The organism is Exiguobacterium sp. KRL4, from assembly GCF_001870785.1.
In the GTDB taxonomy this organism is placed as follows: domain Bacteria; phylum Bacillota; class Bacilli; order Exiguobacteriales; family Exiguobacteriaceae; genus Exiguobacterium_A.
Genome location: NZ_MOLV01000036.1, coordinates 1 through 42,018, shown reverse-complemented (window position 1 = coordinate 42,018; position 42,018 = coordinate 1). Strand labels below are relative to the sequence as shown.

The 42,018-nt window shown below is 47.6% G+C and carries 43 protein-coding genes and 2 tRNA genes; 1 reads left to right on the top strand and 44 read right to left on the bottom strand.

Going from position 1 to position 42,018, the window contains the following annotated elements:
- Positions 1 to 491 precede the first annotated feature (491 nt).
- From lysS to metG, 35 genes are all read right to left on the bottom strand, one after another.
- The gene (lysS, locus tag BLD48_RS15415; RefSeq protein WP_201723168.1) at positions 492 to 1,973 is read right to left on the bottom strand and encodes a lysine--tRNA ligase; all 1,482 of its coding nucleotides are present in this window, start codon (positions 1,971 to 1,973) and stop codon (positions 492 to 494) included.
- Between the two features lie 167 nt (positions 1,974 to 2,140).
- Positions 2,141 to 3,136 carry a tRNA dihydrouridine synthase DusB gene (gene dusB / locus BLD48_RS15410; protein WP_071500951.1) on the bottom strand — a complete coding sequence of 332 codons (996 nt, stop codon included), beginning with the start codon at positions 3,134 to 3,136 and terminating at the stop codon, positions 2,141 to 2,143.
- A gap of 34 nt (positions 3,137 to 3,170) precedes the next feature.
- Positions 3,171 to 3,662: a 2-amino-4-hydroxy-6-hydroxymethyldihydropteridine diphosphokinase gene (folK, locus tag BLD48_RS15405; RefSeq protein ID WP_071500950.1), complete on the bottom strand. Its 492-nt coding sequence runs from the start codon at positions 3,660 to 3,662 to the stop codon at positions 3,171 to 3,173.
- A complete protein-coding gene (gene folB / locus BLD48_RS15400; RefSeq protein WP_071500949.1) occupies positions 3,659 to 4,030 on the bottom strand; it encodes a dihydroneopterin aldolase in 372 nt (123 codons plus the stop codon). The genes folK and folB overlap by 4 nt, the downstream gene beginning before the upstream one ends.
- A 2-nt stretch (positions 4,031 to 4,032) precedes the next feature.
- The gene (gene folP / locus BLD48_RS15395) at positions 4,033 to 4,824 is read right to left on the bottom strand and encodes a dihydropteroate synthase (RefSeq protein WP_071500948.1); all 792 of its coding nucleotides are present in this window, start codon (positions 4,822 to 4,824) and stop codon (positions 4,033 to 4,035) included.
- On the bottom strand, positions 4,821 to 5,660 hold the full coding sequence (locus BLD48_RS15390) for an aminotransferase class IV (RefSeq protein WP_071500947.1): 840 nt from the start codon (positions 5,658 to 5,660) through the stop codon (positions 4,821 to 4,823). Before BLD48_RS15390 ends, folP begins: the two co-directional genes overlap by 4 nt.
- Positions 5,644 to 6,225: an anthranilate synthase component II gene (locus tag BLD48_RS15385; protein ID WP_071500946.1), complete on the bottom strand. Its 582-nt coding sequence runs from the start codon at positions 6,223 to 6,225 to the stop codon at positions 5,644 to 5,646. Before BLD48_RS15385 ends, BLD48_RS15390 begins: the two co-directional genes overlap by 17 nt.
- On the bottom strand, positions 6,222 to 7,610 hold the full coding sequence (locus BLD48_RS15380; RefSeq protein WP_071500945.1) for an anthranilate synthase component I family protein: 1,389 nt from the start codon (positions 7,608 to 7,610) through the stop codon (positions 6,222 to 6,224). The genes BLD48_RS15385 and BLD48_RS15380 overlap by 4 nt, the downstream gene beginning before the upstream one ends.
- 147 nt (positions 7,611 to 7,757) lie before the next feature.
- A complete protein-coding gene (gene cysK, locus BLD48_RS15375; RefSeq protein ID WP_014969113.1) occupies positions 7,758 to 8,705 on the bottom strand; it encodes a cysteine synthase A in 948 nt (315 codons plus the stop codon).
- A gap of 79 nt (positions 8,706 to 8,784) precedes the next feature.
- Positions 8,785 to 9,096, bottom strand: a complete 312-nt coding sequence (locus BLD48_RS15370; protein ID WP_071500944.1) for a SurA N-terminal domain-containing protein — start codon at positions 9,094 to 9,096, stop codon at positions 8,785 to 8,787.
- A gap of 12 nt (positions 9,097 to 9,108) precedes the next feature.
- Entirely contained in the window at positions 9,109 to 10,035 is a 927-nt protein-coding gene (hslO, locus tag BLD48_RS15365) for an Hsp33 family molecular chaperone HslO (protein ID WP_071500943.1), read from the bottom strand.
- A gap of 10 nt (positions 10,036 to 10,045) precedes the next feature.
- Complete coding sequence (locus BLD48_RS15360; protein ID WP_014969110.1) at positions 10,046 to 10,807, bottom strand: type III pantothenate kinase; 762 nt, start codon at positions 10,805 to 10,807, stop codon at positions 10,046 to 10,048.
- 215 nt (positions 10,808 to 11,022) lie between these two features.
- Positions 11,023 to 13,029, bottom strand: a complete 2,007-nt coding sequence (gene ftsH / locus BLD48_RS15355) for an ATP-dependent zinc metalloprotease FtsH (protein WP_071500942.1) — start codon at positions 13,027 to 13,029, stop codon at positions 11,023 to 11,025.
- A gap of 120 nt (positions 13,030 to 13,149) precedes the next feature.
- On the bottom strand, positions 13,150 to 13,695 hold the full coding sequence (gene hpt, locus BLD48_RS15350; RefSeq protein WP_012368964.1) for a hypoxanthine phosphoribosyltransferase: 546 nt from the start codon (positions 13,693 to 13,695) through the stop codon (positions 13,150 to 13,152).
- Between the two features lie 33 nt (positions 13,696 to 13,728).
- Entirely contained in the window at positions 13,729 to 14,973 is a 1,245-nt protein-coding gene (gene tilS / locus BLD48_RS15345; protein ID WP_071500941.1) for a tRNA lysidine(34) synthetase TilS, read from the bottom strand.
- A gap of 76 nt (positions 14,974 to 15,049) precedes the next feature.
- Positions 15,050 to 15,121, bottom strand: a tRNA-Glu gene (locus BLD48_RS15340).
- A 9-nt stretch (positions 15,122 to 15,130) separates the two neighbouring features.
- Positions 15,131 to 15,207, bottom strand: a tRNA-Met gene (locus BLD48_RS15335).
- Between the two features lie 153 nt (positions 15,208 to 15,360).
- Positions 15,361 to 15,891, bottom strand: coding sequence for a S1 domain-containing RNA-binding protein (locus BLD48_RS15330; RefSeq protein ID WP_014969107.1), 531 nt, complete (start codon positions 15,889 to 15,891; stop codon positions 15,361 to 15,363).
- 83 nt (positions 15,892 to 15,974) lie between these two features.
- Positions 15,975 to 16,355: an FtsB family cell division protein gene (locus BLD48_RS15325; protein WP_014969106.1), complete on the bottom strand. Its 381-nt coding sequence runs from the start codon at positions 16,353 to 16,355 to the stop codon at positions 15,975 to 15,977.
- A 65-nt stretch (positions 16,356 to 16,420) separates the two neighbouring features.
- On the bottom strand, positions 16,421 to 16,693 hold the full coding sequence (locus BLD48_RS15320; RefSeq protein ID WP_014969105.1) for an RNA-binding S4 domain-containing protein: 273 nt from the start codon (positions 16,691 to 16,693) through the stop codon (positions 16,421 to 16,423).
- Complete coding sequence (yabN, locus tag BLD48_RS15315; protein ID WP_071500940.1) at positions 16,690 to 18,120, bottom strand: bifunctional methyltransferase/pyrophosphohydrolase YabN; 1,431 nt, start codon at positions 18,118 to 18,120, stop codon at positions 16,690 to 16,692. The genes BLD48_RS15320 and yabN overlap by 4 nt, the downstream gene beginning before the upstream one ends.
- Positions 18,117 to 19,667 carry a polysaccharide biosynthesis protein gene (locus BLD48_RS15310; RefSeq protein ID WP_071500939.1) on the bottom strand — a complete coding sequence of 517 codons (1,551 nt, stop codon included), beginning with the start codon at positions 19,665 to 19,667 and terminating at the stop codon, positions 18,117 to 18,119. Before BLD48_RS15310 ends, yabN begins: the two co-directional genes overlap by 4 nt.
- Positions 19,664 to 23,179: a transcription-repair coupling factor gene (gene mfd, locus BLD48_RS15305; RefSeq protein ID WP_071500938.1), complete on the bottom strand. Its 3,516-nt coding sequence runs from the start codon at positions 23,177 to 23,179 to the stop codon at positions 19,664 to 19,666. Before mfd ends, BLD48_RS15310 begins: the two co-directional genes overlap by 4 nt.
- A 54-nt stretch (positions 23,180 to 23,233) precedes the next feature.
- The gene (pth, locus tag BLD48_RS15300; protein ID WP_071500937.1) at positions 23,234 to 23,791 is read right to left on the bottom strand and encodes an aminoacyl-tRNA hydrolase; all 558 of its coding nucleotides are present in this window, start codon (positions 23,789 to 23,791) and stop codon (positions 23,234 to 23,236) included.
- Positions 23,792 to 23,909: 118 nt separating this feature from the next.
- Positions 23,910 to 24,866, bottom strand: coding sequence for a ribose-phosphate diphosphokinase (locus BLD48_RS15295; protein WP_014969100.1), 957 nt, complete (start codon positions 24,864 to 24,866; stop codon positions 23,910 to 23,912).
- Positions 24,867 to 24,930: 64 nt separating this feature from the next.
- Complete coding sequence (glmU, locus tag BLD48_RS15290; protein WP_071500936.1) at positions 24,931 to 26,280, bottom strand: bifunctional UDP-N-acetylglucosamine diphosphorylase/glucosamine-1-phosphate N-acetyltransferase GlmU; 1,350 nt, start codon at positions 26,278 to 26,280, stop codon at positions 24,931 to 24,933.
- 167 nt (positions 26,281 to 26,447) lie between these two features.
- Positions 26,448 to 26,759, bottom strand: a complete 312-nt coding sequence (spoVG, locus tag BLD48_RS15285) for a septation regulator SpoVG (protein WP_071500935.1) — start codon at positions 26,757 to 26,759, stop codon at positions 26,448 to 26,450.
- 161 nt (positions 26,760 to 26,920) lie between these two features.
- Entirely contained in the window at positions 26,921 to 27,760 is an 840-nt protein-coding gene (gene purR / locus BLD48_RS15280; protein ID WP_071500934.1) for a pur operon repressor, read from the bottom strand.
- Positions 27,761 to 27,829: 69 nt separating this feature from the next.
- Positions 27,830 to 28,690: a 4-(cytidine 5'-diphospho)-2-C-methyl-D-erythritol kinase gene (gene ispE, locus BLD48_RS15275; protein ID WP_071500933.1), complete on the bottom strand. Its 861-nt coding sequence runs from the start codon at positions 28,688 to 28,690 to the stop codon at positions 27,830 to 27,832.
- Positions 28,691 to 28,786: 96 nt separating this feature from the next.
- Positions 28,787 to 29,026 (bottom strand): Veg family protein, encoded by a 240-nt coding sequence (locus tag BLD48_RS15270; RefSeq protein ID WP_012368950.1) that lies wholly within the window; start codon positions 29,024 to 29,026, stop codon positions 28,787 to 28,789.
- Between the two features lie 84 nt (positions 29,027 to 29,110).
- Positions 29,111 to 29,989 (bottom strand): 16S rRNA (adenine(1518)-N(6)/adenine(1519)-N(6))-dimethyltransferase RsmA, encoded by an 879-nt coding sequence (gene rsmA, locus BLD48_RS15265; RefSeq protein ID WP_014969094.1) that lies wholly within the window; start codon positions 29,987 to 29,989, stop codon positions 29,111 to 29,113.
- Positions 29,986 to 30,546: a ribonuclease M5 gene (gene rnmV / locus BLD48_RS15260; RefSeq protein ID WP_201723167.1), complete on the bottom strand. Its 561-nt coding sequence runs from the start codon at positions 30,544 to 30,546 to the stop codon at positions 29,986 to 29,988. The genes rsmA and rnmV overlap by 4 nt, the downstream gene beginning before the upstream one ends.
- Before the next feature lie 66 nt (positions 30,547 to 30,612).
- A complete protein-coding gene (locus BLD48_RS16630) occupies positions 30,613 to 31,905 on the bottom strand; it encodes a 3D domain-containing protein (RefSeq protein ID WP_071500932.1) in 1,293 nt (430 codons plus the stop codon).
- A complete protein-coding gene (locus BLD48_RS15250; RefSeq protein ID WP_026830504.1) occupies positions 31,902 to 32,669 on the bottom strand; it encodes a TatD family hydrolase in 768 nt (255 codons plus the stop codon). The genes BLD48_RS16630 and BLD48_RS15250 overlap by 4 nt, the downstream gene beginning before the upstream one ends.
- A gap of 59 nt (positions 32,670 to 32,728) precedes the next feature.
- Positions 32,729 to 34,684 carry a methionine--tRNA ligase gene (metG, locus tag BLD48_RS15245; protein WP_071500931.1) on the bottom strand — a complete coding sequence of 652 codons (1,956 nt, stop codon included), beginning with the start codon at positions 34,682 to 34,684 and terminating at the stop codon, positions 32,729 to 32,731.
- A 340-nt stretch (positions 34,685 to 35,024) separates the two neighbouring features.
- Here metG and BLD48_RS15240 point away from each other — a divergent pair, with 340 nt between their 5' ends.
- A complete protein-coding gene (locus tag BLD48_RS15240) occupies positions 35,025 to 35,321 on the top strand; it encodes a transition state genes transcriptional regulator AbrB (RefSeq protein ID WP_014969089.1) in 297 nt (98 codons plus the stop codon).
- Positions 35,322 to 35,359: 38 nt separating this feature from the next.
- On the opposite strand, the gene rsmI is transcribed toward BLD48_RS15240, so the two are convergent.
- Genes rsmI through BLD48_RS15195 form a run of 9 tightly spaced genes read right to left on the bottom strand, consistent with a single transcriptional unit; the run spans position 35,360 to position 41,808 of the window.
- A complete protein-coding gene (gene rsmI / locus BLD48_RS15235) occupies positions 35,360 to 36,214 on the bottom strand; it encodes a 16S rRNA (cytidine(1402)-2'-O)-methyltransferase (RefSeq protein WP_071500930.1) in 855 nt (284 codons plus the stop codon).
- Positions 36,198 to 36,470, bottom strand: a complete 273-nt coding sequence (locus BLD48_RS15230; protein WP_071500929.1) for a GIY-YIG nuclease family protein — start codon at positions 36,468 to 36,470, stop codon at positions 36,198 to 36,200. Before BLD48_RS15230 ends, rsmI begins: the two co-directional genes overlap by 17 nt.
- A complete protein-coding gene (locus BLD48_RS15225) occupies positions 36,463 to 37,200 on the bottom strand; it encodes a tRNA1(Val) (adenine(37)-N6)-methyltransferase (protein WP_071500928.1) in 738 nt (245 codons plus the stop codon). Before BLD48_RS15225 ends, BLD48_RS15230 begins: the two co-directional genes overlap by 8 nt.
- 49 nt (positions 37,201 to 37,249) lie before the next feature.
- On the bottom strand, positions 37,250 to 37,612 hold the full coding sequence (gene yabA, locus BLD48_RS15220; protein WP_071500927.1) for a DNA replication initiation control protein YabA: 363 nt from the start codon (positions 37,610 to 37,612) through the stop codon (positions 37,250 to 37,252).
- The gene (locus BLD48_RS15215; protein ID WP_071500926.1) at positions 37,609 to 38,439 is read right to left on the bottom strand and encodes a PSP1 domain-containing protein; all 831 of its coding nucleotides are present in this window, start codon (positions 38,437 to 38,439) and stop codon (positions 37,609 to 37,611) included. The genes yabA and BLD48_RS15215 overlap by 4 nt, the downstream gene beginning before the upstream one ends.
- 6 nt (positions 38,440 to 38,445) lie before the next feature.
- On the bottom strand, positions 38,446 to 39,438 hold the full coding sequence (locus BLD48_RS15210; protein WP_071500925.1) for a DNA polymerase III subunit delta': 993 nt from the start codon (positions 39,436 to 39,438) through the stop codon (positions 38,446 to 38,448).
- On the bottom strand, positions 39,438 to 39,767 hold the full coding sequence (locus tag BLD48_RS15205) for a cyclic-di-AMP receptor (protein ID WP_014969082.1): 330 nt from the start codon (positions 39,765 to 39,767) through the stop codon (positions 39,438 to 39,440). Before BLD48_RS15205 ends, BLD48_RS15210 begins: the two co-directional genes overlap by 1 nt.
- On the bottom strand, positions 39,764 to 40,402 hold the full coding sequence (gene tmk / locus BLD48_RS15200) for a dTMP kinase (RefSeq protein WP_071500924.1): 639 nt from the start codon (positions 40,400 to 40,402) through the stop codon (positions 39,764 to 39,766). Before tmk ends, BLD48_RS15205 begins: the two co-directional genes overlap by 4 nt.
- Complete coding sequence (locus tag BLD48_RS15195; protein ID WP_071500953.1) at positions 40,399 to 41,808, bottom strand: aminotransferase class I/II-fold pyridoxal phosphate-dependent enzyme; 1,410 nt, start codon at positions 41,806 to 41,808, stop codon at positions 40,399 to 40,401. The genes tmk and BLD48_RS15195 overlap by 4 nt, the downstream gene beginning before the upstream one ends.
- Positions 41,809 to 42,018 lie beyond the last annotated feature (210 nt).

Below are 42,018 nucleotides of genomic sequence, written 5' to 3'. Positions count from 1 at the left end.
GTTGTGTCTTTTTGTTGTATTAGGCAGCCGCCAGCGTTCGTCCTGAGCCAGGATCAAACTCTCCATAAAGTGTTTGACTTGCTCGTTGTTGTGACCGAAGTCACGTTGACGAAGCTTGCGCTTCATTCATTGTTTGTATCCGAAGATACGTTTTTTGCCTCATCGTTCAGTTTTCAAAGTTCGTCGTGTCGTTTTCAGCGACTTTAATATCTTACCAAGTCACCAACACGATTGTCAATAACTTTTTTCGATATTTTTTCCGGTGTGTCACAACCATTTGCGGCACAAGAAATAATATACCATGGAGTTTTTGTTTAGACAAGTGTTTTATTAGAAAAACATTTAAAAGTTTATTTTCCCCGCTTTCTCCAAAAGATATTCTAGCAAACCGCTTATCAAATAAAGGTTTTTGATGGCCTGATTACTAACAAAAAATCCCCCGCTTTCTTCTATATGAAGAAAGACGAGGGAGAATCACTTTCGATGAGTCCTTAGTTCTGTTGATGACGCATCGTTGGGAATAAGAGTACATCACGGATGGACGGTGCATTCGTCAGCAACATGACAAGACGATCGATTCCGATTCCGAGCCCTCCAGTTGGTGGCATACCATACTCAAGTGCTTCGATGAAATCATTGTCCATTTCATGTGCTTCATCGTTCCCTGCTTCTTTTTCAACAAGCTGAGCTTCAAAACGTTCCCGTTGATCAATTGGATCATTCAATTCCGTAAAGGCATTTGCATGTTCACGACGGACGATGAACAATTCAAAACGATCCGTGAAACGTGGGTCCTCTGGATTTTTCTTCGCAAGCGGTGAAATCTCGACCGGATGTCCGTAGACAAATGTCGGCTGAACAAGTGACTCTTCAATCTTTTGTTCAAAGAACTCATTGAGGATATGTCCAGTTGTCATATGGGCTTGAACTTCAACACCATGTTCATGCGCCAATTCATGGGCACGTTCTTTTGAAATCTCTTCAAAGAAATCCACACCTGTCTCTTCTTTAACAAGGTCCGCCATATGGGCACGTTTCCATCCGACAGACAGATCGATGACATCTTCACCATATGTGACTTGTGTTGTGCCAAGTACTTCTTGCGCGACATGCGCAATCAGGTTTTCTGTCAAGTTCATGATGTCATTGTAATCCGCGTATGCTTCATACAACTCGATCATCGTGAATTCAGGGTTATGACGTGTCGAGATTCCTTCATTTCGGAAGACACGACCGATTTCATAGACCTTCTCCAGCCCACCGACGATCAAACGCTTGAGATGCAATTCGATGGCAATCCGCATGTAAAGCGTCATATCGAGTGCATTGTGATGTGTGATGAACGGACGTGCTGACGCACCACCTGCGATTGTATGCAACATCGGTGTTTCGACTTCCAAATACCCGAGACTATCGAGGTACTGACGGATGCCACGAATGACTTTACTACGTGCGATGAATGTCTCACGTGATTCATTGTTCGTGATCAAATCGAGATACCGTTGACGATAACGCTGTTCGACATCTTTTAGTCCGTGGTATTTATCCGGAAGGGGACGTAGTGCTTTTGTCAGTAATGTAAACGATGTGACGTGAACCGATAATTCACCGACGTTCGTCTTGAAAACATATCCACTGATTCCGACGATATCGCCCAAATCGCATGTTTTATAAATTTCATAGGCTTCTTCACCTACATCATCTTTACGCACATACAATTGAATTTGGCCTTTTACATCTTGCACGTTCGTAAAGCCAACTTTCCCTTTACGACGTGTCGTCATGACGCGACCCGCAATCGCAACGTCCGGTTTCAGTTCTGCCAATTCTTCTTTTTCGTGTTCGCCGTAAGCAGCACGAATACTGGCTGTATCCGTTGACCGTTCGAAACGAGCACCAAACGGATCAAGTCCTTGTTCACGCATGGCATTCATCTTACCGAGACGCACCTGCATTTGATCATTCATTTCCATGTCCTGACTCACTGTCTTCACTCCTTTTATAATGGTTCACGATGGTTTTCACCTTCTTCGATGAAAAAGCTGCCGGTATGACCGACAGCTCTTAGAAAAACCAATTCGCTCATCTTCAATGGCATTAGCGTACCATAAAACGGGCAAGCCCGACTATACTTTACCTGTTACGCATGTACTGCGTTCGTTTCCAACGTTTCGACGTACTGATGGAGTAAGGTCTGAAGACCGGCATGCGTATCAATATCAAATAATGCTTTACGAACCTGCCCGTTCCCACTTAATCCTTTTAAGTACCATGCGACATGCGTCCGCATCTCACGGACAGCAAGTGCCTCACCCTTTAATGCAACGAGACGCGCTGCATGCAACAGACAAATATCGATTTTTTCACGTGCTGTCGGTTCAACCGGTAGGGTGCCCGATTCGAGGTACTGGATTGTCTGATACAACATCCATGGGTTCCCGAGCGCTGCCCGCCCGATCATGACACCGTCAACTCCGATTTCATCAATCATTCGTTTAGCATCTTGCGGCGTTTGAACATCCCCATTGCCGATGACCGGAATGCCGACTGCACGTTTCGCTTCACCAATGATGTTCCAATCCGCAACCCCTTCATATTTCTGGGAACGGGTTCGTCCATGAATGGCGACAGCCTTCGCACCACCCGCTTCCGCCGCGCGGACATTATCGACACAATAAATATGATGACTGTCCCAGCCGGTCCGCATCTTGACCGTGACAGGTTTATCAACCGCTTGCGATACAGCATGAACCATCTCGTAGACCTTATCCGGATCAAGCAACCACTTCGCACCGGCGTCACACTTCGTCACTTTCGGTACAGGGCAGCCCATATTGATATCAATGATATCGGCATTCGTGTTGGCATCGACATACTGAGCGGCTTGAACCAATGTTTCCTTCGAACCTCCATAAATTTGTAAACTAAGCGGTTTTTCCCGATCGTCGACATATAACATCTGCATCGTTCGTTCATTCTCATACAGAATTCCTTTATCACTGACCATTTCCGCACAGACGAGACCTGCCCCGAATTCTTTTGCAATCAAACGAAACGCAGGATTACAGACGCCCGCCATCGGTGCTAAAATGACACGGTTGTTCAGTTCGACTTCACCAATTTTAAAACCTGCCATCCTTCTCATCCCTTCTTCTGCCTGAAACTGTTTCCTACTCGATGCGTCTAACGTCGGCTCGTTCTGCTTCCGGTAACGCAACGTACAACTGTCCGACGGTCTGATCTACTCCCGGTACAATGTGAGATGCATTCAATTCACGTAACGGAGCTAATACGAATGCCCGATCTTGCATCCGTGGATGAGGAACCGTCAACCCTTCCGATTGGATCGTCTCTTCGTTGTACAAAACGATATCGAGATCAAGTGTCCGGGGTCCATTTTTAAAGAGACGCTTCCGCCCTTCTTGCTGCTCAATTCGTTGGAGTTCCTCCAACAACATTTCTGCCGATAATGTCGTCTCGAGCTCGACGACCATATTATAAAACAGATCCTGATCGACATAGCCGACGGGAGCCGTCTCATAGATGGATGAAGGACGGACGGTTTTTGTCGTCGGGAGCAAACGCATGGCAGCAATCGCCGCTTGTAAATGCCCCGCTTTATCCCCGATGTTCGACCCCAATGCAATATAGGCACGATTCATTGATCATCCGCTCGTTTCCGGTGAATTTCAACAGCGACATGTTCATAGTGCCCGGCAATCGGAGGATCGGGTTTAATGACCTTGATCGTCGTTTCAAGAATTCGTGAATCAAGCAACAGGACTTGCGCTGCGATCCGCTCCGCCAACGCTTCGACGAGCTGTAACGGTGACCCTTCGACGACTTGCTTTGTAACGTTGTACAATTCCGCGTAATTGACGCTTTCTCGCAAATCATCGGTTTTACCGGCACTTGATAAATCAAGGCCAATCGATAAATCGACGTTAAAGCGTTGTCCTAACTTGGTTTCCTCTGCAAACACACCATGGTAGCCGTAAAAACGCATACCGGTCACTTGTATTCGATCCATCGTCATTCCCCTCCTGCTAGTTCCGCCGCCAACATCGTATCCATCATGACGGCTGCTCGTTTGATCACTTTGACGTCATGGACCCGCATCCATTCACACCCTTGTTGAATGCCGTAGCAAACCGTAGCAATCGTCCCTTCGACACGTTGGTCAGCAGGTAATCCGAGCGTCAGACCAATCATCGACTTGCGTGACGTCCCAAGCAAGACCGGGTATCCAAAATCAGTCGTGATTGACAAATGACGCATTAAAAATAAGTTTTCTTGATGCGTCTTCATAAAGCCGATTCCCGGATCTAACCAAATCCGATTTTCCGAAACACCTGCTTGTTTCGCCAAACGAATCGAATCCTCTAAATCCGCGCGTACTTCTGCTAACAGATCTGGTCCATGGGGTTCCGAACGATTATGCATCAAGATGATCGGGACTTCGTGCCGCGCTGCGACATCGACCATCGAACAATCGCCCCACTTCGATCCCCAGACGTCATTGATGATATCCGCACCCGCTTTGACAGCCGCTTCCGCTACTTCCGGTTTATACGTATCGATCGACACGAACACATCCAGTTCTCGTTTCAAGCGACGAATGACCGGCACGACACGTTCGATTTCTTCTTGAGCCGAAACGAACGTCGCACCGGGTCTCGTCGATTCGCCGCCGACATCGATCGCATCCGCTCCATCCGCCACAAGTTGTTTCGCATGACGAACGGCTTGTTCAACATCCACATAGTTTCCACCATCGGAAAATGAATCCGGCGTCACGTTCAGGATTCCCATAATCTTCGTCATCCTCGTTCCCTCCTTGACCATTTCGTCTGGACCGCTTGATCAAACAGAGTCCGCACTGACTGGTACCCGTGTCCTGCAAGACCCGGAAATGCTCGTCCGTCAAGCGACGAGACCGCGACCGCTTCCTGGATCGAGTTCGTATAGAGGATTTCATCCGCTTCAGATAATTGTGGCAACAAGGCCAACCGTTCTTCAACCGGCATCTGTTCCATGAGGAATTGGCGGGTGATTCCGTTTAAGGCCCCCGTCTCAAGTGGTGGTGTGTACCATTTGTCTCCATACCGCCAAAAGATATTGGATGTAATGCCTTCACAGATAAATCCTTCTTTTGTTAAGAACAAGCCTTCCGCTTCTTGATTAAACAGTTGCCGTTTGGCGACAAGATTGTTCATATAGTGATGCGACTTCAGACGGTAACTTGTTTCCGGTGTACTCCGCGCGAGACGAATCGTCTCCAGCGCTCGTTCTGAATTTTGTCTTTGTCCAACTGGTTTCGCATATATCAAAACAGTTGGCGTGTCATACGGTTCACTTGAGAGCCCGATTCCCCGTTCTCCAGCCGAGACATTCAGCCGAATGTACACGTCCGATTTTTCATGTATTCGATAGAGTTCTTCCACTGCCGCTAACAATTCATTCCGTCCATACGGTAATTTGATACCAATCGCGGCACAACTCATCTGAAGTCGTTCGATATGATCGTCAAATAAAAAGGGATGTCCCCCGTAAGTTCGAAACGTCTCAAATACACCCATCCCATATAAATATCCGTGATCAAACGGCGAGATCCGAATGTCTTCTTCTCGTTTTACGTGCCCATCATGCCAAAGATACATAGTGTGTCAGCTCCAAAAAGTTTTTTAACATCTGTTTCCCATCGCGTGTCAAAATCGCTTCCGGATGAAACTGGACCCCGACGATCGGCCAGTCCTTATGGCGCAGCGCCATGATTTCGCCATCTGCTTCTGCCGTGATCGTCAAGACGTCCGGAAAACTTTCCCGCTCGACGACTAACGAATGATAACGCGTGACGGGTGTCTGTTGTTCGATTCCAGCAAACATCAACGAGTCGTCGTGCGACAATAAGGATACCTTCCCATGCATCAACGTTTTCGCGCGGACGACCTTTCCGCCAAAGACTTGACCGATCGCTTGATGTCCGAGACAGACACCGAGTATCGGGATACGTCCCGCAAAATAACGGATCGCTTCTAAACTGATTCCCGCCTCGTTGGGGGTACAGGGTCCGGGGGAGATGATTAAATGATCAGGGGCAAGCTGTTCGATTTCTTCGATTGTGATCGCATCATTTCGAAACACGCGAATATCTTGTCCGAGTTCCCCGAAATACTGTACTAGATTATACGTAAATGAATCATAATTATCGATTAATACAATCATGTCGTTTCCTCCGCCATTTCTTTTGCCACCCAAAGTGCTTTCGCTTTACTCAGCGATTCTTCATATTCACTTTCCGAATCTGAATCGGTCACGATGCCGGCACCTGCCTGAATGTAGGCCATCCCGTCTTTCGCGACTAACGTCCGAATCAAGATGTTGAAGATCGTATCATCCGCCCAGCTGATAAATCCTAAGGAACCCGTGTAAATCCCCCGGCGAACCGGTTCCAGCTCTTCAATGATCTCCATCGTCCGGATTTTAGGTGCGCCTGTGATCGTGCCCCCTGGAAACATCGCTGCGAGAACACTACTGGCAGTTTCCCCTTCCGCAATCTCCCCTCGGACATTCGAGACGATATGCTGGACATGTGAATATTTTTCGATGACCATCAGTTCGTCGACATGAACGGATCCATACCGGCTGACGCGTCCTAAATCGTTCCGTTCGAGATCGACAAGCATGACGTGCTCTGCCCGTTCCTTTTCATTATCAAGCAACGTTTTCGCTAAAGCCAAATCTTCTTCTTCATCTTTTCCCCGCGGTCGTGTTCCGGCAATCGGACGGGTCGCTAGCGATGAACCGATTTTTTCGACTAACAATTCAGGAGACGCCGAGACGAGGACTAAGTCTTCATCTGCAAAGTATCCCATATACGGGGATGGGTTCACCGTGCGTAAGACATCATAGATATGAGCAGGTGTCGTCCGTAACGGTTCCTGTTGGCGGACGGCAAGGTTCACCTGAAAGACGTCTCCCGCTTCGATGTATCGTTTGATTCGGTCTGCTGCCTGGACGAAGTCCGCTCGTTCAAAGGAACGTCCACGACGTACGGTGACTTCCTCCGGTGTTGGAAACGTCGGGACCGGACTTGTTTGACGCCAAGACGCCACTTCTTTTGCCAGGTCGATACGTGCTTCTGCTTCGGTCTCCCGCGTGACGGCGACGAATAATTGCTCAGTCTGGTGGTCAAAAACGGCTACTTCATCATACCAATAGAGGGATACGTCAGCTGTCGCCAAGTCATCTTCTGCTTGTTCAGGTAAACGTTCAAGATAACGGACCGCGTCATAACTGACATACCCCGCCAGTCCACCAAAAAACGGCGGCATGCCTGCCGGGCGCGCCGATGCGTACCGGGAACGAATTTCATCTATGAGTGTGAACGGTGCATCCGCCTTCTGTTCCTGTTCACCGGAAATCGTGATGGTCGTGATCCCGTCTTTTGTCCGAACGTGTCCGACAGGCCGAATCCCCGCCATCGTATAAGACCCGATGCGCCCACTTTCAAGCCAGACATGCCCCGTTTGTCCTGTTGTCAATTCGACGTAACGGTTATAAAACTGTTCTTTTGTCCACGTAAATGATTCATATACTGTCTGTCGCACTGTTGTTCCTCCACTTCCGAACTATTCTGTCCTCATTATACGCAAAAAGCAGACAGACGGACGACTCAAACGTCCATCCTTTTATTTGTTAGTAGTAAAAAGAGGTCCATTCCATAAAATCGGAATGAACCCCTTGACTGAAAAAGATTATAATTTTGAACTGTCTGCTTCTTCCTCCACTTGATACAACGGTGTACTGAGGTAACGTTCTCCGTTCGACGGGATGATTGCCAGAACAGTTTTCCCTTTTCCTAAGCGCGCGGCCGTCTTCAATGCAGCAGCAATCGCCGCTCCAGAAGAAATCCCACCGAGAATCCCGTTCGTTTTAGCGGCACGACGCGCATGATCAAACGCTTCTTCCGTCGTCACTTGCTCGACTCCATCATAAATCTTCGTATCAAGAATCGATGGAACGAATCCAGCACCGATTCCTTGCAACTTGTGTGGACCCGGTTTCCCACCGGAAAGTACAGGTGAATCCGTTGGTTCAACGGCAATGATTTCAATTCCCGGGAAAGCATGACGTAACACTTTTCCAGCACCAGTGATCGTACCACCCGTTCCAATTCCAGCAATGAACGCATCAAGCGTCAATCCCTCGAACGCCTCGACGATTTCAGGACCTGTCGTTTGTTCATGGACGACCGGATTCGCTTCATTGTTGAACTGTTGCGGCATGAAATAACCGTGTTCTTCGGCTTCTGCCGTCGCCCGAGCAATCGCACCCTTCATTCCTTCTGGACCAGGTGTTAAAATCAACTCCGCACCGTACGCACGAAGAAGAGTTCGACGTTCCATGCTCATCGTTTCCGGCATGACAAGAATCGAGCGGTATCCTTTTGCAGCAGCGACCATCGCAAGTCCAATCCCAGTGTTGCCACTTGTCGGCTCAATGATCGTATCTCCTGTTTTCAGATGCCCTGCCGACTCAGCCGTTTCGATCATCGCTAAGGCAATTCGGTCTTTGACGCTTGACCCTGGATTCATATATTCCAGTTTCAAGTACACGTCCGCATCTTCCGGTCCTGTCAAATGATTCAATTTAACGATCGGCGTGCGGCCGACTAAATCCAATACTGAATTCGCAATGCGCATGACCATTCCTCCTCATAATGAAAAACTTTAATTCCAAGTAATCCGATAAATCAATTATCGATGGACTGGATGAAAATTGTCAATCAAAGCGCTTTACCGTTGGCTTTGATCCGTTTTTTGATTGTTTTTCGACTGCTTCCGCAATCAAACGGTCAATCGTCTCCTGCTCATGCTCATTTCGCATGACTTGATACACATCCGCTCGCGTGATTTCCTCGTCACCGACTTTGGCGACGACCTCTTCGAGCGGTCCGCCGATACTGTCCTGGACGATCTTAGGCGAATCGACTTTTGGCAATTCACCCATGAACGCGTAAGCACCTGTCAAAAAATTCGTCAACAACAAAATGAAAATCAACATCCACAAGTACTTAGAGTTTACAGTTCCCATTTTCAGACCCTCTTATGCTCTTTCGAGTGATTTTTCGCGAAGCGATTGTAATTCTTCGACATCATACTGATAATGTTCTGAACAGAAATGACAGACGGCTTCTGCGCCACCATCTTCGTCAATCATCGCTTGAATCTCATCCGGTCCAAGCGCGACGATCGCTGTCGCTAATTTTTCACGCTCACACGTACAGTTAAAGGCAACTGGAATCGTATCGAGGACGTCAAACGAATCCCCTAAGACAAGACCTAACATCTCTTCCGGCGTTTTTTCTTCTCCGACCAGAATCGAAATCGGTTTTAACGCAGCGACTCGTTGCTCGAGTGCCGCAATCGTTTCTTCTGACGCACCTGGCATCAGTTGGACGATCAAGCCGCCCGCTGCGATGACAGACTCATCTTCCGGATAGACGAGGACGCCTGCTCCAACGACGGATGGACTTTGTTCTGAAACCGCGAAGTAGTACGTAAAGTCTTCACTGATTTCACCTGTTTGGATCGGGGATTGTCCGCCAACGAAGTCCCGGAGACCTAAGTCTTTGATGACCGAGAGATTTCCACGGCCGACGGCGTCGCCGACTTTCAGTTTCGTCAGACCATCGCCATTGACATACGTATCCATCTCGACACGCGGGTGACTGACGTAGCCTCGGACTTGCCCTTTCGCATCGGCATCGACGATGATTTTACCGATCGGTCCGTCCCCTTCGACTTTCAGCGTCACACGGGTGTCTCCTTTTTGCATCGTTCCCATCATCGCCCCGATCGTCAATGTCCGGCCGAGTGCTGCTGTGACAACAGGTGTCGTCTGGTGACGCAGTTGTGCTTCATAAACCGTTTTTGTCGAACGGATGGCAAATGCGCGGACTTCCCCATTAAAACCTAAGGCTCTTACTAAATAATCATCTTTTAATTGTGCTAATAATTCTTCACGTTTCATTATTTTTCCCTCACTTATTTCGGTCGTAGATAATCCGCAACCCGTCAAGCGTCAAAAACGGATCGACGATTTTGATCGTCGCGGATTCCTCACTGATTAATCGGGCGAGTCCTCCTGTCGCAATGACAGTAGCTTCACCCATTTCTTCTTTCATCCGATGAACTAATCCATCGACTTGCGCGACGTATCCGAAATAGGTTCCGGATTGCATCGCATGTACCGTATTGCGACCAATCGCTGACTGCGGTTTTGCAATCTCGATTCGTGGTAATTTTGCTGCTTTGTTATATAGTGCCTCGGTCGATACCATGACACCCGGTGAGATGATCCCACCATAATAGCGTTTTTGTGAATCGATATAACAATAGGTCGTAGCTGTTCCAAAATCAACGATGATCAAAGGACCATCGTATTTGACTGTCGCAGCGACCGCATTGACGATCCGGTCGGCCCCGACCTCTCTTGGATTATCGACTTTCAAATCGAGTCCCGTCTTGATTCCCGGTCCGATCACAAATGGGCGTCGGTTGAAATAACGGACGCACATGTTTTCGAGTGGAAACACGACAGGGGGTACGACAGATGATAACACGATTCCCTCAATGTCTTCCACGTTTAAGTCTGCATCCCGAAACAGGGCTTTGACCAACATCCCGTACTCGTCCGTTGTCCGTGTACGATCCGTTGCGATCCGCCAATGTTGGACAAGTGTCTGTTCATCATAGACGCCCAGTACGATATTCGTATTTCCCACATCAATTACTAAAATCATCTGATTCCCCACTTTTCTCTGACGATAACTGTTGCATACGTTGTGATTATACCACGCACGTGTGGCTTCACCTATTGAAGTGCGCCTCCCAACCTGACCTCCTCACAAAAAAAAGAGGTCAGCATCCCATTTGGAATACTGACCTCTTGATCGAACGAAATCCATTCATCTTTCATACCATCCACCGGTTCATCCGAACGGTTTTGTGATGGCAATTAGATTTGATCATCCCGACGAGGTTGATCTGATTTTTCCGTATCGATATTTTTCCCTTCTTCGATGACAGAGCCACGCTGCGTCGGAGATTCTGTCGGTTGGTCGATGACAGGTGTCTTCGATTCCGGTGTTTTCTCGTCCGCTTTTGGTTCTGCGATCACTTCAGGTTCATTTTTTTTGTATTCGCCTGTCTCTAAGAGATGGTGAATTTGTTTTTGATCGAGTGTTTCGACTTCAAGTAATGTTGTTGCAATCAAATCAAGCTGATTGCGTTTTTCGGTTAAGATGGTTTTCGCTTTTTGGTAACATTTGTTGATGATCGCTTGAATTTCCATATCGATTTCATGGGCAATCGCATCAGAGTAGTTCTGTTCGTTTTGGAAGTCACGTCCTAAGAAGACGTTTCCGCTTTGACCGGAACCAAACTGAAGTGGTCCGAGTTTTTCACTCATCCCGAACTCCATGACCATCTTCCGTGCTAATCCTGTTGCACGTTGGAAGTCATTACTCGCTCCAGTCGATGCTTCACCAAAGACGATATCTTCCGCGACACGACCACCAAGTAATCCAGTGATCTTATCTTCAAGTTCTGGTTTCGTCATGAAGTAACGATCTTCTTTTGGAAGCATGATGACGTAGCCGCCCGCATTTCCACGAGGAACGATGGTTACTTTATGCACTTCATCCGCATCATCGAGTGTGACACCGATGATCGTATGACCCGCTTCATGCCACGCGACGATCTTTTTCTCTTTTGGCGAGATGATCCGACTCTTCTTCGCTGGTCCAGCGATGACACGGTCGATCGCTTCTTCGAGATCGACGATTGAGATCTTGTCACGGTCGGTACGCGCTGCAATAAGTGCTGCTTCGTTCAACAGGTTTTCAAGATCTGCACCAGAGAAACCTGGTGTCCGTTGTGCGATGGCTTTTAAATCAACCGTTGTATCAAGTGGTTTATTGCGTGCGTGCACTTTCAGAACCGCTTCACGTCCGACGACATCTGGACGCTCGACCGTGATTTGACGGTCAAAACGACCTGGACGGAGTAAAGCTGGGTCCAAGATATCCGCACGGTTCGTTGCTGCGATCATGATGATGCCTTCGTTTTCACTGAATCCATCCATCTCAACGAGAAGTTGGTTCAATGTTTGTTCGCGCTCATCATGTCCGCCGCCAAGACCGGCTCCACGTTGACGACCAACTGCATCGATCTCATCGATGAAGATGATACATGGGGCGTTTTTCTTCGCATTTTCGAACAAGTCACGTACACGTGATGCACCGACACCAACAAACATCTCAACGAAGTCAGAACCTGAAATCGAGAAGAACGGTACGCCGGCTTCACCAGCTGCTGCACGGGCAAGCAATGTTTTACCTGTACCTGGAGGACCTACAAGGAGGACACCTTTTGGAATACGGGCACCGAGACGCGCAAACTTGCGTGGATCTTTCAAGAATTCAACAACCTCAACGAGTTCTTGTTTTTCCTCATCCGCTCCCGCGACATCGTCAAACGTAATCTTTTTCTTTTCTGTATCGTACAGGCGCGCCTTCGATTTCCCGAAGTTCATGACACGGCCACCGCCGCCGCCACCTTGTGCTTGATTAATCAAGAAGAAGAACAGGATGAAGATGATGATGAATGGCACGATGGTCGTCAGTAACGCGATCCAACCGCCATTTGTTTCTGCTGCCTTAAAGTCCAACTTGACGTTTTGGCTGCGCAATTGCGTATACAAATCCGTCAGTTCCGTATCAACAGCCGGTACGACGGTTTCATATGTCGTATCCTTTTCACGTAATTCACCCGTGACGTTATACGTCTGTCCCTCATACTGGAACGTCGCCGTCTTGACATCACCTTTTTCAACTGACTCGACAAACTGTGTGTAATTGATTTCTTTGCTTTTGTTCACTGGACTCTGCAAGTATTGCAGAAACAAGATCAAAGCTAGAAAAATGACCCCAAACACGAGGGTATTCTTCACTGCTCGGTTCATCGTAGGCCTCCTCTCCGCATCAACTGATTGAACTTACTCAATCGATACGAATCCTAACGCGGCAAAGCGCGCTTTGTAATTGGTTTCATCTTATCATGTGACAGTCAAGATTAAAAATAATTAGCCGCCGTAGACTGCTGGCTTCAATACACCAACATAAGGAAGGTTACGATATTTTTCTTCATAGTCAAGACCATAACCGACAACGAACTCATGTGGAATGACAAAACCGCTGTAGTCAGCGTGTAAATCGTTTTTACGACCGCTTGGTTTATCGAGCAATGTCACGATTTTGACTGACTTTGCTTTCCGGTATTTAAAGAGGTCCACGAGATAGCCTAATGTTAATCCGCTGTCGATGATATCTTCGACAATCAGGATGTCACGTCCTTCTACTGATGTGTTTAAATCCTTCTCAATCTTAACTTCTCCAGTCGATGTCGTCCCGCCATGATACGTCGAGACATCCATGAAGTCCATTTCTAAATGCATGTCCATCTTTTTGACGAGATCAGACATGAATGGCATTGCCCCTTTAAGGACACATACGAGTAGTGGGAAACGATCTCCATAATCCGCTGTCAGTTCACCCGCGAGTTCACCGACTTTATGTTGGATCTCTTCTTCCGAAATCAGTACTTTTTCCATATCATTCATTAAGGTCATGCTAGGTATTCCTCCTCCATTTTAAACACTACATTACCATTCTATCATTAAACACGATTCTGCGAGGAGTTCAAATGACCCGAATATTGCAATTCGATGTCCGATGACTGCCAGAACTTGACCTGTTGCATCGACGACGACCGGAATTTCTGTCCGCAATGCCCGCGGTACCTTGGCATCAATAAGAATTCGACTGACTTTTTTTGTCCCGATTGCCAGTTGAATCCGATCCCCTGGTAACGGTCGTCGAATCGTCAACGGGAAACGGAGTGCCTCAACAGGAATCCCTGCTGAGGCACGGGAAAACCTAATCATATGTTCACCATAATGATAAGTACCCAAATCAGGACCGACTTCAAGCGGTTCAGATGCAAAGTTTCTCACAGGACAGCGGTCACATGTCAAAAATCCATATGTACGCTGTATCCTCCAGTTTCCATAATACACTTCACCGGACGGCATATCTACTCGTAACCATGTCAAAAATCGATTGTAATCATTTGAGGAGAGTTCCCTGTCAGGTAACAGAACACGTAAGACGAATCGTTTGAAGTCGGAAGGAAGTCGCTGAACGACTTCGAGTGGAAGTCCCTGTTCTGTCGTCTGCGACTTGACGAGTTCTGCGACATACGTCAGATGTTCTTGTTTTTGTTCATCTCGCAACATCGCCGCGCGAGCCGTCGCTTCCTCATACCCGGGGCGTAATTTCGCCAATAGCGGCAACACCTGATGCCGCATCTGATTTCGAAGATACTTCGTTTCAGCATTTGTCGCATCTTCAGACCACTGAATGTGTTGTTCCTTCGCATAGTCATACAGTTGTTGTTTCGTATACGCCAATAGCGGACGATGCATCTGACCGTTCGCAAACATCCGGAGGAGCGGGATTCCATCGATATGTGCTTCCCCGCGAATCAATTGAATCAACAACGTCTCCAATTGATCGTCCCGGTGGTGGGCTAGAACCAAATGGCGCCGTCCGGTTTCTGCCATGACCTGTCGGAAAAACGTATACCGTCTGTTCCGGCATGCCGCTTGACTTGGTATCTCCCCTTCCCAATCGAGACGCGTCATCCGAAATTCGATTTGACGTGCTGAGGCAAAGTTGCGGATTGCCTCCGCTTCCTGATCTGATTCTTTCCGAAGACCATGATGGACATGGACAATCAAGATATCGTAATCCGCCTCATGTAAAACATGCGCTAACACCATTGAATCACAGCCACCCGATACCGCGACGAGCAAGGGTTCCCTTGGAAGGTTCACGTCTAATCGCATATCTTGACCCCCTTCATTTGATGATTGAAACGAAAAAAGCCACCTCTATATAAATAGAGATAGCTTTTTTACAGAATGACCCGTACGGGAATCGAACCCGTGATACCGCCGTGAAAGGGCGGTGTCTTAACCGCTTGACCAACGGGCCAAAAAAATATGGTAGCGGCGGAGGGAGTCGAACCCACGACCTCACGGGTATGAACCGTACGCTCTAGCCAGCTGAGCTACACCGCCATATTTTGAACGCGTGCGTCTTAAGCACATTTTCTATAATACTTGGGAGTCAAATGATTGTCAACGCTTTTTATAAAAATAATTTCAAAAAAATAAAAGATGGAATGAACAGCGTCATTCCATCTCTATCCTTATAAAGAACAGGTCAGCAAGTTATTGACGTTTAGCACCGCGTCCGCCACGTTTTGAATCGGTTTGTCGTTTCAATGTCGCAAGACGATCTTCACTATCTTTGAGGAAACTAGTCATCAACGTATCGAACGTTTGCTCTTTACGTGGAGCTGGTGCGCCACGGCCACCTTTGTTAAAGCCACCACGGTTTCCACCGCCGCCACTTCCACCACGTGGACCTTTGTTATCAAAAGGACGTGGTCCGCGGTCTTGACCTGCTGGACGTGGTCCGCGATCAAACTGACGAGCAGGAGGACGTGGACGTTCACCTTCTGGGCGATCGACGGCTTTCTTAATGGAAAGACCAATCTTTCCGTCGTTCTCTACACTCAACACTTTAACCGTGATTTCTTGTCCGACTGTCAAGACATCATTGATATCCTTGACGTAAGAATCTGCTACTTCACTGATGTGAACAAGACCTGTCTTACCCGTCGGTAATTCTACGAACGCGCCGAAATTGGTGATGCCTGTAACTTTCCCTTGTACTTTGCTGCCTACTTCAATCGACATAAATTGTATTGCTCCTTTTTAGTTGATTCATTTCTTATTATACGAGTGATTCTACATTTTTTCAATCAATCGGCAAGCTTCGTTTAATCTTCCGGTGAAAAATAGAAAATCGTTTCGCCTTTTTTCGAGTACAGCAGTTCACTTCTCGCTAAGTTCGCAACATATTTCTTATCATTCAGCCGTTCAATTTCTTCTTTCAGACGGGCCGTTTCTTTTTCCGCTTTCGCCTGTTCTTGATTCGCAACCTGAAACGACTGTTTCTGTTCAGCAATCAATTGTTTCTTTTCGATATATGACCACCCCATCAGGGACAGGACAATAAGAAAGATCGACATACAGACTAAGAAGCGCCTCTTCAGACGTAAACGGTTTTCGATCGCATTTTGACTTAACTGTTTTTTTCGGTCATTGAGCGGTTTGATCTTGGGCGGTGTATCACGCCCTGATTCCAACGGTGCTGGCATATCATCCCTCCTTATCCGAGTGGTCATCTCTGACACTCTCTAGTATACTTCCTTTTTCAACCAAATTACATCGATTCTTCGGAATTCACTTTTTCTTCACGAATGATTTGATACATATCTGACGCTTCTTCTTTTTTGGCATGTTCTTTAATGCTATCAATTTGCACGGTAACGATCTTATTTCCAAACCGGATTGTCATTTCGTCTCCAACTGACACTGTACTGCTCGCTTTAGCGACAAGACCGTTGATTGTAATACGACCTTGATCCGCGACCTCTTTCGCAAGTGTACGGCGTTTAATCAAACGGGATACTTTTAAAAATTTATCAAGTCTCATGACTGTTCCTCCTGCTTTGATTGATTCCATAAGGCGTCTTGTTCCGATAACGAAAGTTCCGTCAACGGACGATCTGCTAATTGTTCCATTCGTCTGAAACGGCGGATGAACTTATCATTCGTCTGTTGCAACGCTTCTTCAGCAGATAACTCCATGTACTTCCCGACAAGCGTTAATGAAAAGAGGATATCACCAAACTCCCCTAAACGTTCTGCTGCCGGAGCCTCCTGCAATTCTTGGATTTCTTCCCGAACTTTATCGAGCGCTCCGGCAACGGTATCCCATTCGAATCCGACCTTCGCGACCTTTTTTTGAATCTGTTCTGCACGCATTAAAGCGGGAGCCCCTTTTGTGACACCATCTAACAAATGGGTCCGTTCTGGTTTTTCCTGCGCTTTGATGTCCTGCCAGTTAGTGACGACGTCTGCTGTCGAGTCGACTGTCACGTCTCCAAATACATGAGGATGACGGCGAATCATCTTGTCGCTGACGCTACCGATGACGTCCCGCACATCAAAATAGCCTTCATCTAGACCGATTTGGGCATGAAGCATGACTTGAAGGAGGACATCGCCTAATTCTTCAATCATTAAGTTATCGTCCTGAAGGTCAATTGCTTCCAGTAATTCGTAAGATTCTTCGATTAAATGTTTTTTTAACGACTCGTGTGTCTGTTCTTGATCCCAAGGACAGCCACCTTCTCCACGCAATCTTGCGATGATTTGTTTTAACGTCGTAAAATCACGGTTCAAGATCGTTTGATCCGTGACGGGCGGGACATAGACCGTCGTCAGATTACTTAATGTCGTGACATGATCGAGTTCATAAAGCGGAACCGTCGTGACCTGTTGCTGACTCGTCCCCGCTGCTGTCACAAGTGTCACGTCATGTTCATCGGGATAACGTTCCATCAGCATGACTTTTAAATCTCCCGCGACCAAATGATCATACACTTGCCCGATCAATAGATGCTGTCGAATTTGTGCTTCGTCAATCTCAAACGCAGTCGCATCCAATAACTGAAATCCTTCAATCGGATCCACACCGACCGCGGCAAACATCGGGTCGAGAAAACTTTGACCACCAACGATGTTGATGTTTTCTGTCTGCACGAGTAATTGTTGTACCGTACTTTCGGCGACGAGTGGATGCCCCGGAACGGCATAGATGATTGGTTCCGTCACAGCTTGATTGAGCAACGTTGCCACAATCTCACGGTACACACCCTCGAATTGGTCATGCTTTTCATAAATGAAATCAAACGATGTAAATTCCATTCCCTCTGCCATCAGTTCTGAAACGACAGGATGATCTGCCGTTCGTAAATAGACTGGTTGCTTCGTCTCTTTTAATAACTTATAGATTCCATACGGTAATTGTTCCAGTTCACCGACTCCTAGGCCGACGACTGTAATCTGATGTGTCATATGATCCCCCTACGTTGATGAATACGATATAGTTTTTCTCCAAATGGCAACAACGCCCATTCCCGTTCCGATAAGACACCAGTCCGTAACGCAAAGACACAGAAAACACCGGCTCCCCCAAGTACAAGTATACCGACTTCCAGCAGCGCTCCGAACCGGCTTTCCCAGCCGGATAAACGGAACAGTTGCTCTATCGTGTACAAGAACACGGCCATCGGGACAACCGCTTTCGATAACCGGACATAAAAGGAACGTCCAGCTGTCACTCGGCCAAACTTACGATTGAGCAACACCAATTGGGCTGCCGCCATGACGGCAAATCCACCAAATGTCGCCATTCCAGCGCCTAACATGCCATATGCCGGAATTAAAGTGATATTGAGTCCTAGCTTAACCGATAAACCGACGACGACTCCGACGAACGCATATTTTTCCGCATCCACCGATTGGAGACAGGAGACGATAATCATGGACAAGGAGGCCGTGAATGCTGTCGCAGCCAACCAACTGAGTGCCACCGTTCCGTTATCATCCTGATACAAGGCGATGTTCAGCGGTCGCATGACTCCGACTAGACCGACCGTTGCCGCTGCCGCAATCAACAAACCCGACCGTAACAACGTCTCGAGGTGCTGTTTCGTCGCTGCATCATTTCGTTTCCGGTATTCCATTAATAATGTCGGGACACTGGCGAGACTGATCGATGTCGCAAACAAGATGGCAAACTGGAGTAATGGATATCCGCGATCAAAAATCCCTTTTTCGACTTTCGTTTCAAGCGAATCTCCCAGTAAGTTGACGAAGGTCAGTCCATCAATCAATTGCATCAACAACAATGCGAGTGATGCAATACTAACAGCTAGACCACTTGTCAATAAAACACGTCCGACACGTCGAATATGTCGTTTCGAGACGACGGGACGACCGATCCGTCCTTTAGCGAAACGGACCAATAAAATCAATGATGCAATACTTCCACCAAGGGCCGTCATGTGCGCCGCTGCTCCGACTTGATATGGATTGGCGCCCATTTGAACGCCGTAATAGGTCACGAGTAGTAACAGGCAGACACGAACGGCATTTTCCGTGATTTGCGAAAAAGCCGTCGGACGCATCTCGAGATCCGCTTGGAACATCCCTCGTAAGACAGCGATGACCGGCAGCAGATAAAACGTAAGTGTCACTGCCCGGAGTGGTTGGACAAGCTGGGCATCCCCGAATAATAACGCCACTTCCGGAGCGACCCACCAACCGAGTGTACCGAGTATAAAAGACATCGCTAACAAAACAAAAAAGATGGACCACAATACTTCCCGTTTCTCTTCCGGGTGATGTAACGTCAGCTTGGCGACGACGACGGGCAATGCATAAATGCCAAGTGCTGCCGCAATCGCGAACACCGGATAGACAGTTTGATACACATATAATCCGAAATCTCCTGCCATGTTCTGATAAGGAATCCGGTAAAAAAAACTCAATAATTTAGAAACATAACTCGAGATGGCCAGGAGTGCTGCCCCCTGAGCAATCGTCATCCGTTGATTCATTGCATGATCCGACGATCAATCTCAGCGAGTAATCGTTCCGCCTGCTCTGTTGTCTGTTGGAGCGTTTGTTTGCCACGATTGAGCGTCAAAATCAATTTCCCGTCTTCTTGTCCCATACCAAGACCACGGCCAATCGGGATGGTCCATTTGACGAAATCCGCAACGTCAAGCGTCTGCGTCGTCTGTTCGGACAAGACGATCTCGATTTTCGGATCCGTCTGTTTGACGCGTTCGATGCGAGCCCGTTCAGCGAAAATCCGCATCCGCGTCAACTGGATCAACCGAGCGACTTCGCTTGGGAATTCTCCGAAGCGTTCTAACATCTCGGATTCCAGTGCTTCGAGACTTCCTGGTGTATCGACGTACTTCAACCGTTTATAAAACTCGATTTTGAGTTCTGAGTCCGCCATATAATGACTTGGGATGTACGCATCGAGGCTGAACGTAAAGTCAGGGACGAATTTCTGAACTTTTCGTTTCCCTTTCATCCGTTCTTTTCGTTCTTCGACCGCTTCCGACAACATCTGGGAATAGAGATCAAATCCAACCGAGTCGATGAAGCCTGACTGTTGGGACCCGAGTAAGTTTCCGGCCCCGCGAATCGATAAATCACGCATCGCGATCTTAAAGCCGCTACCGAGCTCCGTAAACTCCTTGATGGCCTGCAGGCGGCTTTCCGCAACTTCCGTTAATCGTTTTTGCGGACGATACGTGAAGTACGAATAAGCGACCCGGCTCGAACGTCCGACCCGGCCTCGCAATTGATACAGTTGGGACAGACCCATCTGATCGGCATCGTTGACGATCAATGTGTTGACATTCGGAATATCGATCCCGGTTTCGATGATCGTCGTACTGACCAACACATCGGCGTCCCCTTCGAAAAAGGCGATCAATTGGCTTTCAAGTTCACTTTCCGTCATGCGACCGTGAGCCGTCACGACACGCGCTTCCGGCACAAGGGCACGGATTTCTTCTGCTTTCCGCTCGATTCCTTCGACCCGGTTATACAGGAAAAAGGCTTGTCCTCCACGTCCAAGTTCACGTTCTAACGCTTCTCGCATGACGATTCCGTCATACTCCATGACATAGGTCTGAACCGGGTAACGATTTTCTGGTGGTGTCTCGAGTACCGACAAATCACGAATTCCGATCATCGACATATGCAACGTCCGTGGAATCGGTGTGGCCGTCAATGTCAGGACGTCGACGTTCGTTTTCAACTGTTTTAAACGTTCTTTATGCTTGACGCCAAACCGCTGTTCTTCATCAATGATGAGTAACCCGACATCCGCAAACTGGACATCTTTCGATAAGACACGATGTGTCCCGACGACGACATCTACCGTCCCTTCCTTCAACCCTTTTTTCGTTGCTTTTAATTCTGCTGCTGAACGGAACCGACTCATGACGGACACGTTGATCGGCCAGTCGCTGAATCGCTCAAGCATCGTTTCATAGTGTTGCTGCGCAAGAACAGTCGTCGGAACAAGCAACGCCACTTGTTTGCCTGCCATGACGGCTTTAAAGGCAGCTCGAATCGCGACTTCCGTTTTCCCATAACCAACATCACCACATAACAGACGATCCATCGGGCGCGGACGTTCCATGTCTTTTTTGATTTCTTCAATCGAACGTAACTGATCGACGGTTTCCTCATACGGGAATGAGGCTTCAAAGGCTTGTGTACTATCATCGTCTTCCGGAAATGCAAATCCAACCGCCGCTTCACGTGCCGCATAGAGTTTAATCAGCTCATCCGCGATATCTTCGACCGATTTTTGGACTTTCGCTTTGACTTTCTTCCACTCCATACCACCAAGTTTATAGATCTTTGGTTCTTTGCCTTCCGCGCCGACATACTTTTGGATCAAGTCAATTTGATCGACTGGTACGTACAACGAGTCTTCACCGGCATAAATCAGATGGAGGTAATCCTGGTGATTGCCTGCGACATCAATCGTCTTGATCCCGTGATAACGGCCAATCCCATGGTGAATATGGACGACATAGTCGCCCGTCTTCAATTCTTGGTAACTTTTGATCCGTTCGGCATTCGTCAGCTTAGTCGTTTGTTTCCGTCGCCGTGCCGGTTGTTTAAAGACTTCTTCTTCCGTGATGACGACAAGACGGGCATTCGTCATCTCGAAGCCGCCGTGAATACCCCCAATTAAGATCGATGGATGTCCTCGTCTGATGTCGTCTTCCGTCGTATGCAACGAGGCTTCGACTCCATAATCGGATAACGTTTGCCGCATCCGCTCCGCCCGTTCGCGGTTACTCGCTAAAAAGACCATCCACATGTCAGCCCGGCCGTACCGATCGACTTCTTGCTTCAAGCGTTCCATCTGTCCGTGGAACGGAGCAATTGGTTTGATGCTGAAGTGAATGGCGGCACTCTCCGGCACACCACTGCGTCGTGTCGGGAGTAACGATAAATACAACAGTTGACGTTGCTGGAAGACTTTCATCATCGGGACCGATAACGTGTAGTCACTGATGCTTTGTCCCCGTTCGATCAATGAAGCCATCCACTCCGCTTCTTCTGTATCCTGGACTTCGGCCGCTTCTTCGATCCGGGCGACCTCATCGACGATCAAAACAGCATCCTGGATATCGTCAAGCAAGGTGGTTTTGTACAGTAACGGCGCATATTTAGGAAGTTGTTTCGGACGTTCCCCGCTTTCGAGCAATTCGACATCGTAAGCGATTCCTTCTTCCAAGGCAACCAACACTTCCGTGCTCTGCACACGTTGCTTCGTCGCTTCATACAGACCACGCAACTGTTCACCCGCCGCACGCAATCCGTCATTCGTCGCAAAATGTTCCGTTGCCGGTGGGACCAGTGCTTCCGCCACGACACCAAGCGAACGTTGTGTTTCGGCATCAAACGTATAGATGGAATCGACTTCTTCATCAAATAAATCAAGCCGGTACGGACGCTCCACTGTCAACGGATACAAATCGATGATACTTCCGCGGACGGCAAATTCACCTGGTGTCGTAACCGTAGCTGTCCGTTCGTACCCGGCATCCACCAGTTCTTGAATGAAATCCGGAATCGACAAGACATCTCCCGGTTTAATCCGGTGCGTCTGCCCTAAAAAATCAGCTGCGGTCGGGACATACCGTCTTAGTCCGACGAGCGGAATGATTAAGATCCCGTCGTTCGTGGTCAGTAGACGGTGCCGTGTCTCGATTCGTATCGCCCGAAGTTCCGGGCTTGCCCCGTATGACAATTCTGCAGCGAGCGTCTCATCGACCGGATACAACATCACATCTTGTTCCGGCACCAGTTCAATCAAGTCATCATACAATTTTTGAGCTTGGAACATATTATGGGTCACGATGACGAATCGTTTTTTCGTTTCCTGATAAATTCCCGCGATGAACAAGGCTTTCCCGCTATTCATCAATCCCGTGATCAACTGTGCGTTGACCCCATCACGGAACCGTTCCCGGACGGTTTTAATCTCCGGAATGCCGAGTAACAGATTTTGTAGTTGTTTCATGGTTTCCCTCCTAGAACGACAGCAAAAACGCTTTGGACATCCAAAGCGTTTTGTTCAGTTATAACGATTCATCAACGCTAAAAATGGCGTATCGATGAAATCCGTTGCGATGTTTACAGAATCAGCCAACACATGTTGCAACGTCACCTGTTCTGATTTTGCAAATGGCATCAAGACCCAGTCAATGACTTGGATCGGTGCCGGCGGACGCCCAACCCCTAACTTCAGGCGTTTGATGTCTTGTGTCCCTAAATGTTGAATCAATGACTTGACCCCGTTATGACCACCAGCACTTCCTTTAGAACGCAGACGCATCTTCTCGAGCGGAAGATCCAGGTCATCATAGATGACCAGTACGTCCTCGACAGCAATTTTATAAAAATCGAGCAACGGTCGCACGGCTTCACCGGATAAGTTCATATATGTCAATGGTTTGACAAGAAGGACCCGTTCCCCTTTAATCATTCCCGTTCCGAAGACTGCTTTAAACTTCGACTCCGTTAATTTTATATCATGTTCTTTTGCCAAGGCATCAATCGCCAAAAATCCGATGTTATGGCGGGTATTGGCATATTTAGCACCTGGATTTCCTAAACCGACGATACATTTCATACCGTCACCTCCTTAAGTTCACAGACAGAATCGCTTCTCGCCTGGATGATGAAAAAACATCAACGCACAAGGGTCCGATTTCTAAAAACCGGACCTTGGCGTGCATATCTGTTTAAAATCAGCTAAAGAGCGGGCTGATTGATTTTTGTTCATGGACGCGAATGATGGCTTCTGCAAGCAATCGCGCGACTGAAATTTGTTTAATTTTGCTTGCGCATTCACGTTTCGTCAAATCGATTGTGTTTAAGACAACAAGCTCTTCGATTGCCGAGTTTTCGATCCGCTCCATCGCTGGACCTGACAGAACCGGGTGTGTGCAGCAGGCATAGACTTGTTTTGCTCCGTTTTCAATCAACGCATTGGCAGCAAGCGTGATTGTACCGGCTGTATCGATGATGTCATCGATGATGATCGCGATTTTCCCGTCGACTTGGCCAACGATGTTCATGACTTCCGCGACGTTTGGTTTCGGACGGCGCTTGTCGATGATCGCGATCGGTGCTTTTAATTGTTCTGCTAATTTACGAGCCCGTGTCACACCGCCATGGTCTGGAGAAACGATGACAAGTTCGTTCGGGTCGATGTTCTTCTTCTCGAAGTAAGAAGCAAGCAAGGGAACACCCATTAATTGATCTACTGGAATATCGAAGAAACCTTGGATTTGAGCAGCATGGAGATCCATTGTCACGACGCGTGTCGCACCGGCGACTTCAAGCAGGTTCGCGACGAGTTTCGCTGTGATCGGCTCACGCGAACGTGCTTTACGGTCTTGACGCGCATACCCGTAATACGGAATGACGACGTTGATCGTCCGAGCAGAAGCTCGTTTTAACGCATCGATCATGATGAGGAGTTCCATCAAGTTTTCGTTAACCGGTTGGCTTGTCGATTGGATGATGTAGATATCATCTCCGCGGACGCTTTCTTCGATGTTCATTGAAATTTCGCCGTCACTGAAATGTTTGACTGAACTTTCACTGACCGGAATCCCGATGACTTTAGCGATTTCCTCTGCCAGTGGTTTGTTCGAGTTAAGTGCGAAAATACGAATTTCATGTTCTAAGACAGTAGACATGGTTAGGTGGCCTCCATTTGTTTGGGTTTAGACGAGTAGAGCGACAGGTAATGAACGAATAAAATTAACGGTAATCCAGTTTGGTCGTTTGACGCTCCCGTGCGATCGCGAGACCATTGTCAGGAACATCATCCGTGACGGTCGATCCTGCTGCGACAAGCGCATTTTTACCGACCGTGACCGGGGCGATCAAATTGACGTTACAGCCGATGAAGGCGTCGTCTCCGATGACCGTTTCAAACTTATTTGTTCCATCATAGTTGACCGTGATCGAACCACATCCTAAGTTGACGTTTTTGCCGATCGTCGCGTCGCCGACGTAACTTAAGTGGGCAGACTTGCTGCCTTCTCCGAACGTTGATTTTTTCACTTCAACGAAGTTGCCGACACGGGTATTTGCACCGAGGATCGCTTGTTGGCGTAAGTGAGCAAACGGACCGACTTGTGCTGCTGGTCCAATTTGACTATCCGTGACAACCGATTGACGGACAACCGCGTGATCTGCAATCGTACTATCGCGAATATCTGAGTTCGGTCCGATGATGCATTCTGAGCCAACTGTTGTTTTACCAAGCAATTGTGTCCCTGGGTACAAGACGGTATCAGAACCGATGACGACATCTGGTCCGATGTACGTTGAAGCAGGGTCAACGAACGTGACACCTTGACGCATCCAATGTTCGTTTGTCCGTTTCCGCATCGATGTTTCTGCTTGCGCAAGCGCTACCCGATCATTGACGCCGATCGTCTCTTCGAATGTCGATGCTGCGTAGGCAGCAATCGTTTCGCCGTCTGCTTTCGCAATTTCGATGACGTCTGGTAAATAGAATTCACCTTGGACGTTATCGTTTTTGACTTGTTTTAGTGCTGCGAACAGCATTTCATTATCAAACACATACGTGCCGGTGTTGATTTCTCTGATGAGCAGTTCTTCTGCATTTGCATCTTTGTGTTCGACGATTTTCGAGACGTTTCCGTCTTCACCACGGACGATTCGTCCGTAGCCCGTCGCATCATCGGCATGTGCCGTCAAAACAGTCACTTTCGCGCCTGTTTCGGCATGATGTTGCAACAACGATTCTAACGTCGCACTTGTTAGGAGTGGGGTATCCCCACACACGACGAGAGTCGAACCCGTTTCGTGTCCCAGTACAGGTTCCGCCATCTGAACAGCATGACCCGTGCCAAGCTGCTCACTTTGAAGTGCATATTCCACCGATGTGCCGAGCACTTCTTTGACAGCCTCTGCACCATGACCGACGATGACGACTTGACGTGTGACACCGAGTGTCGTCAATTGATCAACGACATGTTGTACCATAGGTTTCCCAGCTACTGGGTGAAGTACTTTATAAAGCTTTGATTTCATCCGAGTGCCTTTACCCGCTGCTAGAATTACCGCGAAATGATTCATCCTTGTCGCTCCTCCATATAAATTAGTGATGATTTCGTTCTGAAATAGTCCACTCGTTCCCACTATAACGAAAATGGCGCGACGAATCAATCACAGGGCGGACCAGAAATCATGAAAACACGCAAAAAAAGACAGGTTCTCCCATCGCTAGGGACCTGTCCGTTGAATTACGAATGATCGGTTACTTCGAGTGCCGTCAGTTCACGTTCTGACGTCTCGTCCTGATCCTCGCGCACTGCATATGCTTCTAATACTGAATCTTCGACCTTTTTTCGCATTAATGCATTGATTGGATGGGCGACATCACGAAAGATGCCCTCCTGTGTTCGTTTACTTGGCATCGCGACGAAAAGACCGCTGTTCCCTTCGATCACGCGTAAATCATGTACCACGAATTCGTGGTCGAGCGTAATCGAGGCAAGTGCTTTCATTCGGCCCTCAGCTACGACGCGACGAATCTTGACGTCGGTGACATTCATTTTGTCCGCACCCCTTTTATAACCGTTGTCACAACTCTTCGTTGTCTACTTCTACTTACGGCTTAAAACATTCAAAGGTTTAGCTTTTGCCAATCATTTTACGCATAATTTCCAAAAGTTTGATAATTACAGTATAGTTACAAAAAAATTGTGTGTCAAATTCAGGTATTGTCATCATCTGTGAAATACTGGTCGACGTTCCCACGCTTCACTTGAATTTGTCCAAGATCCACATCAACGTCGGCAAGCTTCATCAGACTGACATACTCATTGACCATCTTTTTCTCGGCACCTTCCGCTTCAATCAGTACACCGACTCCGGCTACGTTCGCTTCAAACTCACTGAGCAGGCTCATCATGCCTCGAATCGTTCCGCCGGCTTTCATGAAGTCATCAATCAGTAAGACATTGGCACCACGGGGAAGACTCCGCCGCGCAAGTGCCATCGTCCGAATCGCTTTTGACGAGCCGGACACATAATTGATGCTGACGGTCGAACCTTCCGTCACCCGGCTATCCGAGCGGACGATCACGAACGGTACACCTAACTGTTCCGCAACCGCATACGCAAGCGGGATTCCTTTTGTCGCAATCGTCATGACGACGTCGACTTTTTTCTGGCTGAAGACGGAAGCAAACACTTGTCCCATCTGTTTGACCATCCGCGGGTCCCCAAGCAAGTCCGTCAGATATAAGTATCCGCCCGGCAGCAAACGGTCTGGGCGTGCCACCCGTTCACATAACTCATCGATGAACGGTAACGCCTTTGCGCTACTCCACGTCGGAATGAACATGACCCCTCCGGCAGCTCCCGGGACCGTCACGAGTCGCCCTGTGCCTTCATGCTCTAACATTTCACTGACAATATCTAAATCTTCACTGATCGAAGATTTCGCAGATTTGTAACGTTCCGCGAATATCGTCAATGAGACCAGATGATGCGGATGGTCCAGCAGGTAACGTGTCATGTCTACGAGCCGACCGCTTCTCCGAATTTTCATCTAAATCGTTCCACCTCTCCGTAATTCCGAATATTCACTAGTGAATATATCATTTTCATACGGAAACTATCAATGGTTTTCCCCTAAAAGACGAACGACGTAGACTTCGTTGCAAAAACCTCGTAATCCATTATAGAGCCGTTGCGCCCGATTCTCATGCTCCGTCAAAGCGAAGACAGTCGGCCCACTTCCGCTCATCAAGACACCTTCCGCCCCGCAACTCGTCATGAACGCTTTGATCTGTTCGACTTCCGGATGCATCGGTAAGGTAACGGATTCGAGTACATTGCCCAGAGCATCACAAATCGCCGTGAAATCTTGATTTTTGACTGCCTGAATCATTGCCTCGACATCCGGACGCTCCGCCGTCTTTAAATCAAGCGCGCCGTAAACATCGGCTGTCGAGACACCGATTGTCGGTTTCGCGAGGACGACCCAGCATGGGGGAGGAGACACCAGTTTTTCGAGTTTCTCACCACGTCCTGTCGCGATCGCCGTCCCGCCCATCACACAAAACGGAACATCCGATCCGACTTCCGCTCCGATTTCTGCCAGTTGTTCAAGCGTCAAATCCAGTTTCCACAATTCATTCAGGCCACGTAATGTCGCGGCCGCATCACTGGAGCCGCCCGCTAATCCGGCTGCGACCGGAATATGTTTTTCGAGATAGATTTCAACTCCACTCTGGATGTTAAACCGTTCCTTTAAAACTGCCGCCGCCTTATACGCTAAATTCCGTTCATCGTTCGGTACATACGCATGTTGCGCATTCATCCGAATTTCACCAGAAGGTAATTCCGTCAATTCCAATCGGTCTGCCAAATCAACTGTCGTCATCACCATATGTACATCATGATAACCGTCCGGACGTTTCGCCGTCGCATCCAATACTAAATTGATTTTTGCTGGAGCTTTTACAATAATCGTCATCGTGCCGTTCCTCCTCTAGTACGTATCCTGTACGAATTGTATCAACCTTTGCACAAAAAAAGAAGCGAACATTTCTGTCCGCTTCGGAAGGTAAGTTTACGAATTCGCAAATTCGATTTGTACGGAGTCTGTTAACACGTCGGCATAGCTATAAGAAACCCGCTCGACATTGTGGCGCTCTGCGTCTAGCTTGACTACAAACACCGATGGATACGTCTCAACGAGCGTTCCGATTCGGGTTACGACCTTTTTACGACCGCCGCTTGCTTTTAGCGTCAGTCTTTCACCAACATGTGTTTCAAAAACATGTCTGATTTCGTTCAACGTCTTTGGCATACGCTTCACCTCACTAATATTTATTATAGCATATGAATTAAATATTAGAAAGGGCAAATATTATATCCGTTCTTTTGTCTACCGTCAACGTTTTTTAATCGGCAAAAGTGCGTCGGCCAGCTGTGCGAATTCCTGCAGGCTCAGTGTCTCACCACGGCGGCGTGGATCGATCCCCGCTTCATGTAACGCTGCTTCGACTGCTTCTTTTTCCGCTTTTCCGAAATGACTCGATAAGTTATTTAAAATCGTTTTCCGGCGCTGCGCGAAACTCGCACGTGTCACTTCAAAGAACAACTTCTCATCAAGCGTCTTGACAGCAGGTTCTTTTCGGATGTTCAGGCGAATGACGGCCGAATCGACGTTTGGTGCCGGTATGAACACATGTTTCGGAACGGTGAAGCAGACTTCTGCCTCCGCATAGTACTGAATCGCAATCGATAACGAGCCGTAGGCTTTTGTCCCAGGTTTCGCGCCAATCCGTTCAGCCACCTCTTTTTGAATCATCATGATGAGCGTCCGGAACGGAGTCCGCGCTTCAAGAATGCGCATGATGATCGGAGTCGTCACATAATATGGAAGATTGGCGACAACGGCGAGATCGGTAATGCCTTGTTGTGTGAACTCTTGATCGACGATTGTCTCAAGATCCAGTTCGAGGGCATCCCCATGAATGACTTTGACATGAGGATACGGGGCGAGCGAATCTTCGAGGATCGGCAATAACCGTTGATCAATTTCGAGTGCGACGACCTTTTTCGCCTGTTTCGCTGACTGCTCCGTCAACGAACCGATACCAGGACCAATCTCAAGCACTCCACTGTCAGGTGTTAAGTTGGCGGCGCCGACGATGTTCCCGAGTACGTTTAAATCAATTAAAAAGTTTTGCCCTAAGGACTTTTTGAATGAAAATCCGTGTTTCGCCAGGATTTCCTTTGTCCGGTGCAATGTAGCGATGTCTTTCAATCTTGTTCCTCCTCTATCTGTTTCAACGCGTCTTCCCATTCTTGTTTCGTAATCCGGATCGATGCCACCCGTTTGACCAATTGTTTGGCGTTTGGCTCCCCGATCGAAAGCACCTGTCCAAGTCGTTTCCGACGTTTTGAGGCGGCCGGTCCACCAATTAAATCGGCTGCAAGAATCATCTCACGCGTCACTTCCGCGATATGATGTTCTTCTGTTTCGTAAACGGCTTCAAGTGCTCGTTCAAGCGCTCTCGGCGAAGCGTGCTCGACTCCGATTTTCCCACGTTTGTCTTTCGCATCGGCCCGTGGCAGGTAGGCTTGCTTACAGCCCGGCACCCGCTCGTTGATCCGCGCCCGAATCCGGTCTCCTGGAAAATCAGGATCCGTAAAGACGATCACACCACGACGTTCAAGCGCTTTCGCGATCCGTTGTAACGTTTGCTCGTTGACGGCAGACCCGTTTGTTTCGATTGTATCGACATCGAATACTTCTTGTAACCGTGTCGTATCATCGCGTCCTTCGACGACGATGACTTCTTTTAAGCGTTTCCGCATCATGTCTTCTCCACCTTCTTCAAACACTTCCGTAATTGTACCTGTTTTGATGAAAAAAACAAGGAAGCGTCAATTGCCCGCTTCCGCTGTCGCCTCGTTAGGAATGACCCAGACTTGGATCGTCTTGCGACCAAACTGTTTAGCGGTCGTCTCTCCATCAACGAGGACATCGATTTTATTCCCTTTGATGGCACCACCAGTATCGAGGGCAATCGCAAGACCTACCCCCTCGACATACACTTTTGTTCCGAGCGGAATGACTTTTGGATCAACGGCAATGATCGGTAATCCTTGATAGGTGATCGTATCCGTCACGTCATACCCTGTCGCCGTCAAGGCCCGTCCATCATACAGCCGACTCCCGTTCGAAGCAGGATCGTTCGTATAAGCGGTCGCCTCGACCATCAAGGTTTTTGCTTTTTTAAAGTCTAAATCCGTGGCTGCTTTAGGTGTTTCCGCTAAAGGTACCGTTGCTTTTTCTGTATCAAAGACCGGGGCCGGTGTCGTTTCGACTGCCTCGACGGGTTCGACCGGCTTCGTTCCGACTTTGACGACTTGCTTGACCGGTTGGCTCGTGATTTCGTTTGTGATCAATTTCTTTTCTTTACTCAGTCCGTCAGCGAGCGTCAACTGATACTTTTGTGTCCGGATGCCGGGTCGCCCCGCTTTTGTCACTAATTGCTCCCCCGCCGGTAACGTCTCGTCTTCAATCGTCTCGACTTCAAACGGTAATAATTGTTCTTCCGTCAGAACGGCGCGTCGTGTCGTATTGACCGTGACGAGCATATCTTTTGCGACGACCGTATCAAGACCCGGAGAGACGTTGTCTTCCGGTTGAAGTTTGATCCCTTGCATCGCGAGGAGCTCACGTACCGTCGTCTGATACGTATACAGTGAACGAGCATTTCCTTCTACGATCAATTCAAGCGGGAACGCCTCGCGGTATCGGACCGTCATTCCCGTCGTCAAGACGGCATCCTTCGACGGATAGATGTCATCCGTCTCCATCTGCTCGATCCCACGCTCTTTTAATAGATCATCGACTCGGCGTGCTTGTGTCCGGATGGTTTGTGCTTCTCCATATCCCATGATCAACGTGATTTCTTTTGCGGGACGAATGACAATCAATTCATCGTCCGGAAGATCCGCGCTGAGTGCCGGTTCGATTTCATCTTGTGCCCGAACTGAAATGCCGGCTTCCTTCAAGACACCATAGACCGACGTCTCGAGCGTCTCGATCTTCGTTTCCCGACCATCCACCATGATCGTGATGTCACGCGGATGGTCCATCGCTAGATACAGGACACTTGCAATCAGGAGCAGTGTACAGCCGATCGTCATATACGCTATCGATCGAATCATGGAAGCCGGAAGACGCGTTTCGCGTTTTCAGTGGTCGCTTGTTCGATATCGGCATACATCATACCACGCAGCTGCGCGATCTCTTCCGCCACGAATCGGACATACGCCGGTTCGTTACGTTTTCCCCGATACGGTGTTGGTGTCAGGTAAGGACAGTCCGTCTCGACCAACAAACGATCAAGTGGCACTTCCTGCGCCACACGTTTTGGGGTCTTCGCATTTTTAAATGTCACCGGTCCTCCTAACGAGATGTAGAAGTTCATCGCTAAACAACGGGGGAGTAATTCTGCACTCATACTATAACTGTGAAGAATGCCTCCCACTTCTTTGGCGTCTTCTTCTTCCAAAATCCGAAGTGTATCCTCCGTCGCCTCACGATTATGAATGACAATCGGTTTATTTTTTTGTTTCGCCAAACGAATCTGTTTCCGGAACGCTTCTTCTTGAACGTCTTTCGGTGACGTATCCCAGTGATAGTCGAGACCGATTTCTCCGAGTGCGACGACTTTCGGGTGATCCATCAAACGCTCGACTTTCTGATAAGCGGCGTCATCAAAATCAATCGAATCCACAGGATGCCATCCGATGACTGCGTAGAGATCATCATAGTGTTCGACGAGCTCCATCGCCCGGTCGATCGTCTTGTGGTCAAATCCAACGACGATCATCGGTGAAACGCCATTGGCGCGTGCCCGCTCAATCGTTTCATCAACATCTCCATCAAACTGATCAGAATTCAAATGTGTGTGTGTATCAATCAACATAAAGTTCGACTCCTTTTTTCAAAAAAATGCCTGTGACATCAAGTCCACAGGCATCTGAATTATTTTACACTTGCCCCGTTCGCCATCGTCGACGGTACCGTGGCTAGTTCAAGCTTACCTGATTTTTCAGCAGCAAGCACCATACCTTGTGACAATTCGCCCCGTAACGTAACCGGTTTTAAGTTGGCAACAATGATGACTTTCCGACCGATTAACTCTTCCGGCTCATACCATTCGGCAATCCCCGATACGATTTGACGTGTTTCTTTGCCCATATCGACGGTTAGCTTCAGCAATTTTTTGGCCTTTTTGATTTTTTCAGCCGTCACGACCTCACCGACCCGTAGTTCAATCTGATCAAACACATCGATCGTCGTTTCTGGTCGAACGTCAGCATCGACTTCTTCTTCGACTGTCTCTTCTTCGACACGAGCAGCAGACGCCTGTTTCATCATTTCAACGATGGCTTCGACTTCCTCTTTCATGTCACGACGCGGGAAGATTGGTTGAGCGACGCCGACTTTTGTTCCTTCGTTGATTGCAGCGAACTGATCAAGTGCCGTCCAGTCCATCGGTTGTCCTTCAAGACCAAGCTGACGGAACATTTCTTTTGGTGACCGTGTCATGAACGGTTGGAGCATGATCGCAACATGACGTAATGCCCCTACTAAATGGACCATCGATGAGGCGAGTTCCGCTGTTTTCGTTTCATCTTTCGCGAGTACCCATGGTTGTGTCTCATCGATGTACTTGTTCGCCCGGCTGATCAGTTGCCAGATATGCGACAAGGCGACTGAAAATTCCATGTGTTCCATCGATCCTTCGACCTTCTCGACCGTTTCTTGTGCTAGCGTCGACAATGTCTCATCAAATGGTGTGACGTTTCCGGCATACGTCGGAATGACGCCGTCGAAATATTTTGTGATCATCGCGATCGTCCGGTTCAGTAAGTTCCCTAAATCGTTTGCGAGATCAAAATTCATTCGCTCGACAAATGCTTCCGGTGTGAACATACCATCTGATCCGAATGGAACTTCACGTAACAAATAATACCGTAGCGCATCGAGTCCGTACCGGTCGATCATCGGAATCGGATCAACGACGTTCCCTTTGGATTTCGACATCTTCCCGTCCTTCATCAGCAACCAGCCGTGTGCGAAAACTTGTTTCGGAAGCGGCAGGTCGAGTGCCATCAGCAGGGCCGGCCAAACGATTGTATGGAAACGAACGATTTCCTTCCCGACCAGATGAACGTCGGCTGGCCAGTACTTGTCGAAGTTGCCTTGGTCATCCGTTCCGTAACCGAGTGACGAGATATAGTTCGTCAATGCGTCAACCCAAACGTAAACGACATGTTTCGGGTTCGATGGGACTTTGACACCCCAATCAAATGTCGTCCGCGAGACGGCGAGGTCTTGCAGACCGGGTTTAATGAAGTTATTGATCATCTCATGTTTTCGGGATTCTGGTAAAATGAACGAAGGGTTCGCTTCATAGTACTCGACTAGGCGATCCGCGTATTGGCTGATCCGGAAGAAATAACATTCTTCGCGAACGAGTTCAACCGGGTGACCACTGTCCGGACTTTTTCCATCCACTAACTGCGATTCCGTATAATACGTTTCATCCGGAACAGAATACCAGCCTTCGTATTCACCAAGATAAATGTCCCCTTTTTCAAGTAGGGTCTCAAATACTCGTTCGACGACTTCTTTATGGCGGGATTCTGTCGTCCGGATGTAGTCGTCATATGAGATATCGAGCCGATCCCATAACACTTTGATTTGTTCGACGACACCGTCAACGAACTCTTGCTCGGATACACCGGCTTCTTTAGCTTTTTCTTGAATTTTTTGTCCGTGCTCGTCCGTACCCGTCAAGTAACGAACATCAAAACCTTGAAGCCGTTTGTAGCGAGCCATCGCATCTCCCGCGACCGTCGTGTAGGCATGACCGATATGTAGCTTTGCGCTAGGATAATAAATCGGTGTTGTGATATAAAATGTTTTTGCCATGATATTCCTCCGTTCTGTATTTCATTCCATTATTATACGCTGTTCTAGCGCCCATGTCGAAACTCGTTTTTTGTCGAATCCAAACATTTTTTGACATCAGACATCGAATTACAAAAAAACACACTCAATAGTTTGATTTCCTTTAAAAAGGGAAATTCTATTAATAAATCGTTTCAGATATGGTTTTTTTGAGAAATAAATGACATTTTGATTTCAAGCTATTCAGATTGGTTGACTACTTTTGGAAAGTTTAGTATTCTACATTCTATAGAAGTGATGTCGAATTTTGACGATTTTCCAAAAATAAAGAGAACCTAGACATCAGAGGAGGAACAACAAAATGAAATCAACAGGTATTGTACGTAAAGTAGACGAGCTCGGCCGGGTAGTTATTCCAATCGAACTTCGTCGGACACTTCAAATCGCAGAGAAGGATGCTCTTGAGATTTATGTCGACAACGAGCAGATCATTCTTAAAAAATACAAACCAAACATGACTTGCCAAGTAACAGGTGAAGTATCAGATGATAACTTCAAATTGGCAGACGGTAAATTGATTCTCTCTCCAGATGGCGCACAGCGTGTCCTCGTTGAGTTAAAAGATTTCCTCGATCGTCATTACGCAGGAAACGAATAAGTAAAAAGAAGCGATTCCAAGCGGAGTCGCTTCTTTTTTTAGGATTCATGATAACGTAGATACAATTCCTGACGATCGAGTCCCCGCTCCTTGGCAACTCGTTTCAGGGCAGCATTCGGCTTTTCACCTTGTTCGATGTATCGTTCGATTTGTTGCAACGGATCCGCTTCTTGCTCGATGTCGCTTGGACGTTCTTCCATCGATCCTTCGACGATGACGACGAATTCACCACGTACGTCTTCTTCAGCCCAGTCAAGCGCTTCCGTGACCGAACCACGAATGTATTCTTCATACCGTTTCGTCAATTCGCGGGCTAACGTCAGTTGACGATCCCCTAATACATCCCGTAACGCCCCTAACATCTCTTTTAAGCGATGAGGTGCTTCGTAGAAGATTAGCGTTCCACTTTCATAGCGAACTGTTTCTAGGGCCTCGCGGCGCTCTTTTTTCTTTCGTGGTAAAAAACCATAATACAGAAAACGTTCTGTCGCAAGACCGGATGCGACGAGCGCGGTCAAGGCTGCATTTGCACCCGGTAAGACGACGACCGGGATATCCGCTTCGATCGTAGCCCGGATCAAATCACTCCCTGGATCAGAAATTCCTGGCATTCCGGCATCCGAGACCAGTGCAACTTGTTTACCCGACTGTAAATCCGTCAACAGACGAGCGCCACTGACTTGTTTATTGTGTTCATGGTAGCTGACGAGTTTCGTATCAATCTTAAAATGATTAAACAATTTCATCGTCTGACGTGTATCTTCTGCCGCGACGAGATCCGCTTCTTGTAAAATACGAACGGCCCGGTACGTCATGTCCTCTAAATTTCCGATCGGTGTCGGAACGATATACAGACCATTCGTCTGTCCTTTAAAACTACTGGTCGCTTTCATGAGACGACCTCCCTTCTTGAATCAATTGTTCCTTTTTCGTCCGCGTTAATTGTTTGATCGCATATTCTCGTTTCAAGGCTTCCGACTTCGTAGCACACGTTTCTGTATAGATCAAAACAACAGGGAGCCGTGCTCGGGTGTATTTTGCTCCTTGTCCCGTGTTATGCGTTGCAAGTCGTTTCGTAACATCGACAGTATATCCTGTATACAGCGTACCATCATGGCAACGGACGATATAGACCGTATGATTAGACATCGAGATGCTTCCGCATCTGCAGCGTGTACGTATCATCTTGTTCATAGACGATGAACGGAGGCAACACCTTTAGACCTGGTTTAGCATCCTTGATCCCTTCAATCAATAACATGTTGGCCTCCTTACCTTGTTTCGGATAAATCAATTGCATCCGTTTTGGTTCAATCCGGTACTCGCGCATCAAGGTGACGAGATCGAGCAAACGTTCCGGTCGGTGGACAAAAGCCGTCTTGCCCCCTTGTTTGAGTAAATCTGCCGCTGATCGAATACAATCTTCGAGCGTGCAGAGTACTTCATGACGCGCAATCGTATAATGTTCACTCATGTTTCGATTAGACGATTCGTGCGCTAAAAAATATGGCGGATTACAGGTGACGACGTCATAAAGACCATATCCGAGCAGTTTTCCTGCTTCCTTGACGTCCCCTTCCACCATCTTCAGCTGACCTTGTTTGTCATTCAACTGAATACTCCGTCGCGCCATCGCAGCAAGACGGGGTTGAATTTCAAGCCCTGTGACCGTACCTTGCGTCCGGTACGACAAAAACAAGGGAATGGCACCATTGCCGGCACATAAATCGACTAACTGACCTTGTTTGATTGGAACCCAGACGAATTGGGCGAGTAACGCCGCATCGAGGGAATAGGAAAAAACGGTTGGACTTTGGATGATCCGTCCTTCTTTTCCAAGCAGATGATCCAGTCGTTCATCCGGTAATAATTCAATCATCTCGTTCTTCCTTTCTGAAAAAAAGACTGACTCCTAGGAAGTCAGCCTCTCAATGTTTCGTTAACATGGACAAGCAGAACAGACAGTCTCCGTCTTTACGGACTTGACCATAATGCAGGTTACAAATATGGAATCCTTCTTGATACAGTCGTCCTAAATTATCATACCCCGCACCGATGCCCGCTTCAGCCTCTGCTGCTTCTGTAATCGGTTGTTGTTCGTCACGCTCTACCTTCTCGCGGAGGTGGTGATTCTCAAGATAAAGGTGTTGATTCTCCTCCATCATATAAGCAAGCTGATCTTTTAACACGCTCAGATGCTCCGTCAGCAAGTGAATCTGTTGCTCGATCGCATCGACACGCGTAATGATTTCTTTTTTATCGACTCTCTCCACGCGTATGCACCCCGTCATTCTTTTGGTCGTTTTTGTTTTACGGCACCGACGGACAGTAATTCTTCCATCGAGTATGTGAGGACCCGGGAACGGTCTTTTAGTTCAATTTGAACGATTTGATCGAGGATGTTCAGACCAACGACCCGTCCTTCCCCTTCAGGAACGGTCAGACGTTTTCCGTAATCCGGAAGATCCCGTCGCATTTCTTCATACGTATCGTTTTCGTATTTTAAGCAACACATCAAACGACCGCAGACACCAGAAATTTTTGTTGGATTCAAGGATAGGTTCTGATCTTTCGCCATCTTGATTGAGACCGGCTCAAACTCTCCTAAAAATGAAGAACAACACAGCACACGACCACAGGGACCGATTCCGCCAAGTAGTTTCGCTTCATCGCGTACACCAATCTGACGTAATTCAATGCGTGTCCGGAAAACAGCCGCTAAATCTTTGACGAGTTCACGGAAATCGACACGACCTTCCGCTGTGAAATAAAAGATGACTTTATTTCGATCAAATGTATATTCGACATCGACAAGTTTCATATCGAGTTTGTGTTCACGAATTTTTTCGACACAGACAGCGTGCGCATCAAACGCCGCCATTTTATTTTCACGGACAATCATCGCATCTTTATCATCCGCGATGCGAAGGATAGCTTTCAGTGGCAAGACCACATCATCTTCGTCCATTTGTTTATCGGCAATGACAACTTCACCATATTCAATGCCCCGTACCGTCTCAACGATGACTGCCTGTCCTCGTGATAATGACTCTTGTCCAGGTGCAAAATAATAAATTTTGCCCGCTTCTTTAAAGCGAACGCCTACTACTTTTAGCATATCGCTCTACCCTTTCTGTAAGTCAAACATGAGACGCTCAACTGTTAATTGAGGATTAACATTTGCTTCGATCCGTTTAACGGCTGCCAGTACTGCTTGTAGCCACCGTGTGATCGTCGTCTGACTTTTCCCACCCATCTGTTCCAGTAATGGTCGGCTGTTCGCATAGGTGATCATTTCCCATGACGGATTGAGTTTAAGATGTAGAACATCTTCAAAAAAACACGTCACAAGTTCTAGACCAATCCGGGCATCTTGCCGGTTCTTGAATTGACTGATCCATTTTTCCTGGACAAACAAAGGTAAATCGGTCGGACGATTCGCTAATTCCTCCATCAATTGTACCACTGTCCCTCGCGCATTTACAAACCAGTCTTCGATTAATGCCTGCTCTGCATCTTCTATTTTCGGATAAACACGTGCTGCGAGTTGCGTTAACTCGCTGTCCCGTCCCGTTTTTTCAGACAAGACTTGACCAATCAACAAACGATCTGCGGGACGAAAACTCAGTAATTGTCCCCGCGAACGAATCGTTGGTAACAGGAGCTGTGGTTGATTCGTAATTAAAATTGCCACTTTCCCTGCACCCGGCTCTTCAAAAAACTTCAATAAGCTGTTCGCTGCTTGCGGCGTCATCTTATGAGCTTGTGTCACAACATAGATTTGTCGATCTCCCTCAAGCCCCCGTAATGAGAGGTCATGCATCAGTTGCTGAATCTGTTCTTTTTTGATGGTCGCTCCGTCTGGCTCGATTTGATAATAATCGACGAGATTCCCACTATCCATTCGGCGGCAACTCCGACACGTTTGACACGGTTCGATTTGATCGCGACGTTCACAGAACAGACTTTTGGCGAACAACTGAGCCGCCTCCAAAAGAAGCGGCTCATAGTCTCCCGTAAAGATATAAGCATGATTAATCCGATTCGCACGTAGCGAATTTTGTAAAATCGTCGCGATGACGGATTGTGTTTGTTCTAGTTCATGGAATGTCTGCATTAGAATTGATGAAACCCTTCAATCGGTAAGACAAAGACAGTTGCCCCGCCAACTTGAACTTCAACCGGATACGGAATATATGAATCGGCATGACCACCCATCGGTGAGATCGGTGAAACCATCTGTTCGCGGCTCGAGCAGTTTTTTTTGATTAACCGCATCAAGTCATCTAGACGTTCGCTCTGGACACCAATCATGAATGTCGTATTTCCTTCTTTTAGGAAGCCGCCGGTCGTCGCAAGTTTTGTCGCTCGAAAATCATTTTCAACCAGTGCTTCTGCTAGACGTAAGCTATCTTTATCTTGAACAATCGTAATGACCATTTTCATGATAATCTCTCCCTTTTCTCTAGATAAGTCAGTAGATCCTGACATAAGTTGTTTTGTAAGACTTCGATTGATTGGTTGGCATTGACTAGCTGAATCCGTTCCGGATCCTGCTCTGCTAATACCATGAAACCTTCATATACCCGTTGGCGGAACAAATCGTCCCGTTGTTCGATTCGATCGAGTGCTCCTCGTTCCATCATCCGTTGCTTGGAATCTGTGACCGTCAAGTCAAACAGATAGGTCCGATCGGGTTCTAATCCATTTGTGGCTTGATGATTGATGGTCCGAACTTGTTCGATGGAATAACCAAGCCCATACCCTTGATAGGCAATCGAAGCATCGATGAAGCGATCACATAAAACGATTTTCCCTGCCGCCAAGGCTGGACGAATCAATTCATTGACGTGCTGTGCCCGTGAGGCAGCATATAATAAGATCTCCGTCATCTCATCCATTTCACTGAATGCAGGATTTAAAATCAAGGAGCGAATCTCATTTCCAATTCGTGTCCCACCTGGTTCACGTGTCATCACGATATCGTACCCTTCAGCTGTCAACCGTTCTGCAAGTAATTGTAATTGCGTCGTTTTTCCGGCACCATCCGGACCTTCGACAGTAATGAATGTTCCTGTCATTCCATAATTCCTTCCTCTATCACACGCAATTTGCCTTCATGTAGAAGTTCTCCACCTTGTAGATGAATCGATGCGGCTATATACTGTTCAATCAGAGTAATATGTTCCAACGTCACCCGTTCTCCACGTAGGATTAACGGAACCCCCGGCGGGTAAGGAATGATAGTTTCCAGTGCTATCGCACCCACTGCTTCTTCAAAAGATTGGTCGACTCCTTCAAAACATTCCAACTGATCGAGTGGGCATGCCAGTGACGATACTTTTATTTTACCCATAATGGGTTGTCCGATATACCTTTTATCTGGAATTCCTTTTGTTTTCATCGTATCGAGTGCTGTTTTAATTTGCGTGATCCAGGCCTCGCGTTCCAATTTTGGCAAGATTCGCAATGGCAGAATACAAACAACATGATCGCCAAGTGCAAATTCGGTATCAAGTCCCTGCTTCTCCAAAGCATCTAGTAATTCTTTCCCGGAATGATTGGAGTGGGATAAAATCATTCGTGACCAGTCTTCAAAGGTAAACGCCTTTAGACCATCCAGTTGATTGACTTGTTGATGAAACAATTCATGACTAAAACGAACTTCTGCCATCTGTTGACCTGTCCACTGTTGTCGGTGATCACGGGCAAAATCGAGCGAAGCCATCAGCAGATAGGACGGGCTTGATGTTTGAAAAGCCTGGAGCGCGTGCTTTAATTTTCTTCGCTCGTTATTCGTGAAACGTTCATGGATCCAAGCAGCCATTGTTAACGCCGGTAGCGTTTTATGTGCCGACTGCACGACGGCTGTTGCTCCTAACTCAAATGCCGAAGGAATACCAAACGCTTCGCCAAAATGAGCCCCATGTGCTTCGTCAATGAGTAAGGGTAAGTTGTACGATCTCGTCAATTGAACCAGTTCTTTGATTTGTGCGGTCTCTCCATAATAGGTAGGCGACGTCAAAAAGACCGCTGTCCCCCCCGGATAAAGCTTTAGTGCTTCTTCCAATGTTTCACGTGAAACATTACCGCTTATTCCTGTTGTGTGATGGTATTCCGGCTCCATTAAAACAGGTGACAAACCTAACCATTCTAATGCATTAAAAACAGATTTATGTGAATTACGTTGAACATATATCCGATCGCCACGACTCGCAACAGCCGCTAACATCCCCCAATTTCCGACAGTCGATCCATTCACTAGAAAATGGGTGTCAGAGGCGTCATAGATTTGACGCAACAAAAGTTTTGCCTCATAAATGGCTTCTTCGGGATGATGAAAATCATCTAAACCACTCAACTCTGTTTTATCCCATTCAAAAAAAGAAGGTAAGTCTTTTAATAATGTTCCGTTCTTATGACCAGGAACATGCCAAGAAGTAGCTTTTCTTTTTACATGAGCATACAGTGCTTCAACAATCGGCATCCGACCTTTCATATACGTACAGTCCTTCCTGATTTAAACTACAAAAAGACCGACCTGCAGTATGCATCGTCCTTTCATGTCCATGCCCACGTGCCAACGTCCTATCCTCGCATGCCGACGCCTCCTTGACTATAATCGCATAACTTCCGTGTTCGGCATGGGACCGTGTGTGACGGACTTGTCACAAGTACACAAAACAAAAAATGATTG

Excerpts from the sequence above, each read along its gene's own strand:
- lysS (WP_201723168.1), bottom strand. The coding sequence starts at position 1,973 with ATGGAAATGAATGATCAAATGCAGGTGCGTCTCGGTAAGATGAATGCC.
- dusB (WP_071500951.1), bottom strand. The coding sequence starts at position 3,136 with ATGGCAGGTTTTAAAATTGGTGAAGTCGAACTGAACAACCGTGTCATT.
- folK (WP_071500950.1), bottom strand. The coding sequence starts at position 3,662 with ATGAATCGTGCCTATATTGCATTGGGGTCGAACATCGGGGATAAAGCG.
- folB (WP_071500949.1), bottom strand. The coding sequence starts at position 4,030 with ATGGATCGAATACAAGTGACCGGTATGCGTTTTTACGGCTACCATGGT.
- folP (WP_071500948.1), bottom strand. The coding sequence starts at position 4,824 with ATGACGAAGATTATGGGAATCCTGAACGTGACGCCGGATTCATTTTCC.
- BLD48_RS15390 (WP_071500947.1), bottom strand. The coding sequence starts at position 5,660 with ATGTATCTTTGGCATGATGGGCACGTAAAACGAGAAGAAGACATTCGG.
- BLD48_RS15385 (WP_071500946.1), bottom strand. The coding sequence starts at position 6,225 with ATGATTGTATTAATCGATAATTATGATTCATTTACGTATAATCTAGTA.
- cysK (WP_014969113.1), bottom strand. The coding sequence starts at position 8,705 with ATGCGCATTGCGAATTCAGTATTGGATTTAGTCGGCCGCACGCCGATC.
- BLD48_RS15370 (WP_071500944.1), bottom strand. The coding sequence starts at position 9,096 with ATGGGAACTGTAAACTCTAAGTACTTGTGGATGTTGATTTTCATTTTG.
- hslO (WP_071500943.1), bottom strand. The coding sequence starts at position 10,035 with ATGAAACGTGAAGAATTATTAGCACAATTAAAAGATGATTATTTAGTA.
- BLD48_RS15360 (WP_014969110.1), bottom strand. The coding sequence starts at position 10,807 with ATGATTTTAGTAATTGATGTGGGAAATACGAATATCGTACTGGGCGTC.
- ftsH (WP_071500942.1), bottom strand. The coding sequence starts at position 13,029 with ATGAACCGAGCAGTGAAGAATACCCTCGTGTTTGGGGTCATTTTTCTA.
- hpt (WP_012368964.1), bottom strand. The coding sequence starts at position 13,695 with ATGACCTTAATGAATGATATGGAAAAAGTACTGATTTCGGAAGAAGAG.
- tilS (WP_071500941.1), bottom strand. The coding sequence starts at position 14,973 with ATGCGATTAGACGTGAACCTTCCAAGGGAACCCTTGCTCGTCGCGGTA.
- BLD48_RS15330 (WP_014969107.1), bottom strand. The coding sequence starts at position 15,891 with ATGTCGATTGAAGTAGGCAGCAAAGTACAAGGGAAAGTTACAGGCATC.
- BLD48_RS15325 (WP_014969106.1), bottom strand. The coding sequence starts at position 16,355 with ATGCCAGCACCGTTGGAATCAGGGCGTGATACACCGCCCAAGATCAAA.
- BLD48_RS15320 (WP_014969105.1), bottom strand. The coding sequence starts at position 16,693 with ATGAGACTTGATAAATTTTTAAAAGTATCCCGTTTGATTAAACGCCGT.
- yabN (WP_071500940.1), bottom strand. The coding sequence starts at position 18,120 with ATGACACATCAGATTACAGTCGTCGGCCTAGGAGTCGGTGAACTGGAA.
- BLD48_RS15310 (WP_071500939.1), bottom strand. The coding sequence starts at position 19,667 with ATGAATCAACGGATGACGATTGCTCAGGGGGCAGCACTCCTGGCCATC.
- mfd (WP_071500938.1), bottom strand. The coding sequence starts at position 23,179 with ATGAAACAACTACAAAATCTGTTACTCGGCATTCCGGAGATTAAAACC.
- pth (WP_071500937.1), bottom strand. The coding sequence starts at position 23,791 with ATGAAATGTATCGTCGGTTTAGGAAATCCAGGTGCTAAATATGCCAAT.
- BLD48_RS15295 (WP_014969100.1), bottom strand. The coding sequence starts at position 24,866 with ATGTCTACTGTCTTAGAACATGAAATTCGTATTTTCGCACTTAACTCG.
- glmU (WP_071500936.1), bottom strand. The coding sequence starts at position 26,280 with ATGAATCATTTCGCGGTAATTCTAGCAGCGGGTAAAGGCACTCGGATG.
- spoVG (WP_071500935.1), bottom strand. The coding sequence starts at position 26,759 with ATGAATGTCACCGACGTCAAGATTCGTCGCGTCGTAGCTGAGGGCCGA.
- purR (WP_071500934.1), bottom strand. The coding sequence starts at position 27,760 with ATGAAAATTCGGAGAAGCGGTCGGCTCGTAGACATGACACGTTACCTG.
- ispE (WP_071500933.1), bottom strand. The coding sequence starts at position 28,690 with ATGACGATTATTGTAAAAGCTCCAGCAAAAATCAATTTAGTATTGGAT.
- BLD48_RS15270 (WP_012368950.1), bottom strand. The coding sequence starts at position 29,026 with ATGCCAAAGACGTTGAACGAAATCAGACATGTTTTTGAAACACATGTT.
- rnmV (WP_201723167.1), bottom strand. The coding sequence starts at position 30,546 with ATGATGCGGAAACGCTTAAAAGAAGTCATCGTCGTCGAAGGACGCGAT.
- BLD48_RS16630 (WP_071500932.1), bottom strand. The coding sequence starts at position 31,905 with ATGATTCGATCGATAGCGTATATGACGATCGGCTGTACACTGCTCCTG.
- BLD48_RS15250 (WP_026830504.1), bottom strand. The coding sequence starts at position 32,669 with ATGTTGATTGATACACACACACATTTGAATTCTGATCAGTTTGATGGA.
- metG (WP_071500931.1), bottom strand. The coding sequence starts at position 34,684 with ATGGCAAAAACATTTTATATCACAACACCGATTTATTATCCTAGCGCA.
- BLD48_RS15240 (WP_014969089.1), top strand. The coding sequence starts at position 35,025 with ATGAAATCAACAGGTATTGTACGTAAAGTAGACGAGCTCGGCCGGGTA.
- rsmI (WP_071500930.1), bottom strand. The coding sequence starts at position 36,214 with ATGAAAGCGACCAGTAGTTTTAAAGGACAGACGAATGGTCTGTATATC.
- BLD48_RS15230 (WP_071500929.1), bottom strand. The coding sequence starts at position 36,470 with ATGTCTAATCATACGGTCTATATCGTCCGTTGCCATGATGGTACGCTG.
- BLD48_RS15225 (WP_071500928.1), bottom strand. The coding sequence starts at position 37,200 with ATGATTGAATTATTACCGGATGAACGACTGGATCATCTGCTTGGAAAA.
- yabA (WP_071500927.1), bottom strand. The coding sequence starts at position 37,612 with ATGACGGGGTGCATACGCGTGGAGAGAGTCGATAAAAAAGAAATCATT.
- BLD48_RS15215 (WP_071500926.1), bottom strand. The coding sequence starts at position 38,439 with ATGCTAAAAGTAGTAGGCGTTCGCTTTAAAGAAGCGGGCAAAATTTAT.
- BLD48_RS15210 (WP_071500925.1), bottom strand. The coding sequence starts at position 39,438 with ATGCAGACATTCCATGAACTAGAACAAACACAATCCGTCATCGCGACG.
- BLD48_RS15205 (WP_014969082.1), bottom strand. The coding sequence starts at position 39,767 with ATGAAAATGGTCATTACGATTGTTCAAGATAAAGATAGCTTACGTCTA.
- tmk (WP_071500924.1), bottom strand. The coding sequence starts at position 40,402 with ATGACAGGAACATTCATTACTGTCGAAGGTCCGGATGGTGCCGGAAAA.
- BLD48_RS15195 (WP_071500953.1), bottom strand. The coding sequence starts at position 41,808 with ATGCCGATTGTTGAAGCACTGTATGCTCATGTAAAAAGAAAAGCTACT.